Annotated in this window: 55 protein-coding genes and 1 pseudogene (2 of these 56 cut by a window edge); 27 read left to right on the top strand and 29 right to left on the bottom strand. The window is 71.1% G+C overall.

What is annotated here, in order from left to right:
• Together OIE67_RS54345 and OIE67_RS54340 are read left to right on the top strand one after the other, a co-directional pair.
• On the top strand, positions 1-795 hold the 3' portion of the coding sequence (locus tag OIE67_RS54345; RefSeq protein WP_326635093.1) for an alpha/beta fold hydrolase. 204 nt of this gene lie to the left of the window's left edge; only the last 795 of its 999 coding nucleotides appear in the window; its start codon lies off the left edge, out of view; it ends in the stop codon at positions 793-795.
• Positions 796-1,947 (top strand): tannase/feruloyl esterase family alpha/beta hydrolase, encoded by a 1,152-nt coding sequence (locus OIE67_RS54340; protein WP_326635091.1) that lies wholly within the window; start codon positions 796-798, stop codon positions 1,945-1,947.
• A gap of 69 nt (positions 1,948-2,016) precedes the next feature.
• Here the strand turns inward: OIE67_RS54340 and OIE67_RS54335 are convergent, their stop codons facing one another.
• Together OIE67_RS54335 and OIE67_RS54330 are read right to left on the bottom strand one after the other, a co-directional pair.
• On the bottom strand, positions 2,017-4,014 hold the full coding sequence (locus OIE67_RS54335; protein ID WP_326635089.1) for a glycosyltransferase family 2 protein: 1,998 nt from the start codon (positions 4,012-4,014) through the stop codon (positions 2,017-2,019).
• Between the two features lie 141 nt (positions 4,015-4,155).
• Positions 4,156-4,875 carry an aggregation-promoting factor C-terminal-like domain-containing protein gene (locus tag OIE67_RS54330; protein WP_245955887.1) on the bottom strand — a complete coding sequence of 240 codons (720 nt, stop codon included), beginning with the start codon at positions 4,873-4,875 and terminating at the stop codon, positions 4,156-4,158.
• A 265-nt stretch (positions 4,876-5,140) separates the two neighbouring features.
• On the opposite strand from OIE67_RS54330, the gene OIE67_RS54325 reads away from it, so the two are divergent.
• From OIE67_RS54325 to OIE67_RS54315, 3 genes are read left to right on the top strand one after another with little or no spacing between them, the layout of a single operon-like run.
• Positions 5,141-5,815 (top strand): response regulator transcription factor, encoded by a 675-nt coding sequence (locus tag OIE67_RS54325; protein WP_106241040.1) that lies wholly within the window; start codon positions 5,141-5,143, stop codon positions 5,813-5,815.
• Positions 5,812-7,224, top strand: a complete 1,413-nt coding sequence (locus tag OIE67_RS54320; RefSeq protein ID WP_326635086.1) for a HAMP domain-containing sensor histidine kinase — start codon at positions 5,812-5,814, stop codon at positions 7,222-7,224. The genes OIE67_RS54325 and OIE67_RS54320 overlap by 4 nt, the downstream gene beginning before the upstream one ends.
• Positions 7,221-7,736 (top strand): hypothetical protein, encoded by a 516-nt coding sequence (locus OIE67_RS54315; protein WP_326635084.1) that lies wholly within the window; start codon positions 7,221-7,223, stop codon positions 7,734-7,736. The genes OIE67_RS54320 and OIE67_RS54315 overlap by 4 nt, the downstream gene beginning before the upstream one ends.
• Here the strand turns inward: OIE67_RS54315 and OIE67_RS54310 are convergent, their stop codons facing one another.
• The 13 genes from OIE67_RS54310 to OIE67_RS54250 all read right to left on the bottom strand — a co-directional run bounded on the left by OIE67_RS54310 (position 7,737) and on the right by OIE67_RS54250 (position 20,069).
• Complete coding sequence (locus OIE67_RS54310; protein WP_326645800.1) at positions 7,737-9,005, bottom strand: PhoH family protein; 1,269 nt, start codon at positions 9,003-9,005, stop codon at positions 7,737-7,739.
• A 258-nt stretch (positions 9,006-9,263) separates the two neighbouring features.
• Positions 9,264-10,025, bottom strand: coding sequence for an isoprenyl transferase (locus OIE67_RS54305; protein ID WP_106240621.1), 762 nt, complete (start codon positions 10,023-10,025; stop codon positions 9,264-9,266).
• Positions 10,026-10,079: 54 nt separating this feature from the next.
• Complete coding sequence (locus tag OIE67_RS54300) at positions 10,080-10,628, bottom strand: hypothetical protein (RefSeq protein ID WP_326635081.1); 549 nt, start codon at positions 10,626-10,628, stop codon at positions 10,080-10,082.
• A gap of 42 nt (positions 10,629-10,670) precedes the next feature.
• Positions 10,671-11,546 (bottom strand): DUF7064 domain-containing protein, encoded by an 876-nt coding sequence (locus OIE67_RS54295; RefSeq protein WP_326635079.1) that lies wholly within the window; start codon positions 11,544-11,546, stop codon positions 10,671-10,673.
• 25 nt (positions 11,547-11,571) lie between these two features.
• Complete coding sequence (locus tag OIE67_RS54290) at positions 11,572-12,078, bottom strand: hypothetical protein (RefSeq protein WP_326635077.1); 507 nt, start codon at positions 12,076-12,078, stop codon at positions 11,572-11,574.
• Positions 12,075-12,887 carry a DUF692 domain-containing protein gene (locus tag OIE67_RS54285; protein WP_326635075.1) on the bottom strand — a complete coding sequence of 271 codons (813 nt, stop codon included), beginning with the start codon at positions 12,885-12,887 and terminating at the stop codon, positions 12,075-12,077. Before OIE67_RS54285 ends, OIE67_RS54290 begins: the two co-directional genes overlap by 4 nt.
• A gap of 1 nt (position 12,888) precedes the next feature.
• Complete coding sequence (locus tag OIE67_RS54280; RefSeq protein ID WP_326635072.1) at positions 12,889-13,821, bottom strand: TIGR04222 domain-containing membrane protein; 933 nt, start codon at positions 13,819-13,821, stop codon at positions 12,889-12,891.
• A gap of 218 nt (positions 13,822-14,039) precedes the next feature.
• Positions 14,040-15,005, bottom strand: coding sequence for a TIGR04222 domain-containing membrane protein (locus OIE67_RS54275; protein ID WP_326635070.1), 966 nt, complete (start codon positions 15,003-15,005; stop codon positions 14,040-14,042).
• 74 nt (positions 15,006-15,079) lie between these two features.
• Positions 15,080-16,909: a phosphoenolpyruvate carboxykinase (GTP) gene (locus tag OIE67_RS54270; RefSeq protein ID WP_326645798.1), complete on the bottom strand. Its 1,830-nt coding sequence runs from the start codon at positions 16,907-16,909 to the stop codon at positions 15,080-15,082.
• A gap of 213 nt (positions 16,910-17,122) precedes the next feature.
• A complete protein-coding gene (locus OIE67_RS54265) occupies positions 17,123-17,644 on the bottom strand; it encodes a hypothetical protein (protein WP_106240605.1) in 522 nt (173 codons plus the stop codon).
• 119 nt (positions 17,645-17,763) lie between these two features.
• A complete protein-coding gene (locus tag OIE67_RS54260) occupies positions 17,764-18,918 on the bottom strand; it encodes a C40 family peptidase (protein WP_326635068.1) in 1,155 nt (384 codons plus the stop codon).
• A gap of 122 nt (positions 18,919-19,040) precedes the next feature.
• Complete coding sequence (greA, locus tag OIE67_RS54255) at positions 19,041-19,541, bottom strand: transcription elongation factor GreA (protein WP_106240602.1); 501 nt, start codon at positions 19,539-19,541, stop codon at positions 19,041-19,043.
• 108 nt (positions 19,542-19,649) lie between these two features.
• Positions 19,650-20,069 carry a DUF4307 domain-containing protein gene (locus OIE67_RS54250; RefSeq protein WP_326635065.1) on the bottom strand — a complete coding sequence of 140 codons (420 nt, stop codon included), beginning with the start codon at positions 20,067-20,069 and terminating at the stop codon, positions 19,650-19,652.
• A gap of 134 nt (positions 20,070-20,203) precedes the next feature.
• On the opposite strand from OIE67_RS54250, the gene mca reads away from it, so the two are divergent.
• From mca to OIE67_RS54235, 3 genes are read left to right on the top strand one after another with little or no spacing between them, the layout of a single operon-like run.
• Entirely contained in the window at positions 20,204-21,088 is an 885-nt protein-coding gene (gene mca / locus OIE67_RS54245) for a mycothiol conjugate amidase Mca (protein ID WP_106240597.1), read from the top strand.
• 46 nt (positions 21,089-21,134) lie between these two features.
• Complete coding sequence (locus OIE67_RS54240; protein ID WP_326635062.1) at positions 21,135-21,380, top strand: hypothetical protein; 246 nt, start codon at positions 21,135-21,137, stop codon at positions 21,378-21,380.
• The gene (locus OIE67_RS54235; RefSeq protein WP_326635060.1) at positions 21,381-21,677 is read left to right on the top strand and encodes a GNAT family N-acetyltransferase; all 297 of its coding nucleotides are present in this window, start codon (positions 21,381-21,383) and stop codon (positions 21,675-21,677) included. It begins immediately after the preceding gene.
• 69 nt (positions 21,678-21,746) lie between these two features.
• On the opposite strand, the gene OIE67_RS54230 is transcribed toward OIE67_RS54235, so the two are convergent.
• The gene (locus OIE67_RS54230; protein WP_326645796.1) at positions 21,747-22,895 is read right to left on the bottom strand and encodes a hypothetical protein; all 1,149 of its coding nucleotides are present in this window, start codon (positions 22,893-22,895) and stop codon (positions 21,747-21,749) included.
• 107 nt (positions 22,896-23,002) lie between these two features.
• On the opposite strand from OIE67_RS54230, the gene OIE67_RS54225 reads away from it, so the two are divergent.
• Complete coding sequence (locus tag OIE67_RS54225) at positions 23,003-24,985, top strand: thioredoxin domain-containing protein (protein WP_326635058.1); 1,983 nt, start codon at positions 23,003-23,005, stop codon at positions 24,983-24,985.
• A 143-nt stretch (positions 24,986-25,128) separates the two neighbouring features.
• Here OIE67_RS54225 and OIE67_RS54220 read toward each other — a convergent pair whose 3' ends face one another.
• Together OIE67_RS54220 and OIE67_RS54215 are read right to left on the bottom strand one after the other, a co-directional pair.
• Positions 25,129-27,120, bottom strand: a complete 1,992-nt coding sequence (locus OIE67_RS54220) for a transglycosylase domain-containing protein (protein ID WP_326635056.1) — start codon at positions 27,118-27,120, stop codon at positions 25,129-25,131.
• Positions 27,121-27,390: 270 nt separating this feature from the next.
• Entirely contained in the window at positions 27,391-27,870 is a 480-nt protein-coding gene (locus OIE67_RS54215) for an Lrp/AsnC family transcriptional regulator (protein ID WP_106240582.1), read from the bottom strand.
• Between the two features lie 103 nt (positions 27,871-27,973).
• Here OIE67_RS54215 and hppD point away from each other — a divergent pair, with 103 nt between their 5' ends.
• From hppD to OIE67_RS54190, 5 genes are all read left to right on the top strand, one after another.
• Complete coding sequence (hppD, locus tag OIE67_RS54210) at positions 27,974-29,083, top strand: 4-hydroxyphenylpyruvate dioxygenase (RefSeq protein ID WP_326635054.1); 1,110 nt, start codon at positions 27,974-27,976, stop codon at positions 29,081-29,083.
• Between the two features lie 34 nt (positions 29,084-29,117).
• On the top strand, positions 29,118-29,561 hold the full coding sequence (locus tag OIE67_RS54205; protein WP_326635052.1) for an RDD family protein: 444 nt from the start codon (positions 29,118-29,120) through the stop codon (positions 29,559-29,561).
• A 45-nt stretch (positions 29,562-29,606) separates the two neighbouring features.
• Entirely contained in the window at positions 29,607-31,019 is a 1,413-nt protein-coding gene (locus tag OIE67_RS54200; RefSeq protein ID WP_326635050.1) for a M1 family metallopeptidase, read from the top strand.
• 73 nt (positions 31,020-31,092) lie between these two features.
• Complete coding sequence (locus OIE67_RS54195) at positions 31,093-31,638, top strand: RNA polymerase sigma factor (RefSeq protein WP_106240574.1); 546 nt, start codon at positions 31,093-31,095, stop codon at positions 31,636-31,638.
• On the top strand, positions 31,635-32,312 hold the full coding sequence (locus tag OIE67_RS54190; protein ID WP_326635047.1) for a hypothetical protein: 678 nt from the start codon (positions 31,635-31,637) through the stop codon (positions 32,310-32,312). Before OIE67_RS54195 ends, OIE67_RS54190 begins: the two co-directional genes overlap by 4 nt.
• Before the next feature lie 88 nt (positions 32,313-32,400).
• Here the strand turns inward: OIE67_RS54190 and OIE67_RS54185 are convergent, their stop codons facing one another.
• A complete protein-coding gene (locus OIE67_RS54185) occupies positions 32,401-33,450 on the bottom strand; it encodes an ROK family protein (RefSeq protein ID WP_326635045.1) in 1,050 nt (349 codons plus the stop codon).
• Between the two features lie 82 nt (positions 33,451-33,532).
• On the bottom strand, positions 33,533-34,708 hold the full coding sequence (locus tag OIE67_RS54180; RefSeq protein ID WP_106241024.1) for an FIST signal transduction protein: 1,176 nt from the start codon (positions 34,706-34,708) through the stop codon (positions 33,533-33,535).
• A 171-nt stretch (positions 34,709-34,879) separates the two neighbouring features.
• Between OIE67_RS54180 and OIE67_RS54175 the strand changes: the two genes are divergently transcribed.
• From OIE67_RS54175 to OIE67_RS54160, 4 genes are all read left to right on the top strand, one after another.
• Positions 34,880-36,271, top strand: coding sequence for a sigma 54-interacting transcriptional regulator (locus OIE67_RS54175; RefSeq protein ID WP_106240570.1), 1,392 nt, complete (start codon positions 34,880-34,882; stop codon positions 36,269-36,271).
• Between the two features lie 61 nt (positions 36,272-36,332).
• Positions 36,333-37,073 (top strand): hypothetical protein, encoded by a 741-nt coding sequence (locus tag OIE67_RS54170; protein WP_326635040.1) that lies wholly within the window; start codon positions 36,333-36,335, stop codon positions 37,071-37,073.
• A 50-nt stretch (positions 37,074-37,123) separates the two neighbouring features.
• Positions 37,124-39,082 (top strand): vWA domain-containing protein, encoded by a 1,959-nt coding sequence (locus tag OIE67_RS54165; protein WP_326635038.1) that lies wholly within the window; start codon positions 37,124-37,126, stop codon positions 39,080-39,082.
• Between the two features lie 121 nt (positions 39,083-39,203).
• Positions 39,204-39,659, top strand: coding sequence for a GNAT family N-acetyltransferase (locus tag OIE67_RS54160; RefSeq protein WP_326635036.1), 456 nt, complete (start codon positions 39,204-39,206; stop codon positions 39,657-39,659).
• Between the two features lie 24 nt (positions 39,660-39,683).
• Here OIE67_RS54160 and OIE67_RS54155 read toward each other — a convergent pair whose 3' ends face one another.
• Positions 39,684-40,664 carry a helix-turn-helix transcriptional regulator gene (locus OIE67_RS54155; protein ID WP_326635034.1) on the bottom strand — a complete coding sequence of 327 codons (981 nt, stop codon included), beginning with the start codon at positions 40,662-40,664 and terminating at the stop codon, positions 39,684-39,686.
• A gap of 61 nt (positions 40,665-40,725) precedes the next feature.
• Here OIE67_RS54155 and OIE67_RS54150 point away from each other — a divergent pair, with 61 nt between their 5' ends.
• Together OIE67_RS54150 and OIE67_RS54145 are read left to right on the top strand one after the other, a co-directional pair.
• A complete protein-coding gene (locus OIE67_RS54150; RefSeq protein WP_326635032.1) occupies positions 40,726-41,322 on the top strand; it encodes a DinB family protein in 597 nt (198 codons plus the stop codon).
• A complete protein-coding gene (locus OIE67_RS54145) occupies positions 41,319-41,780 on the top strand; it encodes a VOC family protein (RefSeq protein ID WP_326635030.1) in 462 nt (153 codons plus the stop codon). Before OIE67_RS54150 ends, OIE67_RS54145 begins: the two co-directional genes overlap by 4 nt.
• 48 nt (positions 41,781-41,828) lie before the next feature.
• Here the strand turns inward: OIE67_RS54145 and OIE67_RS54140 are convergent, their stop codons facing one another.
• Positions 41,829-42,254 carry a DUF6292 family protein gene (locus OIE67_RS54140; protein ID WP_326635027.1) on the bottom strand — a complete coding sequence of 142 codons (426 nt, stop codon included), beginning with the start codon at positions 42,252-42,254 and terminating at the stop codon, positions 41,829-41,831.
• Positions 42,255-42,393: 139 nt separating this feature from the next.
• Between OIE67_RS54140 and OIE67_RS54135 the strand changes: the two genes are divergently transcribed.
• Together OIE67_RS54135 and OIE67_RS54130 are read left to right on the top strand one after the other, a co-directional pair.
• Positions 42,394-42,519: a hypothetical protein gene (locus OIE67_RS54135; protein WP_281262608.1), complete on the top strand. Its 126-nt coding sequence runs from the start codon at positions 42,394-42,396 to the stop codon at positions 42,517-42,519.
• A gap of 10 nt (positions 42,520-42,529) precedes the next feature.
• Positions 42,530-42,961: a DUF2269 family protein gene (locus OIE67_RS54130; protein WP_106240550.1), complete on the top strand. Its 432-nt coding sequence runs from the start codon at positions 42,530-42,532 to the stop codon at positions 42,959-42,961.
• Between the two features lie 9 nt (positions 42,962-42,970).
• Here OIE67_RS54130 and OIE67_RS54125 read toward each other — a convergent pair whose 3' ends face one another.
• Entirely contained in the window at positions 42,971-44,110 is a 1,140-nt protein-coding gene (locus tag OIE67_RS54125; RefSeq protein WP_326635025.1) for a cystathionine gamma-synthase, read from the bottom strand.
• Between the two features lie 194 nt (positions 44,111-44,304).
• The gene (locus OIE67_RS54120; protein WP_106240547.1) at positions 44,305-44,499 is read right to left on the bottom strand and encodes a hypothetical protein; all 195 of its coding nucleotides are present in this window, start codon (positions 44,497-44,499) and stop codon (positions 44,305-44,307) included.
• Between the two features lie 192 nt (positions 44,500-44,691).
• Here OIE67_RS54120 and OIE67_RS54115 point away from each other — a divergent pair.
• Positions 44,692-45,714 (top strand): annotated as a pseudogene (locus OIE67_RS54115) (sensor histidine kinase); the annotation flags it as partial.
• On the opposite strand, the gene OIE67_RS54110 reads toward OIE67_RS54115, so the two are convergent.
• The gene (locus OIE67_RS54110) at positions 45,637-48,879 is read right to left on the bottom strand and encodes a BTAD domain-containing putative transcriptional regulator (protein WP_326635022.1); all 3,243 of its coding nucleotides are present in this window, start codon (positions 48,877-48,879) and stop codon (positions 45,637-45,639) included. The pseudogene OIE67_RS54115 and the gene OIE67_RS54110 sit on opposite strands and share 78 nt — an antisense overlap.
• Before the next feature lie 63 nt (positions 48,880-48,942).
• Here OIE67_RS54110 and OIE67_RS54105 point away from each other — a divergent pair, with 63 nt between their 5' ends.
• Positions 48,943-49,800, top strand: coding sequence for an NAD(P)-dependent oxidoreductase (locus tag OIE67_RS54105; RefSeq protein ID WP_326635020.1), 858 nt, complete (start codon positions 48,943-48,945; stop codon positions 49,798-49,800).
• Here OIE67_RS54105 and OIE67_RS54100 read toward each other — a convergent pair.
• A complete protein-coding gene (locus OIE67_RS54100) occupies positions 49,797-51,167 on the bottom strand; it encodes a cystathionine beta-synthase (RefSeq protein ID WP_326635018.1) in 1,371 nt (456 codons plus the stop codon). The genes OIE67_RS54105 and OIE67_RS54100 overlap by 4 nt on opposite strands.
• Before the next feature lie 128 nt (positions 51,168-51,295).
• Here OIE67_RS54100 and OIE67_RS54095 point away from each other — a divergent pair, with 128 nt between their 5' ends.
• From OIE67_RS54095 to OIE67_RS54085, 3 genes are all read left to right on the top strand, one after another.
• On the top strand, positions 51,296-52,279 hold the full coding sequence (locus tag OIE67_RS54095; RefSeq protein ID WP_326635017.1) for an SGNH/GDSL hydrolase family protein: 984 nt from the start codon (positions 51,296-51,298) through the stop codon (positions 52,277-52,279).
• Between the two features lie 84 nt (positions 52,280-52,363).
• A complete protein-coding gene (locus OIE67_RS54090) occupies positions 52,364-53,707 on the top strand; it encodes an outer membrane protein assembly factor BamB family protein (RefSeq protein ID WP_326635016.1) in 1,344 nt (447 codons plus the stop codon).
• 73 nt (positions 53,708-53,780) lie between these two features.
• The gene (locus OIE67_RS54085; RefSeq protein WP_106240533.1) at positions 53,781-54,998 is read left to right on the top strand and encodes an acetyl-CoA C-acetyltransferase; all 1,218 of its coding nucleotides are present in this window, start codon (positions 53,781-53,783) and stop codon (positions 54,996-54,998) included.
• 49 nt (positions 54,999-55,047) lie between these two features.
• On the opposite strand, the gene OIE67_RS54080 is transcribed toward OIE67_RS54085, so the two are convergent.
• The 3 genes from OIE67_RS54080 to OIE67_RS54070 form a co-directional block, all read right to left on the bottom strand.
• A complete protein-coding gene (locus tag OIE67_RS54080; RefSeq protein WP_106240532.1) occupies positions 55,048-55,455 on the bottom strand; it encodes a PPOX class F420-dependent oxidoreductase in 408 nt (135 codons plus the stop codon).
• 91 nt (positions 55,456-55,546) lie between these two features.
• Positions 55,547-55,780 (bottom strand): DUF4287 domain-containing protein, encoded by a 234-nt coding sequence (locus tag OIE67_RS54075; protein ID WP_106240529.1) that lies wholly within the window; start codon positions 55,778-55,780, stop codon positions 55,547-55,549.
• Positions 55,781-55,947: 167 nt separating this feature from the next.
• Positions 55,948-56,071, bottom strand: the end of a protein-coding gene (locus OIE67_RS54070; RefSeq protein WP_106240527.1) for a Bax inhibitor-1/YccA family protein. The gene runs 671 nt beyond the window's last position; only the last 124 of its 795 coding nucleotides appear in the window; its start codon lies off the right edge, out of view — the gene reads right to left on this strand; it ends in the stop codon at positions 55,948-55,950.

Raw genomic sequence — 56,071 nt, 5'->3', positions numbered from 1 at the left:
ACCCGCGGGCTGCGCGACTACTCCGACGACGTGCTCGAACTGATCGCCGCGCTGGAGCTCGACCGGGTGCACCTGGTGGGCTGGAGCATGGGCGGAGGCGTCGTCCTCCAGGTCCTGCGCGACCGCCCGGCGCTCGTCAGGAGCCTGACCCTGGTCAACCCCGTCTCCCCCTACGGTTACGGCGGTACGGAGGGCCTCAGCGGCCGGCTGACGCATCCTGACGGGGCCGGCGCGGGCGCCGGGGCGGCCAACCCCGACTTCGTGGCCCGGCTCAAGGCGGGCGACCTGTCGGCCGAGTCCCCCACCTCGCCGCGGAGCGTCTTCCGCTCCTCGTACGTCAAGAACGAGGTCCCCGACGAGGACTTCTACGTCCGCGCGATGCTCACCACGAGGGTCGGCGAGGCGCACTACCCCGGCGACGCCGTCACCTCCGACGCCTGGCCCGGCGTGGCCCCCGGCAAGAGCGGCGTGCTGAACGCCCTCGGCCCCACCCGCTTCCGGCTGGACGACCTGCACGAGATCGAGCCGAAGCCGCCCGTCCTGTGGATCAGGGGCGCCGACGACGTGATCGTCTCGGACGCGTCGCTGTTCGACCTGGCCCACCTCGGCGCGCTCGGCGTCGTGCCCGGCTCCCCTGGCACGCCGGCCCAGCCCATGGTGGGGCAGACGCGGGCGGTGCTGGAGCGGTACGGGCCCTACCGGGAGGCGGTGCTGGACGACTGCGGTCACAGCCCGCACCTGGAGCGCCCCGAGGACTTCCAGCGCCTGCTGGCCGAGCACCTGAGGGAGGCGTAGATGCTGGTCGCGCTCACGCTGGTGGCGAGCTTACTCACGCCGCCCGGCCACCATCAGCTCACCGTGCCGGGCGCCGAGCACACCGAGATCGCCGTGCTCGACGACCTGACCACCGCCGGCACCAGCCGGACCGGCCACACCGACCCGGCGGACTGGGCGGGCCTGCACTCGGCCGCCACGGTCAATCCCACCGGCGTGCCCGGCGTCCAGATCGACGGCTACTTCCCCGACACCTCCCACGGCAACACCACGCACGGCTGGAACCACGACTCCCAGTTCGTCGTCAGGCTGCCGCGCGAGTGGAACGGCGGCCTGGTCGTCGGCGGCACCCCGGGCAACAGGGAGCAGTACGCCAACGACTACACGATCTCCGACTGGGTGCTGGCCAAGGGCTACGCCTTCGCCAGCACCGACAAGGGCAACGTCGGCGTGGACTTCCACGAGGACGGCCGCCGCCCCGGCGACGCCATCGCCGAGTGGAACGAGCGCGTCACCCAGCTCACCGTGGCCGCCAAGGCCGTGGTCAGGCAGCACTACGGCAGGAAACCCGCCCGTACGTACGCCGCCGGCATCTCCAACGGCGGCTACCTGGTCAGGTGGCAGTTGGAGAACCAGGGTCACCTGTACGACGGCGGCGTGGACTGGGAGGGCACGCTCTGGCGGGTCAAGGGCGACAACCTGCTGAACTTCCTGCCGCCCGCGCTGAAGGCGTACCCGGACGAGGACGGGGTGCGGGCGGCCGGGTTCGCGGCCGGCTCGGAGTTCCTGTGGCCGTTCCACCAGCAGTACTACTGGGAGCTCACCCAGCAGCTCTACCAGAAGGAGCTGGACCCGTCCTACCAGGGCGCGGCGGCCGACTACGACTACGACCGGCGCAGGCCGTACGCGGCCCTGGCGAAGATCGCACTGACCGGCCGGATCACCAAGCCGCTGATCACGATCCACGGCACGCTGGACACGCTGCTGCCGATCTCGCGCGACTCCGACGTCTACGCGAAGATGGTCGGCCCGCACCGGCCGTTCCGGTATCACCGCGTCGAGGGCGGCAACCATCTGGACAGCCTGGTCGATCTCTACCCCGACCGGCTCACCCCGATGCTGCCCGCCTTCAGGAGCGCCTTCGAGGAGCTGGAGGGCTGGACCCGCCGGTGAACGGCGGGTGCCGTCAGCGCCCTGACCGTCAGTCGGTGAGGTGGCGGGCCGACCGGCGCACCCTCACCGTCAGTCGGTGAGGTAGCGGTGCCGGCCCGCGCGCGCCCACCGGACGAGGTGGCGGGCGCCTGGCAGCCGCCGGCCGAGCCGGTGCAGCGCGGTGTCCCGGCCCATGGGCGAGCGGCGTTCTGGATCGACGGCGGCGGCCGGGCGCACGTCGACCTTGCCCCGGCGCATCTCCAGCGCGAACCGCAGCCCGAACTCGCCCTCCGACGAGCGCAGTGAGGACAGCCAGCCGCCGGGGCCGAGGTGCTCGACGCCGGGCATGATCCGTTTGACCGGCACCTTGGCCACGAGCTGGCCCGCGATCCTGCCCGGCACCCCGGCCTCGACCAGCGCGGGCGCGCTCACCTCGCGGCCCCGCCTGCCGGTGCCGCGCAGCACCAGCTCCAGGGCGGGGCCGCCGCTCGGCGGCACGTACGGCACCGGCAGCACGACGTAGAGGTGCTTGTCGAGCTGCTTGACCATCACGCCGGGCGACACGAGCGCGATCGACTCGGAGAACGAGCGCGGCTCGATGGCCAGACCCAGCTCGCCGTTGTCGCTCCAGCACGGCACCACCAGCCGCATCCTGGGCCGCTGGGCCAGCACGCCCAGGCAGTTGAGCGGGCCCTCGGGGCGGCTGACGCGGCTCCTGGCCTGGTTGGCGCCGCTGAACATGCGGACGTGCACCTCCCACTGGCCGGGCCGCAGCGGCTGTCCCAGGGCGGCGCTGGTGATGTCCAGCCTGGTCTCGCCCTTGATCCTGATGCGGACCCGGCGGCGGCCGTCCTGGACGCGTTCGACGTGCTGCTCCAGCGGCAGGAAGTGCACGATGCCGGTCTCGGTGTGGCGTACGTAGAGCTCGACGCGGGCCCGCTCGACGGCGTCGGTGATGTCGGTGACGTCCTCCGGCAGCTTCCTGGTGTCCAGGGCGCGCGGCGGGATCCAGTGCAGGCGGTCGCCGTCCACGCGGTACCGGTCGGGCGAGCCGTCGCCGGCCATGACCTCCACGCTCAGGCCGAGCACGAGGACGTGGGCGTCCCAGCGCACCTCGGTGAGGTCGGCGCGCAGGCCGGCCCGCCTGGACGCGTTCGACATGAGCACGATCTGGTCGAGCCGGCCGGCGCGGGCGTAGGCGGCCACCACGCGCAGCTGGACCGGGAGGTGGCGGTCGAGCCGTTCGGGGAAGCGCCGGACCATGAGGTCCTGCACGACGCGGAAGTGCATGCCCCTGTCCACGGAGGAGTCGGCGAACTTGCTGGTCACCAGCGGGCGCAGGACGGCGTAGCGGAGCCAGTAGGCGTACATGCGGTCGCGCTGGCGGCCCTCGCCGACGAAGGCGTCGATGTCGTCGAGCAGCGCGGTCAGCTCTCGTACGATCGCGCGGGGCTCCTCCTCGGCGGGAGGGCGCTCCCCGAGGTGGCAGCAGACGTGCTCGGCGAGGACGGCGATGACCTTGGCCTGGAGGTAGGCGCGCAGCACGAACGCCTGCTCGCCGAGCCGGCCGCCGGGCACGGAGAAGCCCAGATCGTGCTCCTCCAGGAAGGCGCGGCGGTAGAGCTGCTGCGGGAGGAGCAGCGTGAGCAGCCGGTCGCGCAGGATGTCGGCGCGGGCCGTGCTGCGCTCGAAGGCCGTCATCGGCGGCCCCCAGTCGCGGATGAGCCGGCCGATGAGCACGTCGGCGTCGGTCTCGACGGCGCGCTCGTACATGTGCGCGAGCGCGTCGCGTTCCAGGCGGTCGCCGGGGTCGAGGAAGTAGACGTACTCGCCGGTGGCCGCCGCCGCGCCGACGTTGCGTCCGCGCGACGGCGATCCGGTGTACGGCAGGTGCAGCACGCGTACGTGGTCGCGGACCGCGGCGATGGTGTCCAGGCGCTCGGCGATGCCGTCCGTGGACCCGTCGTCCACGACGATCACTTCGTATTCGTCCGCGGGCAGCGTCTGCTCCAGCATGGAGCGGATGCACGCGTCGGCGGTGTCACCCGGATTGTGGACATTGACGATCACACTGACCTTCACACCCATGCGGCCAGCGTGCGCCCGTATACAGGATCGGGCGTGGCGGCTTGCCGATTAGAGATGCAAAGTTGACCCGCTCCTGCGGATCCGCGGACTCGGAGCGGGCCGAAGTGTGACTTTTGGTACCGGCCGACGAGTACTGGCCGACTAGTACCAGCCGACGGACTGGGAGTGGCCCCACGCGCCGCAGGGGGTGCCGTAGCGGCCCTTGATGTAGCCGAGGCCCCACTTGATCTGGGTGGCGGCGTTGGTCTGCCAGTCGGAGCCCGCACTGGCCATCTTGCCGCCCGGCAGGGACTGCGGGATGCCGTACGCGCCGGAGTAGCGGTTCATGGCCCGCTCGTTCCAGCCGCTCTCCTTCTGCCAGAGCCGTTCCAGGCAGCCCCACTGGTCGGCGCCGAAGCCGAAACTCGCCAGCATCGAGCGCGCCGTGGCCTTGTTGCTGCCCGGCGACGGGTCGCTGCCCGGCGGGAAGTTCTGCGGCGGGAAGCCGTCGCCCGCCGGCGCCTGCTTGGGGATGACCCAGTCGAGGTCCTTGCCCGAGCCGCCGCCCGGGCGGTCCTTCTTCAGCCTGTCGGCGCGGTAGGCCTGCTCGGCCTCGGCCTTGAGCAGGTCGCTCTTCGGGTCGGGCGCGTAGAGGTCGCCGCTGGCGATCTTGCCCAGGTCCTCCATGGAGAAGACGGGCTGCTGCGGCGGGTTCTTGGCGTTCTGTACGGCGTGGTAGGCGACGAATCCGCCCCCGCCGAGGACGATGCCCACCGACAGGACGCCGATGACGATGCGCTTCGGCGTCGCGCGCGAACGCCGGCGCGCCGGGGGGAGGTCTTCCTTAGGGCGGCGCTCACTCAACTGCGGACCGGGGCTCACGATGCATGAGCTTGCCGTGTCATGGGGGGTGGTCCGCAACCGAAACGCGGGAATCGCTTGGCGAAAATTTCACCAACCAGCCGGTTAGCTCCACAAATCCCGAAAAATGTGACTTTCATCACATAAGCGCGGCTCCCCTTCAGGCGCCCGTAGCAGAAGGGAAGCCGCTTACAGCGTGCCTTGACTACTTCGGGGTCTGATCAACGCCATGTCACAGTTTGGTGACACAACTCGGATAATCCAGACATGGAATAATAATGTGCGCGTGGCTGGCATCCTCCTTGTAGAAGACGACCCCTCGGTCCGTACAGCTCTAGAGCTGGCGCTGACCAGGCAGGGGCATTCCGTCACGTCGTACGCGACGGGCGAGGAGGCCCTCGACCACATCAGGTCCCGCCGCCCCGAGATCGCCATCCTCGACGTGATGCTGCCCGGCATCGACGGCGTCGAGGTCTGCCGCCGCGTACGCAAGCTCGACCAGCTCCCGGTCATCCTGCTCACGGCCAGGGGCGACGACCTCGACGTCGTGGTGGGGCTTGAGGCGGGCGCCGACGACTACGTGGTCAAGCCGGTCGAGCCCCGCGTCCTGGACGCCCGAATCCGCGCCGTGCTGCGCCGGGCCGAGTCCGCCGCCTCCGACCGCATCACCTTCGGCGACCTCGTGATCGACCGGGGCGCGCTCAAGGTCACGCTGGCCGGCAAGGAGATCCACCTGACGCCGACCGAGCTGCGGCTGCTGCTGGAGCTCGTCCGCCATCCCGGCCAGGTGCTCAACCGCCGCTATCTGCTGCGCGTGGTCTGGGACCACACGCACATCGCCGACTCGCGCCTGGTGGACGCCTGCGTGCAGCGGATCCGCGCCAAGATCGAGCCCAGGCCGGCCGCGCCGGTCTTCATCCACACCGTGCGCGGGTTCGGCTACCGGTTCAGCCCCCCGTGATCCCGCTGCCCACGGGGCTGCGCGCCCGCCTCGTCATCACGTTCACGCTCGTCGCCGTCGCCGCCTCGTTCCTGGTCGCCACGATCGGCTACGAGCTGGCCAAGGAGGCGCTGGTCACCAGGGCCGAGACCACCGCGCTCGACCTGGTGAACAGGGAGCTCAGCAGCATCTCCTTCCCGATCGGCAAGCTCAGGCCCGGCGAGGTCGCGCCCACGGCGAAGGACCTCGACGGCGTCGCCCACGCGCTCGGCGGACCCGGCCGCAGCGTGCTGGTCGAATATCGCAGCCTCATCGCCGCCGACGGCGTCATGTCGATGAGCGACGTGCCCAACGAGCTGCACGGGCGGGCCAAGCAGAGCATCGTCACCCAACGCAAGATCGTCCGCAACGCGCTGTACCTCATCGTCGGCGCCGAGGTCTACCGCGACACCGTGGGCGTGCCCGAGGCCACCGGGCTGCGGGCGTTCGTCTTCTTCCCGCTGACGGACGACGAGCGCCAGCTCGCCACCCTGCGCACCACGCTGGCCCAGACGGGCGCGGTCATCGTCCTGCTCGCCCTGGTCGTGGCGCTGCTGTCGGCCAGGCAGGTGCTGCTGCCGGTACGGCGGCTCAGCGCGGCGGCCGAGGCGCTCGGCCAGGGCAAGCTGGACACCCGGCTGCCCGTGCACGGCCAGGACGAGCTGGCCGGCCTCACCGCCAGGTTCAACGACGCGGCCGCGGCGCTGGAGCTGAGCGTGTCGGAGCTGCGCTCGCTGGAGGCCATGTCGCGCAGGTTCGTCGCCGACGTCTCGCACGAGCTGCGCACGCCGCTGACCGCCATGACGGCCGTGGCCGACATGCTCTCCGACGAGGCCGACCACCTGCCGGAGGCGCCCGCGCAGGCCGTCCGGCTGGTGCTCAGGGAGATCGAGCGCCTGCGCGAGCTGGTCGAGCACCTCATCGAGATCAGCCGCTTCGACGCCGGCACCGCCACGCTCAACCTCGAACCGGTGAACGTGGCCGACAGCATCGAGGACTGCCTGGACGTACGCGGCTGGCGCGAGAAGGTCGAGGTGCACGCCTCCCAAGGGCTGACCGCCAACCTCGACCCGAGCAGGTTCGACGTCATCGTGGCCAACCTCGTCGGCAACGCGCTCAAGCACGGCGAGCCACCGGTGACGGTCAGCGCGCGCGCCACGGAGAACGGCCTGGAGGTGAAGGTGCGCGACCACGGCAAGGGCATCCCGCGCGAGGCGCTGGCCCACGTCTTCGACCGCTTCTTCAAGGCCGGCGCGGGCCGGGCCCGCAGCCAGGGCAGCGGCCTGGGCCTGGCCATCGCCAGGGCCAACGTGCTGCTGCACGGAGGCACGATCTCCGTACGCGCCCAGCACCCGGGAACCCTCTTCACGGTCTGGCTCCCCCACACATGAACGTCATCCGAGCCCTGACGATCACCGCGCTGCTGGCCTGCCTGATCCCCGCCGGGGGCTGCGGGATCACGCCCACCGACGTGCAGGACAGGGGCGACGCCCCCACGACCAAGATCCCGCCGCCGTCGAAGACGTTCTTTCTGATCAAGGACGGCGAGCTGGCCAAGGAGCCGGCGAACGTGGACGACGACACCGTGGCCAGCCTGCTGGGAGCCCTGTTCGCCGTCTCCTCGCAGCCGCTGGAGAACCGGGACACCGCGCTGCGCGGATTCACGTACCTGCGCTCCAAGAACTCGGTCGATCCGCCCCAGCGCGACGAGATCCAGCTCCCCCGCACCTCGACCCTGACCGTCTACATCAGCGGCGAGGGCACGCTGTCGCAGCTCGGCAAGGCGCAGATCGTCTGCACCGCGCAGCAGGACGCGGCGTTCGAGATGGTCAAGATCGTCCGGGAGAACAAGAACCGCCCCTCCACGTCGGAGGGGCGGTTCACCTGCGGCGAGCTCAAGTAGTCACATCGTGATGTCTTCCAGCATCTCGGTCACCAGCGCGGCGATCGGCGAGCGCTCGGACCTGGTCAGGGTGACGTGGGCGAACAGCGGATGGCCCTTCAGCTTCTCCACCACCGCGACCACGCCGTCGTGCCGGCCGACCCGCAGGTTGTCGCGCTGGGCCACGTCGTGGGTGAGCACCACCCGCGAGTTGGCGCCGATCCGGCTCAGCACGGTCAGCAGCACCCCGCGCTCCAGCGACTGGGCCTCGTCCACGATCACGAACGCGTCGTGCAGCGACCGGCCCCGGATGTGCGTGAGCGGAAGCACCTCCAGCATGCCCCGATCCAGCACCTCCTCGATCACCTCGGGCGAGGTGATGGCGCCGAGCGTGTCGTAGACGGCCTGGGCCCACGGGCCCATCTTCTCGCCCTCGGTGCCGGGCAGGTAGCCGAGCTCCTGGCCGCCGACGGCGTAGAGCGGCCGGAACACGATCACCTTGCGGTGCTGGCGCCGCTCCAGGACGGCCTCCAGGCCCGCGCAGAGCGCCAGCGCCGACTTGCCGGTGCCGGCCCGCCCGCCAAGCGAGACGATGCCGATCTCCGGGTCCATCAGCAGGTCGAGCGCGATGCGCTGCTCGGCCGAGCGGCCGTGCAGGCCGAAGACCTCGCGGTCGCCGCGGACGAGCCGGACGGACTTGTCGGGCTGCACCCGGCCGAGCGCCGAGCCCTTGGCCGACAGCAGCCGCAGGCCGGTGTGCGTGGGCAGCTCTCTGGCCTCCTCCAGGTCGGCGGTGCCCTGGTCGAAGAGCGTCTCCACGTCGTCGGTGGTCACCTGGACCTCGGCCATCCCCGTCCAGCCGGACTCACTGACCAGCTCGGCGCGGTATTCCTCGGCCGAGAGGCCGATCGAGGCCGCCTTGACGCGCATCGGCAGGTCTTTCGACACCAGGACGACATCGCAGCCCTCGCTGGCCAGCGAGCGGGCCACCGTGAGGATGCGCGTGTCGTTGTCGCCCAGGCGGAAGCCCGCGGGCAGGATGGACGGATCGCTGTGATTGAGCTCGACCCTGATGGTGCCTTCCCCCGTCGGCATGGCCTCGTCCAGCCTGCCGTACTGGACCCTCAGCTCGTCTAGGTAGCGCAGAGCCTTCCGCGCGAAGTAGCCGAGCTCTGGATGGTGCCGCTTGCCTTCCAGCTCCGTGATGACCACGATCGGAAGGACCACGTCGTGCTCGGCGAATCTGGTCATCGCCGCCGGGTCGGCCAGCAGGACCGAGGTGTCGAGCACGTACGTGCGCTTGGCCGACTGGAGAGTAGGGTTGCTCGAGGACACTGCCACACGTTCTCCCCCGGGTGCCCCTTGGTGCGGGCACCCTGCAGACGAGGTGGGAATCGGACCGGACCCGCGTCCCCGACCGCGAACTGCCGTCGGTGCCGGAGTCCGGCCCCCCTCGGCAGATGTTGGTGCAAAGGCGGGACCTCTCCGAAATGTCCGACCTGTGATCGGACACTTCCAACGTTACGTCCTGGATACCCGAATGTCGCGTCAGGAACCGTAACGCCGGTGCCTCGCAGCGTAATCACGCAACGCCCGCAGGAAATCGACCCTGCGGAAGTCCGGCCAGTAGGCCTCGTGGAAGTAGAACTCAGAGTGAGCGCTCTGCCAGAGCATGAAGCCGGACAGACGTTGCTCGCCCGAGGTCCGGATGAGGAGGTCCGGGTCGGGCTGGCCGCGAGTGTAGAGATGCTCCGCGATGTGCTCGACATCGAGTACCTCGACGAGGTCCTCGATGCTCGCTCCCTTGCTCGCGTGCTCCTGGAGCAGTGAGCGCACCGCATCGGCAATCTCACGTCTTCCTCCATACCCAACTGCAACGTTCACAATCAGGCCTGGACGGTGTGATGACGCTTCTTTTGCATTTTTTAGGACATTAGCTGTGCGGTCCGGGAGCAGATCGAGCGCGCCGACGGGACTGATCCGCCAGCCTTCCGCCACGAGCTCCTGGGTCACGTCCTCGATGATGCGCAGCAGCGGCTCCAGCTCTTCGCGCGGCCGATTGAGGTTGTCGTTGGACAACATCCAGACCGTGACGACCTCCACGCCGCTCTCCCGGCACCAGCCGAGCAGCTCGGAGATCTTGTCGGCGCCCTTGCGGTGCCCCGACGCCACGTCGCGCATGCCCATGGCGCGCGCCCAGCGGCGGTTGCCGTCGATGATGACCCCGACATGCCGGGGAACGCTGTCCTTCGACAGCTTGGCCTCCAGCCGGCGTTCGTACAGCCGGTAGACCAGATCGCGCAGGCCCACGGAGTGCCTCCCAGCGGTGCTGTGCCTTGGGGCGCTTGCCCCGACAGGCAATTATCACCGCGAATCGTCCGTGCCTGCTCCTTCTACCGGATTCCTCGCAATATCTCTACCATCCAGACACCCTTCCGCCTCATTCACCAGCTCGCCGACGAACGCCGACAGCTCCGAGGAGGTCAGCACCGCCCGCATGCCCACGCCCGTGCGGCCCCATGCCTCCACGAAGGCCCTCCTGGTCAGCCGCCACGCGCCGGGGCCCGGCTGCCACATGGGGATGGTCCGCAGCTGGCAGCGCAGCTCTCCGCCGCCCACCAGGCCGGCCCTCGTGCGGTAGCGGAAGGAGAACAGCTCGCTGTCGGGCTCCTCGCCGGGGAAGCGGTCGTCGGGGTCGGACCACCTCCTGGCCGCCCCGCCGCCCCTGCGGGCCTCGTCGACGCCGCGCGCCAGCCGGCTCAGCAGCCAGCCGCACCGCTCGCCCACGCTCCCGTACGGGGTGCCGTCGCGGTGGAGCTCCAAGGTGATCTCGTACGGCGTGCCGACGCTGTCGGTGCACGCGACGGGTGTGACGCTCAGAAACGATCCGTCAACACAGCGTAGTCCTCCCACGCCCTCACCGTTTCCGCCCGAAAGCGCCCTAAACCGGGGCTCTCAACGCGGTTTCCACTCGTGTTCGCGCCAGCCGGGCGGCTGGTGCCACTCCGTCCAGCCGTAGCCCGTACGGCCGTCCTCGGTCTCGTACGCGCACAGCGCCCGGGGGAACTCGGCCACCTCGCCCTCAGGGGAGGTCAGCGTCACGGGGGCGAAGGCGATCGGGCGCACCGTGGTGGCGTTCCCCGGGAAGGCCAGCACCGTCTCGGCAGGCCGGTCCCCGTCGAACGTGGTCGCCGCCGAGAAGCCCTCGACGTGCTCCAGGACGCCGTCTCGGGCCAGGAAGGCCGGCCAGGGCAGCTCCTGGCCCAGGTTGGCGCGCATGCCGTGCAGGTGGGTGCCGTCCTCCAGGCGGGCGCTGCTCCACAGCCACGACAGCGACCACCAGTCGCGCACGCCCCAGCTGTGGTCCCGCTCGCCGTGGCCCAGGAAGGGGACGCCGCCGATGGTGCCGGTGACCGCGCAGGGGATCTCGTAGCGGGGGGTGATGGCGTAGCCGTAGACGCCCGCCGCCGGATGCCACTCCAGGTCGAACGTCAGGTCGGTTGAGGTCAGGCCGACCCTGGCCGGGCCGAAGGGGACCGCCGTGGTGTGGGTGGCCGTGTAGTCCGCGGCCGTCACCGTGAGGTCGTCGCCGGGCAGCGGGGCCTCGTGGTCGACGCGGGTGACGACGCCGTCCGCGGTCACGAGGCAGGCCCAGTACCAGGCGCGCTTCCAGTGGGGGTAGAGGCCGAGCCTGATGTAGCCGGCCACCTCGCCGTCCTCGGAGACGAAGTCGTAGTACCAGGACTCGTTCCACAACGGCTCGCCGCCGGGCTCGTGCCGGTGCTCGTCCTCCGTGGTCAGGGGCCACCGGCCCAGATTGACGATCCGCATGCCGCCTCCCAAGCGCTTGCTACGGTCAGCTTAAGCCGGGGATCTTGGACCACCAGCGCCGCCACGCGGACCGCTCGGCCCGCTCGGCCCGCGACTCGCCGGGCTCCTCGGCGCGTTGCCCGGCAGGCTGCTTGGCGCGTCGCCCGGCCGACGGCTCGGTGGGGAGCATCCGGCCGCGTTCGCGCAGCCAGGCGGCGAAGTCGTCGGCGTCGGCGCGGTAGCCGGGCGGCGGCGCGGCGCGGGCCCGCGCGTACGCGGCGAACTCGGCGGCCAGATCGCGGCCCGCCGCCACGGCCGTGTCAGGGCGGATCCTGGCCACGATGGCGCGACGCTTGGCGATCAGGCTCGCCGCCTGGGCGCGCATCCGGCCGGGATCGAAGCCCTCCGGCACCTCCGCCCCGGCGACCAACGCCGCCACGACCCGCGCCTGAGCTGCGGCCAGCCTGGCCACCTCGTCCTCATGCGCGACGCCCGTCCCGTTCGCCACCCGCGCGGCGTCCGGCGCGGCCGTGCCGGGCGGTTCTCCGGTCATCGCTCTCCCGCCAGGGCCATCGCAGTCCTGATCCTGGACAGTTCGCCCGCCAGCACGGCGTCGCTCGGGTACTCGTCGTCCCACTCCAGCAGCACGCCCGGCGGGGTGACGCGGGCACACAGCTCGGTGAGCAGGTCCAGCACGACCTGCGGCGCGGTCGTGGTGTGCGTGTCGTGCCAGATGCCGTGGTGCTCGTACCCGCCGGCGACGTGCACGTACGCCAGGTGGTCGAGCGGCAGCGCGTCCAGTGCCGCCACGGCCGGCAGGCCCAGGTTGAACTGGTTGGTGTAGAGGTTGGCCACGTCGACCAGCAGCCCCACCCCCGTGCGCTCCACCAGCTCGGCCAGGAACTCCGCCTCGGTCAGCTCGTCCTCGGGCCAGCCGAACAGGGCGGCGACGTTCTCCAGCGCCAGCGGGACGGGCAGCGCGTCCTGGGCGCGGCGCACGTTCTCCGTGACGACCCGCAGCGACGCGCGGGTGCGCGGCACGGGCAGCAGGTGCCCGGCCTCCAGGCCACCGCCCCTGACGAACGCCAGGTGCTCGCTGACCAGGGGCGCGTCCAGGGCCTGCGCGCAGGCGGCCAGGTGGGCCAGGCGGGCAGGGGAGGGCGGTTCCGCGTCTCCGATCCCGAGCGAGACCCCGTGCGGGATGACCGTCAGGCCCCTGGCCCGCAGCACCCGCAGCGACTCGGGTAACCGGGCGGGCTTGAGGTTCTCGGCGACCACCTCGAGGAAGTCGACGCCCGCCATCCGTTCGATGCTCAGGTCCAGCTCGGACCGCCAGCCGATGCCCACGCCCAGCCCGGCCATGTCAGCCTCCTCCGCCGCCGCAACCACCACCGCCGCAGCCGCCGCCTCCCCCGCAGCCGGCTGTCCCGCCGCCGCAGCCGGACAGACCGCCGCCACAGCCCGCTCCGTGGCCGTAGGAGCCGCCGGAGACCGGCGAGCCGGTTCCAGCGTACGAGGCGCGCAGGCGCCGTTCACGCCGGGTCCCGCGCCTGCTCAGCTCCGTCCGCAGGGCCGGGTCCCGGACCGAACCGAGCCCGTAGAGCGCGAGCGGCACGGGGCCCTGGGCGACGCCCTCGGCGTTCCCCCGCCTGGCCCACTCGATCGCCTCCTGGCCCGCCGCGGTCAGCGCGTTGCGCACGCGGAAGCGTTGACCGGCGAGCACGACCTCGGCGACCACGCCCGTGCCCGCGAAGACGAGCAGGGCCAGCACGGCGTGGAGGCCCGGGTCCACCAGCACCGTCAGCCCCTCCAGCGCGGCGCCCGCGTAGGCCCCCAGCGACGTCATCCGCAGCCGGAAGCACAGCTTTCGCACCCGGGCGAAGGAACCGTCCTCGATCAGCAGCCCCTGCTCCGTGAGGTGCCGTCTGATCGCGTCCATCGCCAGGCTTCTGGTGACCTCGATCCTGAGCGACATCAGGGGCAGTCCCGAGCGGGTGGCCACCGTGCCGAGCACGGCCTCCTCGACGGGCTCGCGGGCGACGGTCCCCATCGTCACCTTGTGCACCCGGCCGCCGCGTGACACGCGCAGGTCGCCGGCGTCCGCCAGCAGGGCGATGGCGGTGTCGGCCACCCGCTGCGGGCCGCCCACCAGGTACGCCAGGTCGTAGTGACCGAGGTGCAGGAGCCGGGATCCGGCGGCGGCCAGGATGTCGGCCCGTGCGCGCTGGATGGCGGTGGTGGTGGCGGCGGCGTAGGCGCCCAGACCCACCGAAACGATCAGCAGGAACAAGTTCATGTGCGGCCTCCCCTCGTAGGCCGAGCTGGGAGGGTGTACCGGCAGGTACACCTACGAGCACGTTAGCCACCGCTTACGCGACGCAAGGACTTCTGCTCGTTTCGTCACCTACCGAATTTTTCGGTATTTCCGCGCACCGCCGGCCCGTGATCACCCGCCGGGCTTCCGCCGCCTGCCCGGCCGCCCCCCGGTCTTTCGCGGCACCCGCCGATCCTCGGTCAGCTGCCGCCTCCGCAGCTCGACCCGCAACTGGATCCGCAGCTCGACCCGCCGCCCGAGTCACCGCCGCCCGAGTCACCGCCGCCGAAGTCGCCGCCGCCGTAGGAGTCGGTGCCGAACGTGGTGCCGTCGCCGCCGTGGTGGGTGCCGCACGAGCCGGCGCAGTCGCCCTGGGGGTCGCCCACGGACAGTTCGTCGCAGAGTGCCTGGTCGCCGGCGTCCTGGAGGCCGTACAGGGCGACGGGGACGCCCACCGCCAGGGCCAGCGAGGCGGGGTCGCGCACGCCTCTGGGGTGGTGGCCGCGGGCGGCGACCAGGACGGCGCGGCCCTCCCTGGTGGTGACGCTGTGCAGGCGCCGATCCTGCTGGGCGAGCGCCACGAGCCCCGTGACCAGGGTGACCGCCGCGATGAACAGCGCGCCGACGAACGACGTCTCCTCCCCCGCCACGTCGAGGTTGTCCAGCACGATCAGCAGCCCCAGATAGCCGGCGGCTCCCGCGGTGATCCACTTGAGCCGGTCCCGCAGCCGCCACGCCGTGCCGTACGCCTCCGGGGACACGATCAGGCCGCGTGCCTCCAGCCCGGCGGCCAGCGCCGTGAGGGCGGGATGCCGCTCCAGCTCGCGGCGCAGCTCGCCGGCCCGGCAGCCGCCCGGCCTGGCCGCCAGCGTGTCCAGCACGGCCTGCTCCAGCGGCTCGGGCGAGGGACGCGCCCCGTGCACCGGCGTGACCTGCGAGCCCCTGGACACGCGGACGGCGCCGGCCGTCGCGAGGACGGCCAGCGCCGTGTTGACGGCCCGTCTCGGGCCGCCCGCCAGGTAGGCGAGCTCATAGTGGTTCAGCCGGTGGCCCGTGCCGCTCGGCTCGCGCTCGCCGACGCGGCGGCGCTCGCGTTCGACCCGCCGGCCCGCCAGGCTGACCACGAGGAACATGCCGATGGCGGCGATGAGCAGGATCGAGTCCACGGGCGGGCCTCCCTCGCGGTACGACAGTGCGTCAAGTTAGACGGCATCCGCCGTACCGCACAAGGGAGATACCGTCAGCCGAGGCGGTCGAGCAGCGCGTTGTACTCGTCCCACAGCTCCTTCGGCAGATGGCTGCCGAACTTGTCGAAGTGGGCCGGGATCAGCGCGGCCTCCTCGCGCCACACCTCGCGGTCGACGCTCAGCAGCGTGCGCAGGTCCTCGTCGGGCAGGTCCAGGCCCTCGGTGTCGAGGTCGTCGGGCAGCAGGCCGATCGCGGTGGGCACGGCCTTGGCCTCGCCGTTCAGCCGCTCGACGATCCACTTGAGCACGCGGCTGTTCTCGCCGAAGCCCGGCCAGATGAACTTCCCCTCGGCGTTCTTGCGGAACCAGTTGACGTAGTAGATGCGCGGCAGCCGCGCGCCCTCGCGGCGGCCGACGTCGATCCAGTGGCCGAAGTAGTCGCCCATGTTGTAGCCGCAGAACGGCAGCATGGCGAACGGGTCGTGACGCAGCTCGCCGACCTTGCCCTCGGCGGCGGCGGTCTTCTCGGAGGCGACGTTGGCTCCGAGAAAGACGCCGTGCTCCCAGCTCAGCGACTCTGTCACCAGAGGTACGGCGGTGGCGCGGCGGCCGCCGAACAGGATCGCCGAGATGGGCACGCCCTTGGGGTCCTGCCACTCGGGTGCGATGGTCGGGCACTGCCCGGCCGGGGTGGTGAAGCGGGCGTTCGGATGGGCGGCGGGCTCGTCGCTGTCAGGCGTCCACGAGCGGCCCTTCCAGTCGGTCAGGTGCGCGGGAGGCCGCTCCGTGAGGCCCTCCCACCACACGTCGCCGTCGTCGGTGAGCGCGACGTTGGTGAAGATGCTGTTGCCCCAGAGCGTCTTGACCGCGTTGGCGTTCGTCACCTGGCCGGTGCCGGGGGCGACGCCGAAGAAGCCGGCCTCCGGGTTGATCGCGTAGAGCCGGCCGTCGTCGCCGAAGCGCATCCAGGCGATGTCGTCGCCGATCGTCTCGACCTTCCAGCCGGGGATCGTGGGCTGGAGCATGGCGAGGTTGGTCTTGCCGCACGCGCTGGGGAAGGCGGCGGCGATGTAGCGGGTCTCGCCGGACGGCGGCGTGAGCTTGAGGATGAGCATGTGCTCGGCCAGCCAGCCCTCGTCGCGGGCCATGACGCTGGCGATGCGCAGCGCGTAGCACTTCTTGCCGAGCAGGGCGTTGCCGCCGTAGCCCGAGCCGTAGGACCAGATCTCGCGGGTCTCGGGGAAGTGGCTGATGTACTTCGTCCTGCTGCACGGCCAGGCCACGTCGTCCTGGCCGGGTTCGAGTGGCGCGCCGACGGAGTGCACCGCCTTGACGAAGTCGCCGCGCTCCTCGATCAGGCGCAGCGCCCTGTCGCCCATGCGGGTCATCACCCGCATGGAGACGGCGACGTACGCGGAGTCGGTGATCTCGACGCCGAGCTGCGAGATCTCGCCGCCCAGCGGGCCCATGCAGAACGGCACGACGTACATGGTCCGGCCGCGCATGCAGCCCTTGAACAACTCGCCGAACGTCTCCCGCATCTCGTCAGGGGCGATCCAGTTGTTCGTGGGCCCGGCGTCCTCCTCCCGCTCGGAGCAGATGAAGGTACGGTCCTCCACCCGCGCCACGTCACCGGGATCGGACTTGGCGTAGAAGCTGTTGGGCCTGGCGGCCAGGCGCGTGAGCGTCCCCTGCTCGACGAGGAGGTTGGTCAGGCGTGTCCACTCCTCCTCAGACCCGTCGCACCACTCGATGCGATCGGGCTGGGTCAGGGCTGCGATCTCGCTCACCCACGCCCGCAATTCGCTATTGGTGGTGGGTGCGGTTACTTCCACGGAAACGGACACGGCGGTGACTCCTCCACTCTTCCAAGGCCCAGTCATCATTAACGACGAGGCGACCGGAAAGCCAATTGGCATAGACCTCTTGGCCAGGCCGTCGCCGCAGGCAGAAGCCTTGACGATTGGGGAAGCCTACCCAGGCCGAGCGGATTTAAAAGAAGTAATTCCGAGCACTGGTCCAGTCCAATTCGGCTGGTCTAAACCAATTTCCGAAGTGGTTTAGTCCAATGTCGGCGCCGTTTCCCCTGCGCTATCTCAGGAATTGACGTCCGGGCCGGCGGAGCGAACGCGGTCGACGTGCTGCAGGGCGTCGCGCAGATCCGTCAGCCAGGTGTCGGTGTTGCTGCCCACCAGGCGTACGCACCAGGCGAGCGCGTCGCTGCGACTCCTGGCCACGCCGGCGGCCACGAGCGTGTCGAGCACCTGGCGTTCGGCCTGCCGCAAGCGGGTCATGACCGGCACGGACAGTGTGGTGAACATCACAGTCTCGCCGCCGCAGACGACGCCCCAGGAGACCTTCTGCCGGAACTTGCGCTCGGCCTCCCTGGCGATCTCGATCCGCCGCTCGCGCGTCTCCTCCCTGAACCTGACGGCGAGTCCTTCGATCAGCGCGGCGCGCTCGGACTCCGGCACGTCCTCGGGCGGGTCGGGCAGGGTGCCGAGCACCGCGATCTCCTCGCGGTCCCTGACGATCTCGGGCGCGCCGGTGAACCATCCTTCGGGCAGTCGCCCGGTGAACCAGCCGCGAACCTGCGCGGTCGCATCTTCTGTTGCCATGTAATCAAGATTACATAGTTGCGGCGCCGATGCACGGAAGGGATAGCGAAGACTGTCCATGAGGCGCGTCCCCGGAGGCTTCGGCGCCCGCCCGAAGGCCCTGACGCCGCCCGAAGGCTCTAACGGACGCCCGCCGCTGCGACGGGGCTGACGCGGACGACTCCGGCCAGGTTGCGCCGGTTCACCGGGACGATCTTGACCACGTCCCCGGTGCGCGGCGCGTGCAGCATCTTCCCGTCACCCCAGTAGATCGCCACGTGCGAGATGTATTGGGGGTTGGTCGGGTCGTTGCGCCAGAAGAGCAGGTCACCCGGCTGCGCCTGGGCGAGCGGCACCTGCGGCCCGGTCACCCACTGCTGGTGCGTCACCCGCGGCATCCGCACCCCGGCCTGCGCGAAGGCCCACTGGACCAGGCCCGAGCAGTCGAAGGTGTCGGGCCCCTCGGCGCCCCAGACGTACGGGCGACCCAGCTTGGACACGGCCGCCCTGAGCGCCACCGTGAGCTGTTCGCCGGTCATGAACGAGCCCGCCGGCCAGTTGCGCGCCACGTTCTGCCGCGGCCGGGGCAGCACGGGGTTGACCATGGCCACCTGGGTGCCCTTGGGCAGCACCTTCAGGATCCGCCTGCGCAGGGTGTCGGAGTCGGCCTTGGGCGCGCTGACGATGAGCGCGTTGTTCTGGGGCACCCCGAGGGTGCGGCCGACGTCCCTGGACACGACGGCGTCCACGGCGCCGAAACCCGTGGTGGCGTACGCGCCGATGCGCAGGTTGCCCGCGGAGCCCGCCGGCACCCGGCGGTGCAGCGTGAGCCCGCCGTCGTTGCCCAGCACGAACGAGACCGCCACGTCACCGGCCGCCACGTTCTGCCAGAGCGCGTCGGACGCGGCGGTCACCTTGGGGGTGTAGGCGCGGAACGTGGAGGGGTTGACGGCCAGGGTCTGCACCCGTTTGCCGTCGAGCGTGATCGACGCCGCGTCGGCCAGCTCCAGCGCGCGTACCCCGGAGAGTTTGGCGACCTTCTGCAACGACGCGTTGGTGAACGGCCGGCGGGTGAGCACGAACAGGTTGGGTTTGTGCAGTCTGCCCAGCGGCGCGACCGGCTGGAGGGTCCTGATCTGTTCCTGGGGGCGCTGTTCCTGGGGGCGTTTCTCGGCCAGCAGCGACTGCTTCGGCGTGGCGCGTACCGCGACGGGTTCGACGGTCGTGCGCGCCTGCGTCAGCAGCAGCACGTCGGCGGTCATCACCGCCACGAGCGCCACCACGATGAATGGCACGAGTTTGAGTGTGTTACGCCGCTTACGGGTTTTGACTAAGAAACTGAGGTCTTGCCGAATTCCGGACGAATGCGAAAATGCCGCCGGGCCAGCGTGGGCCCGGCGGTCGTCGTCCAGGGGGGTCAGTTGCCGATGTACGGCACAGCCTCGAGGATCTCGACGGTGTTCTGCCGTCCGTTGGGCATGGAGTAGGTCGCCTTCTCCCCGATCTTCTTGCCGTTGATCGCCGAGCCCAGCGGGGACTTGGGCGAATAGACGTCGATCGGCGCTCCGCTCTCTTCGCGGGAGGCGAGCAGGAAGGTGACCTCGTCATCGTCACCGACGAACCTGATGGTGACGGTCATACCGGGCCCGACCACGCCCTCGGCCTTGGGGGCCTCGCCCACCTGGGCGTTGTCGAGGATCTGGCGGAGATGGAAGATCCGGGCCTCCATCTTGCCCTGCTCGTCCTTGGCGGCGTGGTAGCCACCGTTCTCCTTCAGGTCGCCTTCTTCGCGGGCAGCCTCGATCTTCTTGGCGATGTCGACGCGCCCGGGGCCGGAGAGGTATTCGTACTCCCCCTTCAGGCGGTCGTACGCCTCCTGCGTCAGCCAGGTGACGTTCTCATCGCGAGAGTCGGCCACGGGTTCTCCTTGCTTGCCTAGGGGGCCCTGAGATCACTTGAGGATGCGTACGGTTGAATTGCGAAAGGCTAACAAGTTAACCGCTCGAACGCTTCCCCAAATGTCTCACTATACGAGATTGCAGTACTGGATGTGGACGGAAGTCGCCTGACCGCTCGTGTCGAGGCTTTCCTTGAGCTGCTTACTACCCTCACCAGCCGGGATTCTTACTTCCTTGCTGCCCACTTCCGCGTGATCGACGTCCAGCGCCCTGATCCGGCAGACGGCCACCCTATCGTCTGCCTTGTACACCTCAAAGGTGATCTCCGCGCGGCTCGGCCCCAGCACTTCGAACGTGATCACCTGCGACGGCGCCTCCGACCCGCCCGCGGTCATCGACCACATCACGTAGCCCCACCCACCGGCGATGATGGCGACCAGCACGCCGATCACGACGTGGACGACGAGCCGGCCACCTCGCTTGGGACGGTCGGGAAAGTCGTCGGGGGTGCCGAGAACCGGTCCGTTCTCGACATCTCTGGTGGCCATGGCGGAATCTCCCTGCACTCCCTCAGCGTTATCCGAGACAATTGTCGCCCGCGGGGGGTGTGCCCTCGCGACCGCCCAGCAGAAACTAACCTCTCTGGGCGACTGACTGGTCCCGACTGAGGAGCATCGAGCTCGTGAGTGCACCGCTGAGGCTGATGGCCGTCCACGCCCACCCCGACGACGAGTCGAGCAAGGGTGCCGCGACGATGGCGCGCTACGTGCGCGAAGGCGTGGAAGTGCTGGTCTGTACGTTGACGGGCGGTGAGCGCGGCTCCGTGCTGAATCCCAAGATGGACCGGCCCGAGATCGTGGCCAACATCGGCGAGGTGCGCAGGGCTGAGATGGCCAGGGCGCGCGAGATCCTCGGCGTCGAGCAGCGTTTCCTGGGCTTCATCGACTCCGGGCTGCCGGAGAACGAGGAGGAGGAGCTGCCCGAGGGCTGCTTCGCCCTGCACAAGCTGGAGGACGCCGCCGCCCCGCTGGTGGCCGCCGTACGCGAGTTCAGGCCGCACGTGATCATCACGTACGACGACGACGGCGGCTACCCCCACCCCGACCACATCATGACGAACAAGGTCTCCGTCGAGGCCTTCGAGGCGGCCGGCGACCCCGACCGCTACCCGGACGCCGGCGACCCGTGGCAGCCGCTCAAGCTCTACTACCAGATGGGCTTCACCAAGGAGCGCTTCGAGGCGCTGCACGAGGCGATGACCGAGCGCGGCCTCGGCTCCCCCTACTCCGACTGGATCGCCCGCTGGGAGGACCGCCCCGCCAAGTGGCCGGTGACCACGCGCGTGCCGTGCGGCGACTACTTCCAGATCCGCGACGAGGCCCTGCTGGCGCACGCCACCCAGGTCGACCCCGACGGCTTCTGGTTCGTCTGCCCGCGCGAGCTCCAGCAGGAGATCTGGCCGACCGAGGACTACCACCTGGCCCGCTCGCTGGTCGACACCGAGACGCCCGAGGACGACCTGTTCGCCGGCATCCACGCCGACGAGGTCGAGCCCGCCTGCCACTGACGGCACCCCTGGCCGGAGCACGACCCCCCGGTGGCAGACTGGAAGGGTGACCGTTCTAGCAGCTGGTGACGTGAGCCCGGGCGTCCTCGGTTTCGTCGTCGTGGCCCTCATCGGGTTCGCCCTCTATTTCCTGATCAAGTCGATGAACAAGCAGATGACGAAGATCCAGGTGCCGCGCGAGAGCGAACTCGACGAGACCGCCGACGGCCGGGCGTCCGACGACGCTCCTGGCGCCGGCGATCGGGCCGACGGGGCCGACGACAAGGTCGTCGCTGACAAGAAAGCCGAATAGATGCCGATGGAAATCGTCGACAACACGACGGAGAACCGGTTCGAGATCCTCCTGGACGGCAAGGTCGCCGGGTTCGCCGACTATCGGCTGCTGCCCACCAAGGTCGTCTTCACCCACACCGAGGTGCTGCCCGCCTACGAGGGGCAGGGGCTGGCGGGCAAGCTGGTCGGCCAGGCCCTGCAGATGAGCGCCGACACGGGGCTGCGGGTCGTGCCGCTCTGCCCGTACGTGGCTGAATACATCGAACGCCACCCCGAGTTCAAGGACCTCGTGGACGCCCCGGACCGCACCGCCTGACGGGGTCGTCCAGCCAGAGCCCATTGGACGGGGTCGTACTCGCGGGGAGGACGTACTCCCGACGGGTCCTCACTCGACGGCGGGGGACCAGGCACGTTCCAACGCCTGCGGCAGCCCCCACCAGCCCAGCCGGGTGAGCACCTCGCTCCCGTCCACGATGCCGAGGTGCGCCCACAGGCTCACCACCGACGCGAACAGCCCCTCCGTGGCGCCGAGGTCGTCCTCGTCCTGCTCGTCGCTGTCGATGTCCTCCGACTCGGCGATGAGCCGCGCCATCCGTTCCGGCGAGGCCAGCACGCCCGGCCCCAGCCGCACCAGCGCCGCCACCCCGGCCAGCCAGTCGGCGTGCTGGATCGCGCAGAGATTGGCCAGCGCCGTGTCCTCCTCACCCAGCTCCCCCTCCAGGTCGGCGAACTCCTCCAGCACGTCACCGCCCTCCGACAGGTCGGACACCGGCCCCGCGACGCCCGCCGCCACCGCCAGCCACAGCTCCACGTCGTCGTCCGGCACCGGCCGCTCGTCGAACCCGGCACAGGCGCGCAGCACGCTGCCGGGGTAGCCGGGCAGGGCCAGCAGCGCCCGCAACCGCGTGGCGGCCGCCTCCAGCTCCGCCACGGGCAGCTCAGGCCGCTGGGGCAGCTCCGCCATGATGCGCCGCAGCTCCGACAGCGCGAACGCCTCCTCCTCGTCCCAGGCGGCGAACAGCTCCTCGTCCTGCTCGTCGCTCACCGCGAACCCCGGCACCCTGCCGTCGGGCAGCGGCGTGCTCAGCCAGCGCTCCTGCAGTTCCTCGTACGCCTGCCTGGCCTCCCTGTCACCGGCCGCCAGCGCGTCGGGATCGACCTCGCCCGCCGCCACCCGCTCCTCCAGGTACGCCACCAGCCGCGCGAACATCTCCGTGGCCACGGGCCCGCGCTCGTCCTCCTCGGGCCACACGAAGTAGCCGGGCGTCACGAGGATCGGCTCGGTCCCCGTCGCCTCGACCCACCGCTGCACGTCACCGACCGTGGCCACACCCGCCTCGATCGAGCTGAGCGTCGCCTTGGCCGACTCCCAGAACGCGAGGGAGAGCGGGTTGCCCGCCGCCATCATGGCCCGCCGCAGGTCGGGCAGCGCCACCAGCGCGACCCCCGACGGCACGGCCAGCAACGCGCGCGCCACGTCCCTGCGCGTGATCCCGCTCGCGGGCCGGCCGGCGTGAGCGCGGAGGAAGTCCATATCCACGCCCCGTAACCTACGCCGTCCCCCGCACCCGAGTCAGCCGCCCCGCCCCGCCCTCCCGGGCATGTCGCCGTCGCCGTCTAGGGTTGGCAGGGGAGGCTTCCATGAACCGCTTGAAAGACGCGACCAGCCCTTATCTGCTCCAGCACGCCGACAATCCGGTCGACTGGCATCCGTGGGGCGAGGAGGCGTTCGCGCAGGCGCGCCGGCGTGATGTGCCGTTGCTCATCAGCGTGGGCTACTCGGCCTGCCACTGGTGTCACGTCATGGCCCATGAGAGCTTCGAGGACGCCGGCACAGCGCGCCTCATGAACGAGCACTTCGTCAACATCAAGGTCGACCGCGAGGAGCGGCCCGACGTGGACGCCGTCTACATGGGCGCCACGCAGGCCATGACGCAGCAGGGCGGCTGGCCGATGACGGTGTTCGCGACGCCCGACGGGCATCCGTTCTACTGCGGCACCTACTTCCCGCGTCCGACCTTCCAGCGCCTGCTCACCGAGGTGCACCGGGTGTGGACCGGCGACAGGGACTCCGTGCTGCAGCAGGGCGCGAAGGTGGTGGAGGCGCTCAACACGCACGCCACGCTGCCCACCGGGCCGCTGCCGGGCGAGGAGACGCTGCGCGGGGCCGTGGCCGACCTGCGGCGGACGTTCGACGCCGGCCACGGCGGGTTCGGCGGGGCGCCCAAGTTCCCGCCGTCGATGGTGCTGGAGTTCCTGCTGCGCTCGGGCGAGCGGGAGATGAGCGGCGCGACGCTGGAGGCGATGGCCCGGGGTGGCATGTACGACCAGCTCGGCGGCGGATTCGCCCGCTACAGCGTGGACCAGGCGTGGGTGGTGCCGCACTTCGAGAAGATGCTCTACGACAACGCGCTGCTGCTGCGCGTCTACACGCACTGGTGGAAGGCGGGCGGCGGCGAGCTCGCGCGGCGGGTGGCGCTGGAGACGGCCGGATGGCTGCTGCGCGAGCTGCGTACGCCGGAGGGCGGGTTCGCCTCGGCCCTCGACGCCGACAGCGAGGGCGTGGAGGGCAAGTTCTACGTCTGGACTCCCGAGGAGCTGCGCGAGGTGCTCGGCGAGGACGACGGCCGGTGGGCCGCCGGGCTCTTCGAGGTGACGCCGGCCGGCACGTTCGAGCACGGCTCGTCCGTCCTGCAGCTGCTGCGCGACCCGGAGGATCCTGAGCGGTACGCGGACGTGCGGGCGCGGCTGCTGGCCGCCCGCGAGCTCCGGGTGCGTCCGGGACGCGACGACAAGGTCGTGGCCGCGTGGAACGGCCTGGCCATCGCGGCGCTGGCCGAGACCGGCGCGGTCTTCGAGCGTCCCGAGCTGGTGGCGGCGGCCACGGCGGCGGCCGAGCTGCTCGCCGAGACGCACATGGCCGGCGGCAGGCTGCTGCGCACCTCCAAGGACGGCCGGGCGGGCACCAACGCCGGAGTGCTGGAGGACTACGCCGACCTGGCCGAGGGCGTCATCTCCCTGTACGGCGTCACCGGCGAGGCCAGGTGGCTGCGGCTGGCGGGCTCGCTGCTCGACACCGTGCTCGACCGGTTCTCCGACGGGTCCGGCGGCCTCTACGACACCGCCGACGACGCCGAGCGGCTCTTCCAGCGGCCGCAGGACCCGACGGACAACGCCACCCCCTCCGGCCAGTACGCGGCCGCCGGGGCGCTGCTCTCCTACGGGGCGCTGACCGGCTCGGCCCGGCACCGCGAGGGCGCGCAGGCCGCGCTGGGCACCGTGTCGGTGCTGGCCACGCAGCACGCCAGGTTCGCGGGGTGGGGGCTGGCCGTGGCGCGGGCGGCACTGTCGGGGCCCGCCGAGGTGGCCGTGGTCGGGCCGGCGGACGACCCGCGTACGGCGGCGCTGCACCGCGAGGCGCTGCTGGCCGCCGCGCCCGGGCTGGTCGTGGCCCTGGGCAGGGGTGACGGCGACGCGCCGGACGGGGGTGAACCCGTCTTCCCCGCCCTGCTGGAGGGGCGTGTGCCGGTCGGCGGGGCGCCGGCGGCGTACGTGTGCAGGCAGTTCACCTGCCGGATGCCGGTGACGACGGTCGAGGAACTACGCGCCGAACTGGCCCGCTGACTCGGCCGGCCGCATCCGGCCGGCCGAGCGCGGCCGGTCGGGCAGGCGAGCTCGCGGTCAGCTGGGCCGAGGACGGCCGCTCAGGCGCGCGAGCCCGCGGTCAGCGGGGCCGAGGACGGCTTCTCAGCCGCGCGACCAGGCCGTCAGCCGGTCGGGCGGCGGCCGGTTCTGTCGTCCTCCGTGCCGCCGCCGTCCTGCTGGATCGACGGCGCGTCGGGCACCAGCGTGTCCGGCGGTGAGCTCTCGCGTGGCTGCTCGTCGGGCCGCCCGTCGTCCGGCGGCGGCTCCTCCGTGGGCTGCTCGTCGGGCAGCGGCTCGCCGGTGAAGTCGGGCTCGGGGACGTCCCAGTCGTCCTGGTCGGCAGGCGGCGAGTACTCCTGGTCGGGCAGGTCGCCCCGGCCCCGGTCGGGCTCCGAGTAGTCGGGCGACCAGCCGTACTCCGACGGCTCGGGGAACTCCTCGACCGGCTTGCCCGCCATCGCCTCGGTCATGAACGCCCGCCAGATCTGCGCCGGCAGTTGCCCGCCGAACTGGGTGCCGTAGCCGGGGATCGTCACCGTGGCGTTGTCGTCGCGGAACATGTTCACAGCGACCGCCAGTTGCGGGGTGAAGCCGTTGAACCAGACCGCCTTGGACTCGTCCGTGGTGCCCGTCTTGCCGGCCACCGGGCGGTCGTAGAGCCGGGCGGCGGTGCCGGTGCCGTACTTGACGACCTGCTGCATCGCGTACGTGGTGTCGGCGGCGGCCTGCTCGCCCACAGCCTTGGTGGCCAGCGGCTTGACGACCGCCTCGCGGCCGTCGGCGTCGGTGACCGACTTCACCACGTGGGCCTCCATGTGCACGCCCTTGTTGGCGAAGGTGGCGAAGCCGGAGGCGTTCTGGACGGCGCTGACGGAGGCCACGCCGAGCGGGAAGGCGGCGGCGTTCGCGTGCTGGTCGAGCTGGGCGGCCGGGATCCCGGCCGCCTCGGCGGTCTTGGCGACCTTGTCCAGGCCGACCTTCTGGCCGAGGTCCACGAAGGCGGTGTTGACGGAGTTCTGGGTGGCGCTGACCAGGTTGATCTGCCCGTACGAACGGTCGCCGTCGTTGGGGATCGACTGGGAGGCGGAGGCGACGTGCATCGGCGAGTTGCCGTCGACCCGGGTGGACAGGTCGAAGCCGTTGTCGAGCGCGGCGGCCAGCGTGTACGGCTTGAACGTCGACCCGGCCATGACCTTGGCCGAGAACGCGCTGTCGTAGTACTTCGACTGGGAGGGCTTGCCCCCGTAGAAGGCGACGACCTCGCCCGTGGCGGGGTCGACGGCCGCCAGGCCGGTGCGCACCTTCTTGGGCGTGCCGTCGGGCAGGACCTCGGAGACCGCCCGCTCGGCGGCCTGCATGAGCTTCTTGTCGAACGTCGTGACGATCTTGAGCCCGCCGCTGTTGACGTCCTCGTCGGAGTAGCCGCGCCGGTTGAGCTCGGCGGTGACCTGCTCCAGCATGTACTGGGCCTGGCCCTTGAGCTCGAACGGCTTCTTCGGCGCCTTGAGCTTGGGGAAGACCTGGGAGGCCACCTCGTCGGCGCGCAGCGCGCCCGTCTGGCCCATCGCGTCGATCACGGAGCGCCAGCGTTCCTGGGCGGCGGCCAGGTCGGAGCCCTTGGGAGCGGCGAAGCGGCTGGGCTGCTGGATCACCGAGGCGAGGTAGGCGCCCTCCGAGACGCTGAGCTCCTCGACGTCCTTGCCGAAGTAGGCACGCGCGGCCGACTGGATGCCGTTGGCGCCCCGGCCGAAGTAGATCGTGTTCAGGTACTGCTCCAGCACCCAGTCCTTCGACCTGGACTGGTCGACCTTCATCGCGATGAGGATCTCTTTGAACTTGCGGGTGACGGAACGTTCCTGGCTCAGGCCGCTGTAGTAGTTGCGCACGAGCTGCTGGGTGATGGTGGAGCCGCCCTGGAGCTGCTGCCCGGTGAGGGTGGACCACACGGCCCGCCCGGTGCCCTTGAGCGAGACGCCTGCGTCCTCGTAGAACGAGCGGTTCTCGGCGGCGATGACGGCGTCGCGCACGTGCTTGGGCACCTTGGCCAGCTCGACCTTCCTGCGGTCGATCCCCTGCCGCGCGAGCACCGTCTTGCCGTCGCGGTAATAGATCACCGAGCCCTGCGCCGTGGCTTGTTTCTGGGTCGTATCGGGAATAGGCGTCAATGCCCAGGCAATGGCGAAAAGCCCGGCCAGTACGAGGATCCCGGAACCGATAGATATCAGGAGAACCCGGAGTATCCGTCGTTTCCGCATCCCTTTGCCACCGCCGATCCGCACCCCTCGACCCCCCTCGTCGTCAAGCGTCGCCCAACCCCCGCAAGCTGGGCGAATGCCAAGGGTAAACGATCGACAATGGTGCCTCGTCCCTCAGCGATAGTACGACTAGCGGCCCTCACGACGTGGAACATCGGCGACCAAAGGCAACACTCGGTAGGGAACCGGAGTGTCAAGGGCGATGATCGAATTAGTCCTGAGTACGCCCTGTACGTCGACGATGCGATCGATAACCCTTTGCAAATCGGCATTCGTGCGCGCCACCACCCGGCAGAGCAGATCACTGTCACCGGTGATCGTGTGCACTTCCAGCACCTCGGGAATGCGGGCCAGCCGGTCGGCCACCGGATCGTGCCCGGCCACCTGCCTGATCTCCATCGTGACGAACGCGGTCACGTCGTAGCCGAGGGCGGCGGGCGACACGTCGGGGCCGAAACCGGTGATCACCCCCCGCTCCGCGAGCCGGTCGAGCCTGGCCTGGACCGTGCCACGGGCCACGCCGAGCCGCCGCGAGCACTCCAGCACCCCCAGGCGGGGCTCGGCGGTCAGCAGGGTGATCAGCCGGGCGTCGAGTTCGTCGATCGTCATGCTGTACAGATTTAGCGGAGGATCGGCCACATGACTAGGCAGATTGTGCACTCATCGAGGTAACTGTTGCGCAAGTCGTACAGTTAAATCCACTGTTTGAGGTATGAGTGATGTCTTTCCGGTCAACGGCATGGACGCCGTGGTGTTCGCCGTGGGCAACGCCAGGCAGGCGGCCCACTACTATTCGACCGCTTTCGGGATGCGCCTGATCGCCTATCGCGGGCCGGAGAACGGCAGCAAGGACGAGGCCGCGTACGTGCTGAGGTCGGGCAGCGCCACCTTCGAGTTCAGGGGGTCGATCCGCCCCGGCACGGAGCTCGCGCGGCACGTGGCCGAGCACGGCGACGGGGTGATCGATCTGGCCATCGAGGTGCCCGACGTCGAGGCGGCCTACGCCTACGCCGTCGCGCAGGGCGCCGAGGGGCTGGTGGAGCCGTACACGGCGGAGGACGAGCACGGCAAGGTGGTGCTCGCGGCCGTCGCCACGTACGGGCAGACCAGGCACACGCTGGTCGACAGGTCCAACTACGGCGGCCCCTACCTGCCCGGCTACGCCCCCGCCGAGCCGCTGGTCGCGCCGCCCGGCACCAGGAACGGGCGGCTGTTCCAGGCCGTGGACCACTGCGTCGGCAACGTCGAGCTGGGCAAGATGGACGAGTGGGTGGAGTTCTACCGCAAGGTGATGGGCTTCACGAACATGGCCGAGTTCATCGGCGACGACATCGCCACCGAGTACTCGGCGCTGATGTCCAAGGTCGTGGCCGACGGCAGCCGCAAGGTCAAGTTCCCCCTCAACGAGCCGGCCGTCAGCCGCAAGAAGTCGCAGATCGACGAGTACCTGGAGTTCTACGGCGGGCCCGGCGTGCAGCACATCGCGCTGGCCACCAACGACATCCTGGCCACGGTCGACCACATGCGGGCGGCCGGGGTCCGGTTCCTGGACACGCCGGACTCGTACTACGACGATCCCGAGTTGCGCGAGCGCATCGGCCGGGTGCGCGCCCCGATCGAGGAGCTGAAGAAGCGCGGGATCCTGGTGGACCGTGACGAGGACGGCTACCTGCTGCAGATCTTCACCCAGCCCGTGCAGGACAGGCCCACCGTGTTCTTCGAGCTCATCGAGCGGCACGGCTCGCTCGGGTTCGGCAAGGGCAACTTCAAGGCGCTGTTCGAGGCGATCGAGCGCGAGCAGGAACGCAGAGGCAACCTTTAGTTTGTCCCGACTTAGTGGTGGTCATCCAGACATCATGGGATTGCCGCCACCGGGGCTGGCGGGACGCTGGCGGCGGCTGTTCGCCGGCGTCCTCGACTGGCTCATCGTCTCCGTCGCCGCCGCGCCGTTCAGCTGGACGAGCTGGGAGTACGCCTGGGACGGCAGCAGAGGCGTCTGGGACCGCTACCCGGTGGAGCACGCCTTCATGACCGGCCTGCTCGCCTTCCTGTACTTCTGGCTGCTGCACGCCTTCTGGAACGGGCAGACGCTGGGCAAGAAGCTGTTCGGCATCCGCGTCGTGAGCGAGTACGACGGCCGGATCGGCGTGGGCCAGGCGGCGGTCAGGCAGGCCGTGATGAGCGTGCTCTCCTGGCTCTGCTGCGTGGGCAGCCTGCTCGATCTCGGCTGGATCCTCTTCGACCCCCGAAAACAGGCACTGCATGACAAGGCCGCCAGGACGGTCGTCGTCAATGCCTGACTCAGCGTAAGATTCTGGTCACGAACCGAAGGGGGCCGGTCGCCTATGCGAGTCAACAGACGCGGGATGGCCATGGTCGCGGCGCTCGTCAGCGTGCTGGCCTGCTCACCGGCCGACGGGCCGCTGCCGGCCGACGAGGCGCCGGCCGCCGCCGACCGGCGGGCCGGCGCGCCCGGCATCGGCGACCCCGACTTCCCCAAGGACGGCAACGGCGGCTACGACGTCGCCCACTACGACCTGGTCGTCGACTACGTGCCCACCACCAAGCGGCTCACCGGCGTCACCACCATCAAGGCCACCGCCACCCAGGACCTGTCCCGCTTCAACCTCGACCTGTCCGGCCTCGACGTGCGCGAGGTCTCGGTCGACGGCTCGCCCGCCCGGTTCGGCAGGCAGGGCGACGAGCTGACCGTGCGGCCCGCCAAGGCGATCGCCGACCGGGCCGGGTTCACCGTCAGGGTCGCCTACTCGGGCACGCCGAAACCGGCCAAGGACAGCGCCAACCTGGGCACGTACGGCTTCGTCCCGACCTCCGACGGCGCCTTCGTGGCCTCCGAGCCCAACGGCTCCAAGACCTGGTTCCCCAACAACGACCACCCCTCCGACAAGGCCACCTACGACTTCACCATCACCGTGCCCACCGGGCTGACCGCCCTGGCCAACGGCGAGCTCGTCGGAGCGCCCGCCACCAAGGGCGGCACGACCACCTTCCGCTGGCGCGAGCGCCACCCCATGGCCAGCTATCTGGCCACGGCCACGCTCGGCAAGTTCGACCTGCGCCATGGCGCCACGGCGAGCGGCATCCCCAACCTGGCCGCCACCGATCCCCGGTTCAAGTCCTCGCTCGACAAGCTCTACACCACCTCCGCCGAGGTGACCGACTACTGGTCGACGATCTTCGGCCCCTACCCGTTCTCCTCGACCGGCGGCGTCGTCGACAACTACTCCGCCGGCTACGCGCTGGAAAACCAGACCAAACCGCTCTACGGCGGCTTCGACCCCGACGATACGATCATCGCGCACGAGCTGGCCCACCAGTGGTTCGGCAACAGCCTGACGATCAGGCGGTGGAAGGATCTCTGGCTCAACGAGGGCTTCGCCACCTACGCCGAGTGGCTGTGGTCGGAGCACAAGGGCCGCAAGACCGCCGAAGCCACCTTCGCCGAGCTGCTCAAACGCCCCGCCACCGACCCGATGTGGACCTACCCGCCCGGGCGCGCCAAGCCCGACGACCTGTTCAACCAGTCGGTCTACACCCGCGGCGGCATGACCCTGCACGCCCTGCGCGGGGCCATCGGCGACGCCACGTTCTTCACCCTGCTCAAGACGTGGGCCGCCGACCACCGCTACGGCCACGTCACCACCGACGAGTTCATCGACCTCGCCCAGCGCCTGTCCGGCAAGGACCTCACCGCGCTCTTCGACGCCTGGCTCTTCCAGCCCCGCCGCCCCACCTGACCTGCCAGGAAACGCTCCCCGCCGCCCGGTCCAAGTACTGATGTAAGGGCGAACGACGAAGGGAGCGAGGCCAGTGCGCCTCAACGACGACCCCGAGGCCTTCGAGGCCTTCTACCGCCGCCACGTCGATGCCGTCATGCGATTCACGGTCCGGCGGGTGAGCGACCCTCACCTCGCCGCCGACCTGACAGCCGACATCTTCCTGGCGGTCCTTGATTCGGCACACACCTACGTGCCCACCCGGGGAAGCGAGACCGCCTGGCTGTACGGCATCGCGCGCAACGTCGTGTCCGCCCAGCACCGTAAGGCGGCAAGGGAGACGCGGGCATCCGGCCGCGTCGCCGGCCGCCGGCTGATGGACGACGACGATCTCGCCAGGATGGAGGAACGGATCGACGCCGAGCGCCGGATGCGCGACGCCCTGCGGGCCATGGACGGCCTGCCCGAGGGCGAACGCGCCGTGCTGGAGCTCGTGGTGATCGATCAGCTCACCGTCACGGAGGCCGCGAGAGCCCTGGGCATCAGGCAGGTGACCGCGCGGGTCAGACTGCACCGGGCCAGACGTGCCTTGGAGAACGTCGCTTCGCCATCCGCCGTGTACCTGGAAGGACAGGCATGAGCAACTTCGAAGATCGCCTGCTCGGCGCGCTCAAGGAAGAGATCACGACGAGGACGGCGGAGGACAGAGCGACGACTGTGACACCGGTGCGGCGCTCGCGCGGGCGCCTGGTGGGGCTGTCCGCAGCGGTGGCGGGGGTCGCGGCCGCCACCGCGGTGGTGGTGGTGCTGACCGGGCTCATCGGCAGCCCGGCGTACGCGGTGACCAAGGACGCCGACGGTGGCGTGAGCGTGCGGATCAACGCGTTCACCGACCCGGAGGGGCTGGAGTCCGAGCTGGCCGGGGCCGGGATCAAGGCCGTGGTGGACTACCTGCCCGAGGGGCGGATCTGCAAACAGCCGCGCGGCCGGAACGGGGCCGCCTCCGGGCGGTTCGCGACCGGCGTCGGGGTCGGCGAGGGCGGCTCGGGGATCACGTTCACGATCGAGCAGGGGCAGGTGCCGGAGGGGGCGACGCTGGTGCTGGCCGTGTCCAGGAGCGGGGCGGGCGACGACCTGCCGCCGTTCGCGACCGCTCTGGAGGTCGTCGACGGTGAGGTCGCACCGTGCGAGGCCGTCCCCGTGCAGGCTCCGCCGCCGTCCGACGGCCTCGCCCCGGACCGGCAGGGCGACGGCCCCCTGACCGACTCCAGGACGGACGACGGAGGGCCTGGCCTGACCACCGAGCGGGACTGAGCGCTCTCCTGGACCGGCCGGTCCCTTGAGGCCCGGCGCCCCTCCCGAGCGGCACGGGGTGCCGGGCCTCGTGCGGCCGTAAGGCGCCTCAGGCGTCCGTACGGGGCCAGTAGGCGTCTCCGGCCAGCAGGAGTGCGGCAGCGCCGACCAGGCCCGCCTCCTGCCCCAGGGCGGCGGGGACGACCTTCACCCGGCGGGCGAACCCCATGCGCGCGTGCTGCCTCAGCGCCTCCTCCAGCGGCCGGAACAGCGGCTCCCCCGCCTGTGCCAGCCCGCCGCCGATGGTGACGAGGTCCAGGTCGCACAGGTGGGTGGCCGAGGCGATGGCGACGCCCAGCGCCCGCCCGGCCCGCTCCATCGCCCGGAGCGCGACCGGGTCCCCGTCCCGCGCGTCCGCCGCCAGCACCCGCGCCGTGACCCGCCGGTCCTCCCGATACGCTCCCGCACCCGTCTCCCGCGCATGCTCACCGGCTCCGCCCAGGCCCCCGCCGTGGTCGCCGATGGAAGCGCGGTGCGGGGTCCAGCCGTGGGCTAACGCCCAGGTGACCAGGGCGGGGCCGCTCGCGACCGTCTCCAGGCAGCCCGTGCCGCCGCAGCCGCAGCGGGACCCGCGTTCCGGCTCGACCACCACGTGCCCGATGTGGCCGGCGTTGCCGGTTCTGCCGTCGACCAGCCGCCCGTCCAGGATCAGCCCGCCGCCCACCCCGGTGGACACCACCATCCCGAGCATGGCCTGGCTCCCCTGCCCGGCCCCGCGCCAGTGCTCGGCCACGGCCAGGCAGGCGGCGTCGTTGTGCAGCCGTACCGGAAGGCCGGGGAAGCGGGCCGTCAGCCGGGCGCGCAGCGGGAAGCGGCGCCAGCCGGGGATGTTCAGCGGCGAGACCTCGCCGTCCGGCCAGATCATCGGCCCGCCGCAGCCCACGCCCACCCCCTCGGCCTCCCCGGACAGGGGTTCGACCAGGTCGGCGAGCGTCCGCCACAGGGTCTCCGCGTCCGCGCCCTGCGGGGTGGTGGCCCGTCCTGACGTGGTCACCGAGCCGTCGGGGGCGATCAGTCCGGCGGCCGTCTTGGTGCCGCCGACGTCGATCGCGAGGATCACGACCGGCGGCCCGCGACGGCGTACGACCTCGCGAGCCACCCCGGAAGCGGCCTCTGAAGCGACCTCGCGAGCCACCCCGGAAGCGGCCTCGCGAACCGGCGTCCGGCCGCGACGTGCGTCGTCATGGGCCGCCGGCGGCGCTGGAGAAGACCAGGACCGAGGCGGTGAACCCGTGCACGTGGTTGTGCCCGGCGACCGGCCCCACCTCCCCCGCCGCGAAGAAGCCCGCCACCCCGATGGGCCCCAGCGTGTCGCGCAGCGCGACCGGGTCGTGGTCGGCGGTGCCGAACATGGCCGAGCCGCGCCCGTTGCAGGAGAACAGCAGCGCCCCGTCCACCTTGCCCAGCTCTTCCCGGTGGGCGTCGAGCAGGTCGTAGAGGTCCTCGTCGGCGGTGGCGGCGTCGCGGACCTGGAAGCGCACGGTCCTGCCGATCTCGACGATGTCGCCGATGGCCACGGCCTCGCGGTCGGGGTCGATGCCGATGACCCCCCTGATGAGGAAGTCGCCGCGTTCGTGCCGCTCGGCGTACTCGTCCATGGCCAGGCCGATCTGCAGCCCGGACGCGACCAACTCGCGGTCGTCCTCGTCCAGGTCGCTGACGATGTCCTCCAGCCGGGCCAGCGCCGGCTGGCCGGCCAGTTCGAGCAGCAGGTTGTCCTCCGACGCGGTGACCACCATGCTCGGGCCGATCGGGCGGCAGCCCTGGCTGACCACCGTGCTGATCTTCACGGGGCCGCTGAGGAGCACGCCGATCGCGCCCTCGGTGTAGATCTCGCCGTCGGCGAAGAGCCGTACGGAACCCCTGCCCTGCAGTCCGTTGGCCAGCCCGCCGATCAGCGGCAGGTCGCCCAGAACGTCGACCGAGCGCTCGACGAAGGCGTCGGTCGGAAAGGTGTACGGATCGGCCAGCAGGATCGCCACGTGGTCGTCGCCGCCGCGCTCGGGCAGCCCGACCACCACGAATCTGTCCTCGGCCGTCAGCGTCTCCAACGCGAACGTGGTCAGCCGCGCCCCCTCCAGGGTGGCCGCCCACGCGCTCACGGCCGGCGTCAGCTCGACGCCCTGGCCGTCCCCGATCACTCCGGTGGCGCTGCATCCGATCACGTGCGCCTCGGGCGCGAGTTTCATCGCGGCCTGGCCGGCCCGCGCGACGTCCTCGGGATCGTCCCCGCAGATGAAGAAGCAGACCAGGTCGGCTGGGCCGCTGAGCCTCGACAGTGCCTGACCGACGGCGTTCTCCGCGGCCTCCACCAGGTCGGAACCCACGGCGAGGCCGTCGGCGAAGCGGCTTGTCATCAAGGCCACGGATCTCGCCTCCCTCGACATGTCCAAGTTCCCTAGGCCCGATTCTCCCCACTAAAAGGACAAGCACGCGCACGAACCGTCACGCAATAGTCAAGATCCGAAATCTCCGCCAGCTGCGAAACTCTCTGACACATTCCGCATGGGGGACGTAGTCTCGATCCCGTGCATCAGCCACGTATTCTCCGCGAGTTGCGAGAGAGCGGCCACGTTCATCGCACCGTCAAGGCCGAGGTCCGGGAAAACCTGCTCGCCAAGCTGCGGGCGGGCGAGCCGCGCTTCCCCGGCATCGTCGGCTTCGACGACTCCGTCCTGCCGCACCTGGAGCGGGCCCTGCTCGCCGGGCACGACCTGGTCCTCCTGGGTGAGCGCGGTCAGGGCAAGACCCGGCTCATCCGCACCGTGACCAGCCTGCTCGACGAGTGGACGCCGGTGGTCGAGGGGTGCGAGATCAACGACCACCCCTACGCCCCGGTCTGCACGCGCTGCCAGGCCATGGCGCGGGAGCTGGGCGACGAGCTGCCGGTGGCGTGGAAGCACCGCGACGAACGCTACGGCGAGAAGCTCGCCACCCCCGACACGTCCGTGGGCGACCTGATCGGCGACGTCGACCCGATCAAGATCGCCGAGGGACGCACGCTCGGCGACCCCGAGACCGTCCACTACGGCCTGGTCCCGCGCACCAACCGCGGCGTCTTCTCCGTCAACGAGCTGCCCGACCTGGCCGAGCGCATCCAGGTGTCGCTGCTCAACGTGCTGGAGGAGCGCGACATCCAGGTGCGCGGCTACAACCTGCGGCTGCCGCTCGACATCCTGCTCATCGCCAGCGCCAACCCCGAGGACTACACCAACAGGGGCCGGATCATCACGCCGCTGAAGGACCGGTTCGGCGCCGAGATCCGCACCCACTACCCGCTCACCGTCGAGGACGAGCTCACGCTCATCCGCCAGGAGTCCGTGCCGGACATCGGGGCCGACGTCCCCGAGCACCTGATCGAGGTGATCGCCCGCTTCACCCGGCTGGTCCGCGAGTCGACCGCCGTGGACGCCCGTTCCGGCGTGTCCGCGCGCTTCTCGATCGCCGCCGCCGAGACCGCCGCCGCCTCCGCGACCCGCAGGGCGGCGCTCACCGGCGAGGACAAGCCGGTCGCCCGCGTGGTCGATCTGGCCTGCGTGGTGCACAGCCTGCGCGGCAAGGTGGAGTTCGAGGTCAGCGAGGAGGGCAGGGAGACCGAGATCCTGGCCCACCTGCTGCGCCGGGCGACGGCCGAGACGTTCAGGAACCGGCTGGGCGGCATGGACCTGTCGCCGGTGACCGACAAGTTCGCCGAGGGCAACCAGGTGGAGTCGGGCGAGCTGGTGCCGGCCGGCGAGCTGCTGCACCGGATCGGTCCCGTCCCGGGCCTGGCCAAGGTCATGTCGCGGCTGGGGATGGGCGCCGGCGAGGAGTCTCCCGGTCACGCCGCGGCGGCGCTGGAGTTCGCTCTCGAAGGGCTTTACCTGATGCGGCGCCTGTCCAAGGAAGACCTTGACGGGGTGACCGTTTACCGCACGTGAACATGTGGGCGCTCTCCCGCGTCATAGTGGTACAGAACTACGCCGTCGGGGGAGATCGTCCATGCGCCTGTTCACCTGTGCCACCGTCGCCGCTCTCACGCTGAGCGTGCTCGCCGTGCCCGCCGAGGCCGCCAGTTCCGCGTACGGGTGGGCCTGGTCCAACGGCAAGGGTCACCTGCGGATCGTGCCGAAGTCGGCCACCCGCGTGACCCGGCAGGGCAACGTGCTGCACCGGCTGAAGGCCGTCTCGGGGGCCAAGGAGCTGCGGCTCGACTACACCGGGGCGGCCTACGGGCGGGTCACGGTCAAATGCGATCTGAAGGAGACCGAGGGGCACGTGGCCCTCGACTCGAAGGGGCTCGGGCGCACCCGGTGCGGCGCCGGGCAGCTGGCCACCGAGCTGGGGCGCGGCCCCGTACCGGTGCGGGTCGAGCATCGGGGCGGCAAGGCCGTCAAGGTGAACGAGATCCTGCTCGCCGAGTGGCCCGGGCAGCGCTCGGCCAGGGGGACGATCAAGCGGGTCGACGACACGACCGTCCTGTTCGCGACGGGCGGAAAGACCCTCAAACTCGGCTATTCGTACGTCACCGGCTTCTCCCGCACCACGGCCGGCTGCGGCGACGGCTGGCTGTCCGGCCGGCCGGTCAACGCCGACAGGAACGGCCTGGGCAAGAAGCCGTGCACGTGGACGGACCTGACGAAGGCCCTCAAGACGGTCCGGCACCCCGTCCTGGTCAAGATCGAGTACACGCCCGGCGCCGACTCGCTGGACCAGGTGTGGGAGATCTTCGGCGACGCCTGATGATCCATGCACACACATGGGGGCGTTTTCCGGGTTAGCGTGGTTTCGTGATGGCCTTCCGCTATGGCGAATACCACGACGGCCCAGACCCCCTCGCTCCTCCCTACGACGTGCGCGCGGCGCTCGACGAGATGGGCGATGCGATCCTGTCGGGTTCGACGCCGGTCCACGCCCTGCGCGATCTGCTCAAGCGCGGCCTGCCCGGCGGCCAGGACCGCCGGGGGCTCGACGACATGCTCAAGGAGGTCCGCCGGCGCCGCCGTGACCTGCGCGAGCGCGGGCGTCTCGACGGCACGCTGGAGCGGGCCAGGGCGCTGCTGGACAAGGCGATCGGGCAGGAGCGGGCCGAGCTGTTCCCCGATCCGTCCGACGAGGCGCGGCTGCGGGAGTCCGAGCTCGACGCGCTGCCCGAGGACACCGCCAGCGCGATCCAGGAGCTGAGCTCGTACGAGTGGCGCTCGGCGGCGGCCAGGCAGACCTTCGAGGAGCTGCGCGACCTGCTGCGCAGGGAGGTCCTGGACAGCCAGTTCAGGGGGCTGCGCGACGCGCTGGCCAACCCCGACCCGGCGGCCATGGAACGCGTACGCCAGATGATGTCGGACCTGAACGACATGCTCGACCGCGACTCCAGAGGCGAGCACACGCAGGACGACTTCGATAACTTCATGGCGAAATATGGGGATCTCTTCCCGGAGAAGCCCCGCACCCTCGACGAGCTCGTCGACATCCTCGCCCGCCGCGCCGCCGCCACGCAGCGCATGCTGGCCTCGATGACCCCGCGCCAGCGCGAGGAGCTGGGCAACCTCATCAACCAGACGCTCGACCAGGCGGGCCTGTCCGACCAGATGCGCCGCCTCGGCGAGGCCCTCTACGCCCGCCGCCCCGACCTCGCCTGGAACGCCCCCGAGCGCCTCACCGGCGAGGAGCCCCTGGCCATGGGCGACGCGGTGACCGCGCTGGAGGAGCTGGCCGACCTCACACAGCTCGAAACCGCCCTGCGCCAGGACTACCCGGGCGCGCGGCTCGACGACATCGACGAGGCCGCCGTACGCCGTGCGCTCGGCCGCTCGGCGGTCGACGACCTGGAGGCGCTCAAGCGCATCGAACGCGAGCTGGAGGAGCAGGGTTACCTGCTGCGCCGCCGCGGCAAGCTGGAGCTCACCCCGAAGGCGGTGCGCCGCCTGGGCGAGACCGCGTTGCGCCGGGTCTTCGCCTCGCTCGACGGAGGCCGCCGCGGCGACCACGACCAGCACGACGCGGGCTCGGCCGGCGAGCTCACCGGCTCCTCCCGGCCCTGGCGCTTCGGCGACGAGCAGCCGATCGACGTCGTCCGCACGCTGGTCAACGGCGTGCGCGGCGGCGGCGTCAGCCTCGGCGAGCGGCCCAAGGTGCGGCTGACGGTCGACGACTTCGAGGTGGCCGAGACCGAGCGCCGCAGCGCCGCCGCCGTCTGCCTGCTGGTGGACCTGTCGTACTCGATGGCCCTGCGCGGCACCTGGGCCGCGGCCAAGCAGACGGCGCTGGCCCTGCAGGCGCTGGTGGCCTCCAAGTTCCCGCAGGACGCCGTGCAGATCGTCGGCTTCTCCAACTACGCCAGGGTGCTGCAGCCCGACGAGCTGGCCGGCCTCGACTGGGACATGGTCCAGGGCACCAACCTGCACCACGCCCTGCTCATCGCCGGCCGCCACCTCGACCGTCACCCCGACTTCGAGCCGGTGGTGCTGGTGGTCACGGACGGCGAGCCCACCGCCCACCTCATGCGCGACGGGCGCTCGGCGTTCGAGTGGCCGCCGTCGCACGAGACGCTGGAGCTCACGCTGGCCGAGGTGGACAAGATGACCCGGCGGCGGGCCACGATCAACATCTTCATGCTGGCGGCCGACGACCGGCTGAAGGAGTTCGTGGACGAGGTGGCGCGCAGGAACGGCGGGCGGGTCTTCTCGCCCGACGCCGAGCGGCTGGGCGAGTACGTCGTCAGCGACTTCCTCCGCCTGCGCCGCTCCCGCTGACACCGTCCGGCACTATGGCCCCTGCCCCTGGGAACCGTCGGGCCGGCATCCCGCCCGGATCCCTGAGCTGGGGTTTCCGTGGGAGCCGTTTCTGTCGGTGCCGCCTGCGAGACTGCTCGCCATGAGCGAGGACGTGCGGTTGCGTGATGTCGTGGACGCCGACCTGGAGGTGTTCCTGGAGCAGGAGCACGACCCCGAGGCGGCGCGGCGGTCGAGGTTCGCGCCACGGGAGCGTGAGGCGTTCCTGCGGCATTGGCGCACCTCGATCCTCGGCGATCCGACCGTCCACGTGCAGGCGATCATGGTCGGCGACGAGCTGGCGGGCAACCTGGTGGCGTGGTGGGAAGAAGACCGGCGCTTCATCGGCTACTGGATGGGGCGCGCGTTCTGGGGGCGGGGTGTCGGCACGCGCGCGCTCGGCCTCTTCCTCCAGGCGGAGAAGGTCAGACCGCTCTACGCCGACCCCTTCCACGGCAACACCGCGTCCGTGCGCCTGCTGGAACGCCACGGCTTCGAACGCACCGGCACGGTGCGCCACGGCGACGACGACCACACCCTGCTGACCCTCCACGGGTGACCCCGCACCACGATCACCCGGCGGTCAACGACCGTCGTTCCCCGCGGCCGACAGCAGTTTGGCGGCCAGGTCGCGGCAGCGTTCCACCAGCTCAGGCGGGTCGAGCACGTCGAAGTCGTGACCCAGCAGCACGATGTGCATGAGCACGAAGTCGAGGTTGGCGGCACCGCTGGTCACCTCGCAGCGCTCGCTCCCCCGGGCCCTGACGACGGCCGCCGACGCCGGGATCTGCGCCCGTACCGTGGCGGCCGGGGCGTGCAGGAGGAAGCGGGCCTGGTGCCGGTAGACGCGGCTGGCCACGCTCTCCTGCACGTACGCCGCCGCGTCCGGAGCCGCCCGGGGGCGGAACCGCCGGGTCCGCGCGGACACCTCCCTCATCCGGTCGACGCGGAAGTTGCGCCAGTCGTCGCGGTCGAGGTCGTAGGCGAGGAGATACCAGCGCCGGTCGGAGGCGACCAGCCGGTACGGCTCCACCCGCCGCGCCCGCAGCTCGTCCCCCGAGGGGTAGTCGAAGGCGGCCTCGACCTCGTCCCGGCAGGCCCTGGCCAGGGTCATCAGGGTCTTGGGGTCGATCAGCGTACGGCCGCCGGCGCCGAAGGACTCCACCGAGCCCGCCAGCGCCCGCACCTCGTGCCGCAGCCGGGTGGGCAGCACTTGGTCGAGCTTGGTCAGCGCCCGCAACGCGGCCTCGCCCGCGCTGGCGACCGCGCCGCCGGCGCCGGCCAGGAGGGAGACGGCGGTGGCGATGGCCTCCTCGTCGTCGAGCAGCAGCGGCGGCAGGTCCTGACCTGGGCCGAGCCGGTAGCCGCCGCCGACGCCCTGGCTGGCGTGCACCGGATAGCCGAGCGTGCGCAGCCGTTCGACGTCGCGCCGGACCGTGCGCGGCGTCACCCCGAGCCGGGCGGCGAGCTCGGGGCCGGTCCAGACCTGGCGCTGCTGCAGCAGCCCGAGCAGGGTGAGCACCCGCTCCGTCGTGCCCCGCTCGTCACCGCTCGCCACGCTCATGAAATCAGCCTGCCAGAGATAGCGGACCGATCCTGTCCGCCTGGGGTGTCAGAGTGAAGCCATGGACACCACCGACTTCGACTGGAACCGGACGCTGCGCGAGCAACTGGAGTGGCACTGGAACCATCATCTTCGACCCCGATTCAAAGGTCTCACCGACGACGAGTACTTCTGGTCACCGGTGCCGGGCGCCTGGAACGTGCGGCCGCGCGGCCACTCGACGGCGCCCGTGCAGGCCGGCACCGGGGCGTTCACGATCGACTACGGCTTCCCCGAGCCGGTCCCGTCGCCCTTCACCACGATCGCCTGGCGGCTCGGCCACGTCATCGTGGGCGTGCTCGCCGCCCGCACCGCCTCCCACTTCGGCGCGCCGCCGGCGTCGTACGAGAGCTGGGAGTACGCCGGCACCGCGGCCGCCGCGCTCGACCAATTGGACACGCAGGTCGAGGCGTGGCTGACCGGAGTGCGCGGCCTGAGCGAGGCGCAGCTCCGCACCCCGGTCGGCGAGAAGGAGCCCTACCCCGAGGCCCCCATGGCCGACCTGGTGCTGCACATCCACCGCGAGCTGATCCACCACCTGTCCGAGGTCTGCCTGCTGCGCGACCTCTACCTGCACACCCACTCCACGGTGGAGAGCACGGAAGGCACGAACCGATGAGCCGCACCATCCAGGTCACCTTCGACGCCCACGACCCGCGGGCCCTGTCGATCTTCTGGCGTGACGTGCTGGGCTACGTGCATCCGGCGCCTCCCGGCGTCGTCCTGCCGGAGGGCGCCGATCCGCTGGCCGCGTGGGACGACTTCCTCGAACGGGCCGGTGTGCCGGCGGATCAGCGCAACACCGGGTCGGCGATCGAGGACCCGGACGGGGCAGGGCCGCGGCTGTTCTTCCAGCAGGTGCCGGAGGACAAGACGGCCAAGAACCGGGTCCACCTCGACGTCCGCGCCGCTCCCGGGCTTGAGGGGGAGGAACGCATGGCGGCGCTGGAGGCGGAGTGCGAGCGGCTGGTCAAGCTGGGGGCGAGCAGGACCCGCCGGCACGAGCCCGAACCCCCGATGAGCGGCGGCTTCATCGTCATGGCCGACCCGGAGGGCAACGAGTTCTGCCTGGACTGACCCTCTAGCGGGAAGCCTCCGATGGGAGGCGCGTTCCAGGGGAAGGGCTCAGGCGTCCACGAGGCGGGAGTAGAAGTCGAGGGCGACGTCGAAGCCGTCGCGGCAGTTGCGGTGGGAGCGGTAGCAGGGGCGCCAGGCCGAGCTCGCGCCCACCCCCGCCCTCGCGTCGTGCAGCGCCGCCACCACACGCTCCGGTTTCGGTAGCAAACCGTGACCGAGGTAGCGGACGACGCCCGACAACTCGGTGTGCCGGCCGCGGCCGCCCGAGACGAAGGCGCCGAGCCGCCAGCCGCTCTCCTCGTCCCACACCAGCGCCGTGCCGTCGGCAAGCTTGAGCGTGGCGTCACGCGGATCGCACGGGCCCTCCCACCAGTCCACGACCTCGGATCCGAGCAGGTCACGGACCTGCAGCACATAGCCGTACGGCTGCTGCAGCCATTCGTCGGTGTAAGGCTCGACGTGCCTGATGGCCACGGACGGCACCCCCTTGTGCCCAGACGGTAAGGAATTTGCGGCGATGCCCAACCATACCCGCGCCGAACTTATTCCGTTGCACAGCCGTCTAGTCATTACGGACGATATTTACGTCCGAGACGGGGAAGGAGGGGCAGCCATGATAGCCACGGTTCTTCTCATCGTGCTCATGGTCGTCGCGGTGGCGGCCACGGAGCTGTGCCTGCGTTGTGCCGGAGAAAGCAAAGAGAGTGTCGAGTCCCCCGCCGAGATCGTCGGGGACTAGTCTCTCCCGCATGTCGTCCCTGCTTCTCTGGCTGCACATCGTCTTCGCGGTCTTCACCATCGGGCCGGTGACCGCCGCGACCATGTCCGCGCCGCGCGCCATTCGCGCCAAGAACGTGCCCTCGCTGCAGTTCATCCAGCGGACCACCAGGATCTATGCCGTCGGCAGCCTGGGGGTCTTCGTGTTCGGGCTGGTGCTCGGCGTGGTCATGGGCGGCGGGGTGCTCGGCCGGTGGTACATGACGGCGTCGATGACGCTGTTCATCGTGGCCGCCGTGCTGCTCGTCATCATCGACCGCGACCTGCGCACCGCCGTCCAGGCTCTCACCAGCGAGAGCACGGACGACGACGCGAAGGTGCAGAACGGGCGGATCGCCGCGATCAGCGGGCTGCTGTCCGTGATCTGGCTGGTGATCCTCTTCCTGATGGTCGTCCCCTCCTGACCAGGCGCGTCAGCGCAGCGCCTGGGTGAGGTCGGCGAGCAGGTCGTCGACGGTCTCGATGCCCACCGACAGCCGGACCAGGTCGGACGGCACCTCCAGCGGGGACCCCGCCGCGGAGGCGTGCGTCATCCGGCCCGGGTGCTCGACGAGCGACTCCACGCCGCCGAGCGACTCGCCCAGGGTGAACAGCTTCGCCCGGTCGCACACCGCGACGGCCTCCGCCTCACCCCCGGCCACGCGGAACGACACCATGCCCCCGAAGCGGCGCATCTGCTTGGCCGCGATCTCGTGGCCGGGGTGCTCCGGCAGCCCGGGGTAGAGCACCTCGGTCACGCGCGGGTGGGCGAGCAGCAGGTCCACGACGCGCTCGGCGTTGTCACAGTGGCGGTCCATGCGGACGCCGAGCGTCTTCAGCCCGCGCAGCGTCAGCCACGCGTCGAACGGCCCCGCCACCGCGCCCATCGCGTTCTGGTGGTAGGTCAGCTCCTCACCGAGCCCGGCGTCGGCGGCGATCAGCGCGCCGCCCACCACGTCGGAGTGCCCGCCCACGTATTTGGTGGTCGAGTGGACGACCACGTCGGCCCCGAGCGCGAGGGGCTGCTGCAGGTAGGGCGAGGCGAAGGTGTTGTCGACGACCAGCAGCGCCCCGTTGTCGTGGGCGAGCTGGGCCAGGGCGGCGATGTCGGCGATGCCGAGCAGCGGGTTGGTGGGCGTCTCGACCCAGACCACCTTGGTCTTCTGCGTCATCGCGGCCGCCACGGCGTCGAGGTCGTGCAGCGGGACCGGGTCGTAGTGGAGGTCCCAGCGCTCGTGCACCTTGGCGAACAGCCGGTAGGTGCCGCCGTAGGCGTCGTTGGGGATGATCACGTGGTCCTGCGGCCGGCACACCGTACGCAGCAGGGTGTCCTCGGCGGCCAGCCCCGACGCGAACGCCAGCCCACGCGCCCCGCCCTCCACGGCGGCCAGCGCGGATTCGAGCGCGGTCCTGGTGGGGTTGGCCGAGCGGCTGTACTCATATCCGGAACGCAGCCCGCCCACGCCGTCCTGCTTGTACGTGGACGTGGCGTAGATCGGCGGCACCACCGCGCCGGTCAGGGGGTCGGGCTCCTGACCTGCGTGGATGGCCAGCGTCTCAAAACCGTTGCTCATACAGGCAACGTTACAGGCCCCGCCCCAGGTGAACGTCCGCTTGGCACGCCGCGCACCACGGCCCCCGTACCACCCGCCACAGAGCGGCGCGGCCCGCGGTCCGATCCCCATCGGACCGCGGGCCGCTCACGAGGGTTCCGTCCCCAACGGCCCCCGTGGGGGCTCGCGCACCATGCCCGCGCGAGCCGGGTCGGTCAGGCCGCCTTCGGCTCCTGCCGGTCCCCGCCTGACCGGGGCGGGAGCCGTACGACGTCCGCCTTGACGAACCGGCCGCTGCCGCCGCGCGCCTCTTCCCCGTTGATGCGCGAGAGCAGCACAGGGTCGGCCAGCGCGAGCAGTACCGCGACGACCAGCCCAAGACTCAGCAGAGCGAACCCGATGGCAACCATTTCTCTGTCCCCTTCCGACATATCCAGCATCGGCGAGGCACCCCGCGTCGCGCCTCCGCTGAAGGGCTGGTCTCCGGAGAGCCGCCTCGGCCGAACGGTTGATACGACTTGTCCGACTTGCGGCTTAGGCTCGGGGCCGTGGGGGATTCGAAACGGGTCGCGTACTGGCTCCGCCGGCTCAGCGAGCTGGCGATGCTCGGCTGGCTCGGCATGATGCTGCTGATCGACCTCGTGCTCGCGGCCTCCGTCGGGACGTTCCAGTGGCTGGTCCCCTTCTGCGGCGCGGCCGGCATCGCCGCGGTGATGCTGCGGCGCAGGTACCGGCTGGAGGGGTTCTGCGTCCTGCTGGGCCTGTCGTTCGTCTCGTCCATGGTGATCGGCCTGACCGGGACGGCGGGCGCGCCGGGCATGACGGAGACGGGCGCGCTGCTCATCCTGCTCATCGGCGTGCTGCGGCACATCCAGCCGCTGCACCGGGCGGCGGTGCTGACCATCGCGGCGCTGGTCGTCCTGATGATCGAAGGGAGCGGGCGCGACTACGACGGGGCGGGGCTGGCGTTCTCGTTCGTGCTGTTCGCGGGGTGGTCGATGGCCGCGGGCGCGGGCGGCTACCTGCGCTTCCAGCAGGAACGCCGGACGGAGGCGGTGCACTCGGTACGCCGGGCCGAACGCCTGGAGCTGGCCAGGGAGCTGCACGACCTGGTCGCCCACCACATCACCGGCATCGTCGTGCAGGCCCAGGCCGCCCGTACGGTCGCGGAGACCCGGCCGGACGCGGTGGCCCCCGCGCTGGACGCGATCGCGTCTGCGGGCTCGGAGGCGCTGACCTCGATGCGGCGCATGGTCACGGTGCTGCGCGCGCAGGACGAGGCTGCCAGGAAGCCGGGCATCACGCTGGCCGACCTGCGGATGCTGGCCGACCGGTTCTCCTCGGAGGGGCCGAAGGTGGCCTTCGAGATCGGCCAGGGGCTGGACGACCGCACGCTGCCGCCCGAGGTCATGACGACCCTGCACCGGGTGCTCCAGGAAGCCCTCACGAACATCCGCAAGCACGCCGCCCGCACCGCCTGGGTGGAAGCGGATCTGCGCCGCTTCGAACGGGTGACGGTGCTGCGCGTACGGAACTTCGGCTCCGGCTCAGACCCGCGGGTGTCCCGGCTCGGCGGCGGGTTCGGGCTGGTCGGGATGGGTGAGCGGGTGGAGGCACTGGGCGGCCGGCTCTACGCGGGCCCGTCCCCCGAGGGCGCCTGGGAAGTGATCGCCGAGTTCCCCCTCTCCTGAGGCCAGCGCGCGGGCGAGTGTCTCATCGCCGAGGGCGGCGCGCAGGCGACCGAGGATCCGGTCCACGTCCAGCCGCTCGCCGGACGGCAGCGGCGTCCCGGCAGCCCGCCTGATGGCCGTCGCCGCCCCGATCAGCCCCGCCGCTTCCACCTCCAGCTCCTGTTCCTGCTCCCCGGCTGTACAACGCTCAGTCGTACAGCGCTCAGTCGTAGGGCGCTCAAGGAGAAGTGACAGGGCCCCGGCCAGCCCTTCCAGGGCGAGTGCGATCGCGCGGGGGTCGCCGGTGGCCCGCGCGGCCGCGTACCCCTCGCGGTGCCTGCTCAGCGCCGCCGCCCCCGCACCGCGCTGCTCGGCCGCGAAACCCAGCTCGGCCATGATGAACGCCACCCCGGGCGTGCCCTCCACCCCTCGCAGCCAGTCCAGCACGGGCAGCAGGTACGCCTCCGCCTCCTCGTGCCTGCCCTGCCGCCGCGCGCTCATGGCCAGCCCGAGCACGGCGTTCTCCTCGGCCGGCTTGTACGACTGCGCCACCGCCAGCGCCCTGGCCCGCTCGTGGTAGTCGTCGGCCCGCACGTAGTCCCCCGCCAGCAGCGCGATCCGGCCCAGCCCGGCCAGCTTGAACGACACCTCGAACCCCAGCTCCTCCGCCAGCCGCAGCCCCTCCTCCCTGAGGCGGAGGGCCTCGGCGTAGTCGCCCCTGATCTCGGCCGCCCGGTCGAGAACGTCCATGGCCTCGATCCGTCCCCAGGCGTCACCCAACTCCTCGAACAACGCCAGCCCCCGCCGCCCGTCCCGTTCCATGGCGGCCAGGTCGGCGCGCCCGACGGCCAGCTTGGCCCGCAGACACAGAGCCGCCGCGACCCCCCACCGATCCCCCAGCGCCTCGAACGCCACCAGCGCCCGATCCGCCGCCGCCTCGTGCGCCCGGTGATCGCCGTACGCCCAGCGCACGTGACTCAGCAGCCAGTCAGCCAGCGCCACCCCCGCCGCATCCAGCCCGTCCCACCGTACGGGCGACGCACTCCCGCCGATCAGCAACTCATTCCCAGCCAGCCAAACCGACGCCCGCGCCACCTCCCCCTCACCTGCGGCGGGCGTGGCGCCGCGCAGGGCCGCGGTGAGGGAGCGGCGGCCTTCGTTGAGTCGGCCGCGCAGGATCCAGTACCAGGCCAGCGCGTTGACCAGCCGCAACGCCTCAGGTCCGGCGAGGGCGAGGCGCAGGTTGGCGCTCTCGGCGTCGAGCCGGGCCAGCCACTCCCGCTGCCCCGGCCCCCGCAGGTCGGCCCGCGCCGCGAGCGTCGTGTAGTAGCGGGCGTGCCGTTCCCTGATCCGGTCGTGCTCTCCCGCCTCCCGCAGCCGCTCCACGCAGTACGCCGCGACGGACTCCAGCAGCCGGTAGCGGGGCCCCTCGACCCGGACCACGAGCGAGCGGCCCACCAGCCTGGCCAGCGTGTCGAGCACGTCCACGCCGGGCTCGGCGCACACCTCCTCGGCCGCCTCCAGCGTGCACCCGTCGGCGTGTACGGCCAGCCGCCGCAGCACCACCCGCTCGGCGTCGCCCAGCAGCTCCCAGCTCCAGTCGATCATCGCCCTGAGCGTGCGCTGCCGGGCGGGCGCGTCCCGCATCCCGGCGCTGAGCAGCCGGAACCGGTCGTCCAGCCGTGCGGCGAGCTCTCGTACGCCGAGCGCGCGCACGCGGGTGGCGGCCAGCTCCAGGGCCAGCGGGATGCCGTCGAGCCGCCGGCACACGGCCGCCACGGTCTCGTCGGCCGGAACGTCCGCACGGGCGGTGAACAACCGCACGGCGTCGGCCTCAGGCAGCGGCTCGACCACCCGTACCCGCTCGCCCGTCACCCCTAGCGGTTCCTGCCCCGTGGCCAGCACCCGCAGCCCAGGGGCGGCCCGCAGCAACCGCGACACCAGCCCGGCCACCGCCTCCACCAGGTGCTCACAGTTGTCCAGCACCACCAGCACCCGCTTACCCGCCAGCACCCCCGCCAGCCGCTCCACCATCGCCCCAGCCACGCCACGCCCCACCCGCAGCGAGGCCGTGGCATCCCCACGCCTCCCGAGCGAAGCGACGGCGTCCCCGTGCCCACCGCGCACGTCCGCCAGCGGAGCGGCCGCGTCGTCACGCACACCCAGTACGGCCGCGAGGGCCTCCGCTGGGTCGGCTGCGCCGGACAGTTCGACCAGCCACACCCCGTCGGCGGGCGCGGGGACGGTCGCGGCGGCGGCGAGGGCGAGGCGGGTTTTGCCGACGCCGCCCGGTCCCGTGAGGGTCACCAGCCGGGACGTCGTCAGCAGCGAACCCACCGCGGCCACGTCCGCCTCCCGCCCGATCAGCTCCGTGAGCGGGGCGGGCAGGTTGGTACGGGGTACGCCCCCGAGCCCCGGTTCCTGGCGCAGGATCGCCTGGTACAGCGCGGCCAGCCGGGGCGAGGGGTCCAGCCCCAGCTCCTCCTCCAGCCGCCCGCGCAGCTCCCCGTACGCCGCCAGCGCCTCGTTCTGCCGCCCGCCCCGGTAGAGGGCCGTCATGTGGGCGGCCACCAGCCGTTCGCGCAGCGGATGGCGGGCCACCAGGTCGCCGAGGTCGACGGGCTCGCCCAGCGTGAGGCGCAACTCGGCCTGCTCCTCCAGCGCCGCGAGGCGGAGCTCCTCCAGCCTGGCGGCCTCCGCGCGGGCGAAGCCCTCGTCGGCGAACTCGGCGTAGGCCGGCCCGCGCCACAACACCAGGGCCTCCTCCAGTTCGGCGGCGCGGGCGGCGGGGTCGCCGGAGCGGCGGGCGACGAGCGCGGCGAAGCGGGCGGCGTCGGAGTCGGCGGCGGCCAGCCGGTAGCCGGCCGGCCCGAGCACGACCGTGCCGGACCCGCCGAGTGAGCGGCGCAGCTGGGAGACGCGCGCCTGGAGGGTGCCGGTCGGGTTGCGGCCGGGCCGGGCGCCCCACAGGTCGTCGATCAGCCGGTCCGCCGGGACGGGGCCGCCGCCGTGCGCGAGCAGGTCGGCCAGCAGCGCGCGCACCTTGGGTTCGGCCACGCGCACCGGCGAGCCGTCGTCCGTCACGACCCGCAACGGGCCCAGGACCTCGAAACGCAGCACGTTGATGCCAACCCGTGGCGGAGCCGCAGGAATTCCGTAGCGGCCTGCCCGATGGTGGGGCTCATGAGTCAAGTGACAGTCGTAGGGCTGGGCCCGATGGGGTGGAAGATGGCCGAGACGTTCCTGGCCGCGGGCCACGAGGTGGCGGTGTGGAACCGTACAAGAAGCAAGGCGGATCCTCTGATGGACAGAGGCGCCAGGCGGGCGGCGAGCGCGGTGGACGGCGAGCTGCTGGTGGTGAGCCAGATCGGCTACCAGGCGATGTACGACAGCTTCGGTGACGCCCGGCTGGACGGGAAGGTCGTGGTCAACCTCAGCTCGGGCAGCCCGGGCGAGCTGCGTGAGGCGGCCCGCCGGGTGGCGGAGCGCGGGGGCACGCTGATCACGGGGGGTGTCATGGTGCCGCCGCCGGGGATCGGGCAGCCGGGGGCGTACACGTTCTACAGCGGCCCGAAGGAGGTGCTCGACCGGCACGTGCCCGTGCTGGAGACGCTCGGCGAGGTCGCCTACGTGGGGGCCGACGAGGGCCTGGCGATGATGTTCTACCAGGCGCAGCTGCTGATCTTCTGGTCCAGCCTGACCAGCTACATGCACGCGATGGCGATGCTGCGCACGGCCGGGGTGGCGCCGGAGGCGTTCCTGCCGTTCGCGCGGGACCTGTTCACCCAGATGGGCGGCGACGGGCCCATGGGGTACGCCGGGCACCTGGCCGGGGAGTTCGCTGCCGGGTCGTACCCGGGCGAGCTGAACTCCCTGCACATGCAGGCCGTCGGCCTCGGCCACGCCGTGGAGGCGCTGGCGGAGGCCGGGGTGGAGATCACGGTGCCGACGGCGCTGCGGCGGCTGTTCGAGCGCGCCGACGCCGAGGGCCGCGGCGACGAGGGCCTCGGCACCGTGATCCAGTCGATCATGAAGCCCTAGTGGTTGGCCAGGAAGGCGAGCAGGTCCTGCCGGGTGAGCAGGCCGGAGGGCTTGCCGTCTTCCAGCACAACGGCCGCATCGGCCTTCTCCAGCGCTTCCACCGCACGCGCCACAGGTTCACCACTGCCGATCGTGGGTAGCGGCGCGGACATGTGATCAGCGATCGAATCATCGGAGGAGAGCCTGCCGTGATAGAGCGCTTCGAGGAGGTCGCGCTCGACGATGGAGCCGACCACCTCGGCCGCCATGACCGGCGGCTCCTCCTTCATGACCGGGAGCTGGGAGACCGAGTATTCGCGCATGATCGCGATGGCCGTGCTGACCGACTCGTGGGGGTGCGCGTGGATGAACTCCGGCAGCCCCGGCCCCTTGCGCGCGAGCACGTCGCCGACCAGGCCCTCGTCGGAGGAGGTGGTCAGGAAGCCGTAGTCGGCCATCCAGTCGTCGTTGAAGATCTTCGACAGGTAGCCGCGGCCGCCGTCGGGCAGGAGCACGACCACCACGTCGTCGGGCGCCGCCTTGGCCGCCACCCGCAGCGCCGCCACCACGGCCATGCCGCAGGAGCCGCCGACCAGCAGCCCCTCCTCGCGGGCGAGGCGGCGGGTCATGTTGAAGGACTCCTTGTCGGACACCGCGATGATCTCGTCGCAGACCTCGGTGTCGTACGTGGCCGGCCAGATGTCCTCGCCGACCCCCTCGACCAGGTAGGGACGCCCGGAGCCGCCGGAGTAGACGGAGCCCTCGGGGTCGGCCCCGATGATCTTCACCCGCCCGTCCGAGATCTCCTTCAGGTAGCGCCCGGTGCCGCTGATCGTGCCGCCGGTGCCGATGCCCGCCACGAAGTGGGTGACCCTGCCCTCGGTCTGCTCCCACACCTCGGGACCGGTCGAGTGGTAGTGGGAGTCGGGGTTGTTGACGTTGGAGTACTGGTCGGGCTTCCAGGCGTTGGGCACCTCGCGGGCCAGCCGGTCGGAGACCGAGTAGTAGGAGTCGGGGTGGTCGGGCGAGACCGCGGTCGGGCAGACCACCACCTCTGCCCCGTACGCGCGCAGCACCGAGATCTTGTCCTGGGCCACCTTGTCGGGCACCACGAACAGGCACCGGTAGCCCTTGCGCTGGGCCACGATGGCCAGCCCCACACCCGTGTTGCCCGAGGTGGGCTCCACGATCACGCCGCCCGGGCGCAGCTCGCCCGACTTCTCCGCGGCCTCGATCATGCGGACGGCGATGCGGTCCTTGACCGAGCCCCCCGGGTTGAAGTACTCGACCTTGGCGAGCACCTGGGCGGGGACTCCCGCGGTGACTTTGTGCAGCCGGACCAGCGGGGTGTTCCCCATGAGGTCGACCAGGGAATCGTAAACGCGCACCGAGGTGTTCACCTTCTTTGCCGAAGCTTGATCAGCTTGCCGACGGCCGAGGTCCGGTGGGGGTGGCAGGCCCTCGGCTACTTTTCAAGCAAACGCTACCGCCGAGTTCGACCGGGGAGGGCACCCACGTGGTCTGGCCAGCTGGCATGGCGCGCGCGGCGCGGAAGATCGCTACAGCGGCGGCACTCGGCGGAGGGGGCCTCACGGCTCTCGGAGCCACGGCGTACGGGCTGCTGATCGCCGAAGGGCTGCTCGCGCGGAAGGCCATCGGCCGGCCTCACGGACTCGACGGTCCCGTCTCCGACGGCCTGTACGGGGCGTTTCCCGGCGAACCACTCAAAATGGCCATGCTCGGCGACTCCACCTCCGTGGGCCTGGGCATGACCGACCCGGCCAAGACCCCCGGCGTCCTGCTCGCCAACGGCCTGGCCGCCGTCGCCGAGCGTCCGGTGCGCCTGGTGGTCGCGGGCAAGTCCGGCGCGCCCTCGGCCGAGCTGGGCGAGCAGGTGGACGTGGCGCTGGCGATGGAGCCCGACCTGGCGGTGATCTTCGTGGGCGCGAACGACATCATCACGCAGACGCCGCCCGCGACCGCCGTACGGCATCTGTCCAAGGCCGTGCGGCGGCTCAGGGACGCGGGGGTCGAGGTGGTCGTGGGCACGTGTCCCGACCTCGGCACCGTGCGGCCCATCGCGCAGCCGCTGCGCTGGGTGACGCGGCGCTGGAGCCGGCAGCTCGCGGCGGCGCAGACGGTGGCGGTGGTGGACGCCGGCGGCCGTACGGTGGCGTTCGCCGACGTCCTGGGCCCGGAGTTCGCGACAAATCCGACAGAAATGTTCGGACCCGATCGTTTCCATCCAAGTGACCGAGGTTACGCGCAGGCCGCTTACGCGGTGCTACCGTCAGTGTGCGCTGCGTTGGGACTGTGGCCTGAGCCGCGCCCCGCACGCGGCGAAGCACTGCAACCGATCTATCTCGCGGCGGCTACGGCCGCGGAGGAGCCCGGCACCGAGGTCACCGCGACCAGGGTCGACGGGCGGGCGACGGGCCTGCACGGTAAGTGGGCCACGTTGTTCCGCCGTCGGCTCGGCGAGCCAGTCAACGACGCCTGAACGGCTCGGCGGGACCACGCCCCCAGCCGGTCACCCTTCGCGTCGGAGCCGTCACTCCTCGTCCCACTTTGGAGTGGATTGCCCGTGCTCCGGCCCCTCTGGAAACCATCCCTCGCTCTCGCCGGAACCCTCGCCGTGACGGCCTGCTCCGGCAGCGACGCGGCCACCACCACGTTCACGACCTGGGAGAACAGCCAGGTCAACGCCGTCAGCCGGATGGCCGTGGGCGGCGGGGTGGTCGCCACGACCTCGATGAAGCCCGGCGGAGCCCTCGAAACCGTCGCCATCGGCCTGCGCGACGGCAGGCGCCTGTGGGCCCACCCCGCCACCATGGCCGGCCGCCTGCCCGGCATGGGGGTCTCCACCCCCGCGATCGTGGAGACGACCGGCGGCGACAGCGTGGTCGTCGCGCTCGACCCGGGCAAGAAGGGCCGCTGGAACGCCACGCTCGTGGCCCGCGACGCCCTGTCGGGCGCGCAGAAGTGGTCCAGGCCCGTGCACTCGACGTTCGGGCCGCAGCGATGCGGTCCTTACGTGTGCCTGTCCGAGCACACCGCCCTGGCCAAGGCCCGGATGGTGGTGCTCGACCCGGCGACCGGCAAGCAACTGTGGAAGCTGGCGGGGATCTCCGAGGTCGAGTGGGCCGACGACAGCCGGGTGCTGCTGCTGCGGCTGGCCGCCAACCCCATGGTGGAGTCGTACGAGCTGAAGACCGGCAAGCTGCAGTGGCAGCAGCCGATCGAGCAGGCGCTCGGCCCCGGAATCGACCTGTCGGGCGGCTGGGCCTTCGGCTCGACCGGCGACGACCTGGTCGGCTACGTCGCCCCGTACACGAACCCGCGGACCAAGAAGGTCTCCACCTTCGGGCTCTTCTCCGTGCGGATCGCCGACGGGACGATCAACTGGATGCGACCCTCCGTCGTCCGCGTCTATCCCAGCGGCAACCCCGGCGCCGCGCCCGTCGTGCGCCCGGTGGACCGCCAGGGCGGCTACGGCGGCTTCGCCCGGCTCGACTCGGCCTCGGGCCGGGTGCTCGGCCAGATCACCGCCGCGGACGTGCCCGGATCCGGCTGGTGGCTGGCCTTCCCCGACGGGATGGACCGGCTCGGCTTCCTCAAGCACGACGCCAAGGGCACGGCGTTCGACATCGCCTCGGGCCGGCCCGTGCCGGTCGAGGAGGAGCGCGGCTGGTCCTTCTGCGTCACCGACCCCAAGCCGCTGCCGCTGCGCGGGCAGGCGCCCGGCTTCTACGCCACCGCCGCCCTCTGCGAGTACGACCTGGCCACCGGCAAGCGGGTCTCCCCCGCCACGGCCCCGCCGCCCTGGTTCACGGGCAGCCAGGACGGCTGGCGGCTGTGGCGCGACGAGAAGGGCGCCGTGCACGCGGTGAACGATCACACGGCTACGGCGCCGGGTATGTACGGATAAGCGATGGGGTCGGCGGGCCTTGCGCGGGGAACTGGAATATAGTTCTACTATTAGCGCCGACAGAGGAGGGGCCATGCCCGAGGCAGTCATCGTCGCAACCGCGCGTTCCCCGATCGGACGAGCCTTCAAGGGTTCGCTGAAGGAGATCAGGCCCGACGACCTGACCGTGCAGATGATCCAGGCGGCGCTGGCCAAAGTGCCCCAGCTCGACCCGTCCTCGATCGAGGACATCATGTTGGGATGCGGCCTGCCGGGAGGCGAGCAGGGCTTCAACATGGCCCGGGTGGTGGCGGTGATGCTGGGGCTCGACGACGTGCCCGGCACCACCGTGACCCGCTACTGCTCCTCGTCGCTGCAGACCACCAGGATGGCCTTCCACGCGATCAAGGCGGGCGAGGGCGACGTGTTCGTCTCGGCCGGGGTCGAGACCGTGTCCCGGTTCGTCAAGGGCAACTCCGACTCCCTGCCCGAGACACACAACCCCGTCTTCCTGGACGCGGGCGCCCGGACCAAGGCGTTCGGCGAGGGCGGCCGCACCTGGCACGACCCGCGCGCGGACGACGCCGTCCCCGACGTCTACATCGCCATGGGGCAGACGGCCGAGAACGTGGCCCAGCTCAAGGGCGTCTCCCGCCAGGAGCAGGACGAGTTCGGCGTACGGTCGCAGAATCTGGCCGAGAAGGCGCTGGCCGACGGGTTCTGGCAGAAGGACATCACGCCGGCGACCCTGCCCGACGGCACCGTGGTGAGCAAGGACGACGGGCCCAGGGCGGGCACCACGTACGAGAAGGTCGCCTCGCTCGCCCCCGTCTTCCGCCCCGACGGCACGGTCACGGCGGGCAACTGCTGCGCGCTGAACGACGGGGCCGCGGCCGTCGTCATCATGAGCGACGTCAAGGCCGCCGAGCTGGGCATCACGCCGCTGGCCAGGATCGTCTCCACCGGTGTCACCGGGCTGTCGCCCGAGATCATGGGGCTGGGGCCGGTCGAGGCGTCGAAGATGGCGCTGTCGCGAGCCGGCATGGCGATCGACGACGTCGACCTGGTGGAGATCAACGAGGCGTTCGCCGCCCAGGTGATCCCCTCCTACCGGGAGCTCGGCATCGACCTCGACCGGCTCAACGTCAACGGCGGGGCGATCGCGGTCGGGCACCCGTTCGGGATGACCGGCGCGCGGATCACCTCGACGCTGATCAACAGCCTGCAGCACCACGACAAGAGCATCGGCCTGGAGACGATGTGCGTGGGCGGCGGCCAGGGCATGGCGATGGTGCTCGAGCGCCTGAGCTGAGGCACGGCGCGCGGCCGGGGCGCTGGAACGCGACCCGGCCGCCGGCCGGTCAGCCGTGGCGGTCGGGGCCGGCGTGCACCGGCGTGAGGCGCATGATGACGCGGCGGTCCCTGACCATGGCCGCGCGGTAGTCGTCCCAGTCGGGGTGCTCGCCGGAGATGTCGCGGTAGTACGTGACCAGCGCCTCCATCGCCTCCGGCAGCGAGATGATCTCGGCAGTGCCGTCGACCTGGATCCAGTCGCCGAAGAACCCGTCGGTGAAGACGCACAGCGACACCTGGGGGTCGCGGCGGGCGTTGCGCACCTTGGCCGCGGTCTCCCTGGTGCTGATGACGATGTGACCGTCCTGCACCCCTGCCGTGACCGGCGACATCTGCGGGCGCCCGTCGCGATGCCGGGTCAGCAGGACCGCACGGTGGTTGTCGCGGAGAAAGCCGAGGGCCTTGTCGATTTCCATGCCCTCATGATGACGCGGTCGATGCCCCGATGATGACGGCCCCCAAGATGACGCGCCCGTGCCTGCGGCACGGGCGCGGGGGCGGTTGGGCTTAGATGAAGCCCATACGGTTACGGCGGTGCCGCTCGTGCTCGTGGACGATGGCGGCGGCGTAGCCGTGGGTCAGCCCGTGCTCGTCGGCGAGCCAGTTGGCCCGCTCGTCACACCTCAGGAACGACGGGCCGTTGTCGATGGCTTGAAACCACTCGGGGAGTTCGCGTCCCGTGATCGTTGGGACCCTTGCTATCAGCTTCGTCTGCGTCTCCATTGAGTGGTTCAAGGACATGGGCACCTCCGCGGATTAAGGTCCTTTGCTTGACACTGCAACACGGACGTGCGAATGGCAAGCCCTGAACCAGGCATCATTTCGTGACGGCGGGTAGATCTTCGATCGCACAGCGAAAGGGGCCCCGCCGTCACGGCGAGGCCCCTTGTGAGCGCGAGCGCTGAGGGTCAGTCGCTACTGCTGAAGTAGCTGATGAACCGCAGCACCTCCAGGTAGATCCAGACCAGGCTCAGCGTCAGCCCGAACGCGCACTGCCAGGCGAACTTGTCGGGAGCCCCCTGCTTGACGCCC

Source organism: Nonomuraea fuscirosea, assembly GCF_035917475.1.
GTDB classification, from domain to species: domain Bacteria; phylum Actinomycetota; class Actinomycetes; order Streptosporangiales; family Streptosporangiaceae; genus Nonomuraea; species Nonomuraea fuscirosea.
The sequence above is the reverse complement of the archived record's forward strand: the minus strand, read 5'-3'. Positions and strand labels throughout refer to the sequence as shown.

What these genes read in the sequence shown, in the direction of transcription:
- OIE67_RS54085 (WP_106240533.1), top strand. Translation starts at nt 53,781, where the DNA reads ATGCCCGAGGCAGTCATCGTCGCAACCGCGCGTTCCCCGATCGGACGA.
- OIE67_RS54145 (WP_326635030.1), top strand. Translation starts at nt 41,319, where the DNA reads ATGAGCCGCACCATCCAGGTCACCTTCGACGCCCACGACCCGCGGGCC.
- OIE67_RS54120 (WP_106240547.1), bottom strand. Translation starts at nt 44,499, where the DNA reads ATGGTTGCCATCGGGTTCGCTCTGCTGAGTCTTGGGCTGGTCGTCGCG.
- OIE67_RS54295 (WP_326635079.1), bottom strand. Translation starts at nt 11,546, where the DNA reads ATGCGGATCGTCAATCTGGGCCGGTGGCCCCTGACCACGGAGGACGAG.
- OIE67_RS54235 (WP_326635060.1), top strand. Translation starts at nt 21,381, where the DNA reads ATGCCGATGGAAATCGTCGACAACACGACGGAGAACCGGTTCGAGATC.
- OIE67_RS54265 (WP_106240605.1), bottom strand. Translation starts at nt 17,644, where the DNA reads ATGGCAACAGAAGATGCGACCGCGCAGGTTCGCGGCTGGTTCACCGGG.
- OIE67_RS54270 (WP_326645798.1), bottom strand. Translation starts at nt 16,909, where the DNA reads ATGACTGGGCCTTGGAAGAGTGGAGGAGTCACCGCCGTGTCCGTTTCC.
- OIE67_RS54155 (WP_326635034.1), bottom strand. Translation starts at nt 40,664, where the DNA reads ATGAGCGTGGCGAGCGGTGACGAGCGGGGCACGACGGAGCGGGTGCTC.
- OIE67_RS54150 (WP_326635032.1), top strand. Translation starts at nt 40,726, where the DNA reads ATGGACACCACCGACTTCGACTGGAACCGGACGCTGCGCGAGCAACTG.
- OIE67_RS54215 (WP_106240582.1), bottom strand. Translation starts at nt 27,870, where the DNA reads ATGACGATCGACGAACTCGACGCCCGGCTGATCACCCTGCTGACCGCC.
- OIE67_RS54200 (WP_326635050.1), top strand. Translation starts at nt 29,607, where the DNA reads ATGCGAGTCAACAGACGCGGGATGGCCATGGTCGCGGCGCTCGTCAGC.
- OIE67_RS54135 (WP_281262608.1), top strand. Translation starts at nt 42,394, where the DNA reads ATGATAGCCACGGTTCTTCTCATCGTGCTCATGGTCGTCGCGGTGGCG.
- OIE67_RS54080 (WP_106240532.1), bottom strand. Translation starts at nt 55,455, where the DNA reads ATGGAAATCGACAAGGCCCTCGGCTTTCTCCGCGACAACCACCGTGCG.
- OIE67_RS54165 (WP_326635038.1), top strand. Translation starts at nt 37,124, where the DNA reads ATGGCCTTCCGCTATGGCGAATACCACGACGGCCCAGACCCCCTCGCT.
- OIE67_RS54340 (WP_326635091.1), top strand. Translation starts at nt 796, where the DNA reads ATGCTGGTCGCGCTCACGCTGGTGGCGAGCTTACTCACGCCGCCCGGC.
- OIE67_RS54105 (WP_326635020.1), top strand. Translation starts at nt 48,943, where the DNA reads ATGAGTCAAGTGACAGTCGTAGGGCTGGGCCCGATGGGGTGGAAGATG.
- OIE67_RS54170 (WP_326635040.1), top strand. Translation starts at nt 36,333, where the DNA reads ATGCGCCTGTTCACCTGTGCCACCGTCGCCGCTCTCACGCTGAGCGTG.
- OIE67_RS54180 (WP_106241024.1), bottom strand. Translation starts at nt 34,708, where the DNA reads ATGACAAGCCGCTTCGCCGACGGCCTCGCCGTGGGTTCCGACCTGGTG.
- OIE67_RS54160 (WP_326635036.1), top strand. Translation starts at nt 39,204, where the DNA reads ATGAGCGAGGACGTGCGGTTGCGTGATGTCGTGGACGCCGACCTGGAG.
- OIE67_RS54190 (WP_326635047.1), top strand. Translation starts at nt 31,635, where the DNA reads ATGAGCAACTTCGAAGATCGCCTGCTCGGCGCGCTCAAGGAAGAGATC.
- OIE67_RS54125 (WP_326635025.1), bottom strand. Translation starts at nt 44,110, where the DNA reads ATGAGCAACGGTTTTGAGACGCTGGCCATCCACGCAGGTCAGGAGCCC.
- OIE67_RS54075 (WP_106240529.1), bottom strand. Translation starts at nt 55,780, where the DNA reads ATGTCCTTGAACCACTCAATGGAGACGCAGACGAAGCTGATAGCAAGG.
- OIE67_RS54130 (WP_106240550.1), top strand. Translation starts at nt 42,530, where the DNA reads ATGTCGTCCCTGCTTCTCTGGCTGCACATCGTCTTCGCGGTCTTCACC.
- OIE67_RS54250 (WP_326635065.1), bottom strand. Translation starts at nt 20,069, where the DNA reads ATGGCCACCAGAGATGTCGAGAACGGACCGGTTCTCGGCACCCCCGAC.
- hppD (WP_326635054.1), top strand. Translation starts at nt 27,974, where the DNA reads ATGAGTGATGTCTTTCCGGTCAACGGCATGGACGCCGTGGTGTTCGCC.
- OIE67_RS54225 (WP_326635058.1), top strand. Translation starts at nt 23,003, where the DNA reads ATGAACCGCTTGAAAGACGCGACCAGCCCTTATCTGCTCCAGCACGCC.
- OIE67_RS54230 (WP_326645796.1), bottom strand. Translation starts at nt 22,895, where the DNA reads ATGGACTTCCTCCGCGCTCACGCCGGCCGGCCCGCGAGCGGGATCACG.
- OIE67_RS54335 (WP_326635089.1), bottom strand. Translation starts at nt 4,014, where the DNA reads ATGGGTGTGAAGGTCAGTGTGATCGTCAATGTCCACAATCCGGGTGAC.
- OIE67_RS54315 (WP_326635084.1), top strand. Translation starts at nt 7,221, where the DNA reads ATGAACGTCATCCGAGCCCTGACGATCACCGCGCTGCTGGCCTGCCTG.
- OIE67_RS54205 (WP_326635052.1), top strand. Translation starts at nt 29,118, where the DNA reads ATGGGATTGCCGCCACCGGGGCTGGCGGGACGCTGGCGGCGGCTGTTC.
- OIE67_RS54280 (WP_326635072.1), bottom strand. Translation starts at nt 13,821, where the DNA reads ATGAACTTGTTCCTGCTGATCGTTTCGGTGGGTCTGGGCGCCTACGCC.
- OIE67_RS54290 (WP_326635077.1), bottom strand. Translation starts at nt 12,078, where the DNA reads ATGACCGGAGAACCGCCCGGCACGGCCGCGCCGGACGCCGCGCGGGTG.
- OIE67_RS54285 (WP_326635075.1), bottom strand. Translation starts at nt 12,887, where the DNA reads ATGGCCGGGCTGGGCGTGGGCATCGGCTGGCGGTCCGAGCTGGACCTG.